Origin of the sequence: Nonomuraea marmarensis, assembly GCF_043197025.1 — a bacterium.
Classification (GTDB): domain Bacteria; phylum Actinomycetota; class Actinomycetes; order Streptosporangiales; family Streptosporangiaceae; genus Nonomuraea; species Nonomuraea marmarensis.
The window spans coordinates 337,463-394,135 of record NZ_JBICRM010000004.1; the positions used below are offsets into that span (position 1 = coordinate 337,463).

Here is a 56,673-nt window from a genome sequence, read left to right on the forward strand (position 1 = left end):
CGGCCGGCGAGTGGCAGGTGGAGTGGTACGTCGTGCCGCTGCTGGCCGAGCTGGGCGCGGGCGCGCTGGCCACCGCCGCCGAGGTCGCCGCGGGCCTGCGGGTCTACCCGGAGGCGATGCGGGCCAACCTGGGGGCGGAGGGCGGCCTGATCATGGCGGAGGCGTACATGATGCGCCTGGCCCCCGCGCTGGGCCGGGAGAAGGCGCACGACCTGGTCTACCAGGCGGCGCACGAGGCGCGGGAGCACGGGCGGGCGCTGGCCGACGCGCTGCGCGACCTGGCCGGGCCCGACGACCTCGCCGGCCTGGGCGCGCTGCCCATCCCGCCCGAGTCCTACATCGGAGACGCCGAGGCGATCTGCGCCGCGGCCCTGGACGCCTGGAGAGACGATCGATGAGTGAGCGACGGCTCGCGGATCTGCTGGCCATGTGGCGGATCCGCGCGTTCGAGGAGAAGGTGCGCGACCTGCGGGCCGAGGGCCCGATCGTGGGTTCGGTGCATTTGTGCATCGGCCAGGAGGCCATCCCGGTCGGCGCGTGCGACGAGCTGGAAGCGCAGGACGCGCTGTTCGCGACCTACCGCGGCCACGGCTGGGCGCTGGCCAGGGGCGTGCCGGCCGAGCCGCTGTTCGCCGAGCTGATGGGCCGGGCGACCGGCGTCAACGGCGGCCGGGGCGGCTCGGCGTACTTCACCGCCGCCGAGTACGGCTTCCACGGCGAGAACTCGATCGTGGGCGGCGGCGCGCCGATCGCCTGCGGGGCGGCGCTGGCGGGCAGGTACGACGGCTCGAACCGGGCCGCCGTGACCGTCTTCGGCGACGGCGCGATGAACCAGGGCGCGGTGCACGAGGCGATGAACTTCGCCGCCGCCTTCTCCCTGCCCGTCGTGTTCGTCTGCGAGAACAACCGCTACTCCGAGCTGACGCCGATCGCCGGCATGGTGGCCAACCCGCGCCTGGCCGACCGCGCGGCCGCGTACGGGATGCCGGGTCACCGGATCGACGGCAACGACGCCGAGGCGGTGCGCTTCCACGTGCGCGACGCCCTGGAGGTCGCCCGCGAGGGCGGCGGCCCGACGCTGCTGGAGTGCATGACCGAGCGCCTGGTCGGCCACTACATCGGCGACGCCGAGACCTACCGGCAGCCCGGCGAGCTGGACCGGATCAGGCGCAGGGAGCCGATCGCCCGGCTGCGCGCGGGCCTGCTCGCCGACGGGGTGCCCGCCGCGGACCTCGACGCGGTGGAGCGCACGGCGCGGGCCGAGATCGAGTCCGCCGCCGCGGCCGCGCTCGCCGCGCCCCTGGCCGACCCCGCCACCGCAAGGGAGCACCTGTATGCCTGACCTGTCCTACGGCGAGGCCGTGAACGCGGCCCTGCACCGGCTCATGGAGGAGCTGCCGGAGACCCTCGTGTACGGCGAGGACGTCGGCGTGCCGGGCGGCGTCTTCGGCGTGACCCGGGGCCTGCGCAAGCAGTACGGCGACCGGGCGTTCGACACCCCGATCAGCGAGTCGGCCATCCTGGGCAGCGCGGTGGGCGCGGCGATGTTCGGCCGCCGCCCGATCGTCGAGATCATGTGGGCCGACTTCTCCCTGGTGGCGCTGGACCAGATCGTCAACCAGGCGGCCAACGTGCGTTACGTGTCGGCCGGCCGGTTGCGGGCGCCGCTGACGATCCGCACCCAGCAGGGCACGCGCCCGGCGCCTGCGCGCAGCACTCGCAGTGCCTGGAGGCGTTGTTCCTGCACGTGCCGGGGCTGCGCGTGTGCATGCCGAGCACACCTCAGGACGCCTACGACCTGCTGGTCACCGCCGTGCACGGCGACGACCCGACGCTGGTGATCGAGAACCGCACGTTGTACTTCGGCCGGAAGGAGCACGTCGAGACGGGCGGCCCGGTCCAGCCGATGGGCGGGGCGCGCACCCGCCGCAGGGGCTCCGACGTCACCGTCGTCACCTGGGGCGCGATGACCCACCGGGTGCTGGAGGCGGCCGGCGCCCTGGCCGGCGAAGGGATCGAGGCCGAGGTGCTGGAGACGCCGTGGCTCAACCCGTTCGACACCGGGGCGGTCGTCGGGAGCGCGGGCCGTACCCGCAGGCTGGCGGTCGTCCACGAGGCGAACGTCACCGGCGGCTTCGGCGCCGAGGTCGTCGCCCGCGTCGCGGCGGCCGGGGTGCCGCTGGCCGCGCCGCCGCTCCGGATCGGCACCCCCGACGTGCGGATGCCCGCCGCGCAGGTGCTGGCGCAGGCCCTGGTGCCGGACGCCGCCCGCATCGCGGACGAGCTACGCGCCCTGATCCACAAGTCAAACGATTGACCACAGCAGGAGCATCATGAAGAAGGCAATCCTCGTCGCCACCCCGCTCATCATCGGGCTTATCTCGGGCGCGACGGCCTGTGGCGGATCCACCAACGCGACGGGCAAGAAGGAGTACACGATCGGTGTCTCCAATCTGGGCCTGAGCTTCCCGTTCCCGGCCGCCATCGGCAAGGGCATCAAGGAGGAGGCCACGAAGCTCGGCGTGAAGATCGTCGAGCTGGACGCGCAGGGCAAGGCGGACAAGCAGAGCAACGACATCCAGGACCTCATCGCCCAGCAGCCCGACGGCGTGCTCATGCTGCCGGTCGACTCCGGCGTCGCGCAGGGCCTGACCGACCGGCTCAAAGCCTCGAACATCCCCACCGTGGCCGTGGCCTCCCAGGTCGGCGACCCCAAGACCCGCAAGCTCAAGGACGTCTACCCCGGTCTGGTGGCGCTGGCCACCCAGGACGAGTACGCCGCGGGCGGCAAGGCCGGCGAGATCGCCGCCGGCGTCGTGCCGGGCGGCGGCAAGCTGGCGATCGTGGAGGGCCAGGCCGGGTTCGCCGAGGTGGTCAACCGCTTCCAGGAGTTCCCGAAGTCGGCCGCGGCCAAGGGCGCGACGTACGAGGTCGTGGCCCGCCAGCCGGGCGACTGGGTGCAGGACAAGGCCCAGTCGGCCTGCCAGAACATGCTCTCGTCCCACCCCGACACGCAGCTCTTCTACGCCCAGTCCGACGACATGGCCGTGGGCTGCGCCAAGGCGGTCCAGGCGGCCGGCTCCAAGGCCAAGATCGTCGGTATCGGCGGCAGCAAGCTCGGGATCGACGCGGTGAAGTCGGGCGCCATCTCCGGCACCGTCTGCTACAAGCCGGAGGACCTCGGCAAGCTCGCCCTGGACACCCTCTACCAGCACCTGACCGGGCAGAAGAAGCAGGACGCGGCCTTCGTCACGTACGACACGCCTGCCATCACCAAGGACAACCTCAACGATTGCACGCCGCAATGGTGAGCCTGCTTTCCCTGGAAGGCATCGGGAAGTCGTTCCCGAACGGCACCGTCGCGCTCAAGGACGCCCGGCTCACCGTCCACCCGGGCAGCGTGCACGGGCTGGTCGGCGCCAACGGCGCGGGCAAGTCCACGATGATCAAGGTCATCGCCGGCGCCCACGCGCCGACCACGGGCGTCGTGCGCTGGAAGGGCGAGGAGGTCGACTGGCGCACCCCCGGAGCCGCCAGGAAGGCCGGCGTGGCGACGATCATGCAGCACGTGCCGCTCGCGCCCACGCTGACCGTGCTGGAGAACGTCTTCCTCGGCACCGCGGGCCCCTGGCGGCGGCCGCGCTCCCGGCGCGCGGAGTTCGCCGCGCTGCTGGAGCGGGTCAATTACCACATCGACCCCGACGCCGAGGTCGCCGACCTGGCCATCGGCGAGCGGCAGATGGTGGCGATCCTCCAGGCCCTCGCGACGGGCGCCGAACTGGTCGTGATGGACGAGCCGACCGCCTCGCTCGCCGAGGGCGAGCGTCAGGTGGTGTTCGACGTGGTACGGCGGCTGTCCGCACAGGGCACGGCCTTCCTGTACGTCTCGCACTTCCTGGACGAGGTGTTGTCCCTGACCGACCGGGTCACCGTTTTGCGGGACGGCACGGTCGTGGACGAGGGCGCGACCGCCGACTACGACGAGGACAAGCTCGTCCAGGTCATCGTCGGCCGTGACCTGCTGGCCGTGGAGCGGCGCAGCGCCGCGCCGGTCGCGCGGGACGCCCCGGTGCTGCTGTCGGTACGCGGGCTGAGCTCGGCCACCGGCGTACGCGAGGTGTCGTTCGAGGCCAGGGCGGGCGAGGTGATCGGGTTCGCCGGGCTGCTCGGCTCGGGGCGTTCGGAGATCCTGCACGCCGTCTACGGCGCGGACTCGCGGGCGCACGGCGAGGTGCGGGTCGAGGGCCGCCCGGTGCGCCGCAGCCCGCGCGCGGCGGTGGCGGCGGGCATGGCGCTCGTGCCCGAGGACCGAGGCGCGCAGGGACTGGTGGGCACGTTCCCGATCTGGCAGAACATCTCGCTGCCCCACCTGGCGTCGTTGTCGTCGGGCCGGTCGTTGCCGCGCGAGTCCGCCGAGGCCGAGCGCGCCGAGCGGGCCATCGCCGACCTCGGCATCGTCTGCCCGGGCCCGGACGCCCTGCCGACCGAGCTGTCCGGCGGGAACGCGCAGAAGGTCGTGTTCGGCAAATGGTTGTACGGCGGCGCGCGGGTGTTCATGCTCGACGAGCCCACCGCCGGGGTGGACGTCGGGGCCAAGGCCGACATCCTCGAACTCGTCCGCGCCTTCGCCGCCGGTGGCGGCGCGGTGCTCGTGGTGAGCAGCGAGTTCGAGGAGATCCTCGCGGTGGCGACCCGGGTGCTGGTCGTGCGCGAGGGCCGGATCGTCGCCGAACGACCGGCACACGAGACATCCGAGGAGGAGTTGCTGATGCTGGCGAACGGATTCGGCGAGGGAGGCGATCCGCAGTGAGACGCTCGCGGCTGGCGGCGGCGCTCAGGCCGGGCAACGCGGGCGTGGTCTACGCCCTGCTGCTGATCGTCGCCATCCTGACGCTGCTCAGCGCCCAGTTGGGCCGCCCGCCCTACATGTCGCCGACGAACATCATCAACGTCCTGGACCAGTCGTCGCTGATCGCGATCCTCGCCGTCTTCACCACGGTGGTCCTGATCAGCGGCAACTTCGACCTGTCCGTCGCGTCGGTGGCCGCGTTCTCGGCCGCGACCGTGCTCAGCCTGGTCGCCCCGCTCGGCCTCCCGGCCGCGCTGGCGATCGCGCTCGGCGCGGGGCTGGTGTGCGGGGCGGTGAACGGGCTGATCGTGCAACTCGTCGGCATCAACGCGTTCATCGTGACGCTGGGCACCATGACGGCGGTACGCGGGCTGGTGCTCATCCTGACCGACGGCCGGACGATCACCGCCGAGGACCCCGTGGCGCAGCAGTCGCTGATCGCGCTGCAGGCCGGTTACTGGACGATCCCCCACATTCTGGGCATTCTCGGGGCGGCGGCCGCGGTCGCAGGCGTGATCATGCTCGTGCGCGGATCGCGCCGCATCGGCGTGGTGACCGTCGCCCTGGGCGTGGTGGCCATCGCGCTCAGCCCGGTGCTCGGGTTCGACCTGCGGCTGAGCAAACCCACGTACTATCTGATCGTGATCGCCGCGATCACCTGGGCGGTGCTGCGGTACACGGTGATCGGCCGCCGCCTGTACGCGGTCGGCGCGAACGCCGAGGCCGCGCGCCTGTCCGGCATCAACGTCAACCGCTACAAGATCGGCGCGTTCGTGCTGAACGGGCTCGGCTCCGGCTTCGTCGGCGTGTTGTTCGCGGCCAAGCTGCTGGCGATCAACCCGACGGGCCTGCAGGGCACCGAGCTGACCGTGCTGGCCGCGGCCATCCTCGGCGGCACCTCCCTGTTCGGCGGCCTGGGCAGCGTGCTGAAGTCGGTGGTGGGGGCGCTCATCCTGTTCACCCTGGACAACGGCTTCAACGTGCTCAACCTGGGCGCCAACTACCAGGGCGTGATCGTCGGCACGGTCGTCGTGGTGGCCGCCGCCATCTACACGGTCGCCGGACGCCAGCGGCAGGTGAAACGCGTCCGCGAGTCCAAACCCCAGGCCCCGATCAGGCAGGAGGCATTGCGATGAGAGGCGTCTGGCACTTCTCCTTCACGGTCGCGGACCTCGACAGGTCCGTGCGGTTCTACCGGGACCTGCTCGGGTTCACGCTGGTGCACCGGCAGGAGCAGGACAACGACTACACGCGCAGGCTCGTCGGCTACCCCGACGCCGTCCTGCGCGTCGCCCAGCTCGCCGTGCCGGGGCAGCCGCGCGGCGTCTCCACGCACGACCTGGAGCTGGTCGAGTACGTACGCCCGAGGGGCGCCCCCCGTGACCCGGCCCGCCATCTGCCGGGCGCGGCCCACCTGGCGCTCACGGTCGAGGACGCCCGCGCCGAGCACGCCCGGCTGTCGGCGGCCGGGGTGCGCTTCGTCAACCCGCCCGCCGAGATCACCGCGGGCGTGAACAAGGGCGGCTTCGCCTGCTACTTCCTCGACCCCGACGAGATCACCCTGGAGCTCGTGCAGCCGCCTTTTGACACCTCTGCCGGGTAGCCCTACGTTGTGCACGCTCAATCGATTGATCATGTGAGGAGGCCGGATGACCGTCGTCGACGCCCACCAGCACTTCTGGAACCTGGAGACGGGTTCGTACCCCTGGCTGACGCCGGAGTCCGGGCCGATCTACCGCACGTTCGAGCCGGCGGAGCTCATCCCGCAGCTCGCGGCGGCGGGGGTCGACCGCACGGTCCTGGTGCAGTCGATGGACTCCTACGCCGACACCGACGCCATGCTCGCCCAGGCCGACGCCCACGACTTCATCGGCGCGGTGGTGGGCTGGGTGCCGCTGCACCGGCCGGACGAGGCGGCCGGGGCGCTGGAGCGGTACCGGCTGCATCCCAGGTTCGCCGGGGTGCGGCACCTCATCCACGACGAGCCCGACCCCGACTGGGTGGTCCAGGACTCGGTGATCGAGGGGCTCGGGCTGCTGGCCGCGGCCGGGTTGCCGTTCGACGTGGTGGCGGTGTTGCCGCGGCACCTGGAGCACGTGCCGGTGCTGGCCGAGCGGGTGCCGGGGCTGCGGATGGTGATCGACCACCTCGCCAAACCGCCGATCAAGGAGAAGGGCTGGGAACCGTGGGCGTCGCTGATCGCCCGCGCGGCCGAGTGCCCCGGGGTGTACGCCAAGGTGTCGGGGCTGAACACGGCGGCCGACGCGGAGACGTGGACGGCCGAGGACCTGCGGCCCTACGTGGAGCACGCTCTTGAGGTGTTCGGGCCCGAGCGGCTGATGTTCGGCGGCGACTGGCCGGTGGCGCTGCTGGCCGGGGACTACGCCAAGGTGTGGCGGGAGACGGGCGCGGTGTTGTCCGGTCTGTCCGACGCCGATCGCGCGGCCGTGCTCGGTGGCACCGCCGCCGATTTCTACGGCATCCAGGAGTCAGCATGATCGACGTCTTCGCGCCCATCGCCGCCGCGGCAGACCTGTCCATCCCGGCCGGGCACCGGCTGCCTGTCGCCGTCGTCGGGGCGGGGGCCATCGTGGACGTGGCCCACCTGCCCGCCTACCGGCGCGCCGGGCTGGAGGTGACCGGCCTGTACGACCTCGACTCCGCGAAGGCCGCCCAGGTGGCCGCGCGCCATGCGGTGCCCAGGACGTACGGGTCGCTGGCGGAGTTGCTGGCCGACGAGCGGGTCGCCGTGGTGGACATCGCCGTCGCGCCGGAGGCGCAGCCGGGCATCGCCAGGGCGGCGCTGGCGGCCGGCATGCACCTGCTGTGCCAGAAACCGTTCGCGCCCGACGTCGCGACCGGCAGGGAGATCGTCGAGCTGGCGGCGGCCCGCGGGCTGAAGGTCGCGGTGAACCAGCAGCTCCGCTTCGACGAGGGCATCGCCGCCGCCCGCGCCATGGTGCGCGCCGGGTGGATCGGCGAGCCGACGGCGATGACGTTCACCGTGAACATCCGCACGGACTGGAGCGCCTGGGACTGGCTGGTCACCACCGACCGGCTGGAGATCGTCTACCACTCCATCCACTACCTGGACGCCATCCGCTCGATCCTCGGCGACCCGGAGACCGTCTTCTGCACCGGCAGCCGCACGCCCGGCCAGGTCGCCAAGGGCGAGACGCGGACGATGAGCACGCTGGTGTACCCGGGGGACGTGCGCGCGCTCGTGCACGCCACGCACGAGAACCGCACGGGCGACCAGGAGGCGTCCTTCCGCATCGACGGGACGCAGGGCGCGATCAAGGGCACCCTCGGCCTGCTGTACGACTATCCGCACGGCCGCCCCGACACCCTCGAGGTCAACAGCGGGGTGTTGCCGACCGACGGCTGGCTGGCGTACCCGGTGACGACGCGGTGGTTGCCCGACGCGGTGGCCGGGCCGATGGGGTCGCTGCTCCGGGCGGTCGCCGAGGGCGGCGAGCCCGAGACGTCCGGCGCGGACAACCTCGGCACCCTGCGCCTGCTGCACGCCCTGTACGCGTCGATGGACAGCGGCGAGAGCCGGCGCCCAGGATCGTTCGCATGAAGCGCTCCCGGGTCACGCTCGCCGACGTCGCCGCGATCGCGAGGGTCGACCGGGCCGTCGTCTCCCGCGTCGTCAACAAGGACCCCACGCTCAACATCCGGCCGGAGACGCGGGAGCGAGTGCTGGCGGCGATCGAGGAGCTCGGCTACCGGCCCAACGTCGCCGCGCGCAGCCTGCGCACGGCCCGCGCGCACATGTTCGGGCTGTTCATCCCCGACTTCGCCAACCCCGTCTACGCCGAGATCATCAAGGGCGCGGAGGCGGAGGCGGCCTCGCTGGGGTACGTGCTGGTCACCGGCAGCGCGACCGGCGCCGGCCCCGGCGAGTACATGGACCGGCTCGGCCAGGGCCGCATCGACGGCCTGCTGCTGGCCGGGGCGGGCGACGAGTCGGGGCTCGTAGAGCGGCTCGACCGGGCCGCCATCCCATGGATCATGCTCAACAACCGCAGCAGGAGCGTCAACCGGTACGTCATCCTCGACGACGAGCGGGCCGCCGCGCTCGCGGTGGAGCACCTCGTACGCCTCGGCCACCGCCGCATCGCCCACCTCGCGGGCCCGTCCGACGCCGACACCGCCACCCGCAGGTCGGCGGGCTATTCGGCGGCGATGCGCGAGGCGGGCCTGCCGGAGGGCCCGATCGAGGCGGCCGACTATACGCCCGCGGGCGGGGCGGCGGCGATGGCCCGCCTGCTCGCCGTGCCCGAGCCGCCGACGGCCGTGTTCGTGGCGAACGTGGCCTCGGCCATCGGCGCGATGGACGGCGTGCGCTCGGCCGGGCTGGAGATCCCGCGCGACGTCTCGATCGTCGCCGTGCACGATCTGGAGCTGGCCAGCTACCTGTATCCGGCCCTCACGACGGTACGCATGCCGCTGGCCGAGCTGGGCCGCCGCGGCGTGGCCCTGCTCGGCAGCCTCAAACCCGACGACCCGGTGGCCGAGGTGCTGGCCGGGCCGATAGAGCTGATCCAGCGCCGCTCCACCGCTCCCCCGCGGCGGTAATGTGACGTGCCATGATGATTGACAGCCCCCGGGCAGCGGTTTTAGGACGTCCGATTTAACGGCATTGACATCTCCGCAAAACGGACTCTAGGTTGTGCGAAGCGTTTCGACAACAGCCCTTCGGCCGAGCGCGCACCCCCGCGCAAAGGGCCGCCCCCTCGCGACGGCACGGCGGCGGGTGACGGGCCGTCGGCGGGTGACGCATCGGCGGCGGCAGGACGGCTCGGGGCGGGAGCATGATGGCGCGGCTGGGGATGCACACGCTCACCGGCGAGCGGGGGCTGCTGTTCGGCGGGGACTACAACCCCGAGCAGTGGCCGGAGCACGTGTGGGCCGAGGACGTCGAGCTGATGCGGGCCGCCGGGGTCAACCTGGTCACCGTCGGCGTGTTCAGCTGGGCGCGGATCGAGCCCGAGCCGGGCGCCCGCGACTTCGGCTGGCTGGACCGGGTGCTCGACCTGCTCGGCGAGGGGGACATCGCGGTGGACCTGGCCACCCCCACCGCCTCGCCGCCGCCGTGGCTGGGCCACCGCTGGCCGGAGACGCTGCCGGTCGACGAGTCGGGGCACCGGCTCTGGTACGGCTCGCGCAACCAGTTCTGCCCGTCGTCGCCCGTCTACCGGGAGCGGGCGCTGGCCCTGGTGACCGACCTGGCCGACCGGTACGCGGGCCACCCCGCCCTGGCCCTGTGGCACGTCGGCAACGAGTACACCCAGATCTGCCACTGCGACGAATCCGCGAAGGCGTTCCGTACCTGGCTGCGCGAGCGTTACGGCGACCTGGACACGCTCAACGAGGCGTGGGGCACCACGTTCTGGAGCCAGCACTACAGCGACTGGGCCGAGATCGTCACCCCGCGCCGCGCTCCCTACATGATCAACCCCGCGCAGCGGCTGGACTTCTGGCGCTTCGGCTCCGACGCGCTGCTCGCCCACTACCGGGCCGAACGCGACATCCTGCGCGAACGCACTCCGGACATTCCGGTCACCACGAACTTCATGGGCCTGTTCAAGCCGGTGGACTACTGGTCGTGGGCGCAGGAAGAGGACATCGTCTCCAACGACTGGTACCCCGACCCGGGCGACCCGCTGTCCCCCGCACGGACTGCGCTCACCCACGACCTGATGCGCGGGCTCGCGAAGGGCCGGCCGTGGCTGCTGATGGAGCAGGCTGCGAACGGCGTCAACGGGCGCCCGCACAACCTGCCCAAACCGCCGGGACAGCTCAGGCTGGAGTCGCTGCAGGCGGTCGCGCGCGGCGCGGACGGGCTGTGCTATTTCCAGTGGCGGGCCTCGCGCTTCGGCGCCGAGCGGTTCCACGCCGCGATGGTCCCGCCCGCGGGCCCGGACACCCGGCTGCACGCCGAGGTCCGCGCGCACGGCCAGGAGCTGCGCACACTGGCCTCCGTGGCGGGCCGGGAGGTGCCCGCCCGGGTGGCGATGGTCTTCGACTGGGCGAACTGGTGGGCGCTGGAGGAGCGCGGCGGGCCCAGCGACCGCCTCAACGCGACCGAGCAGCTCCTGAGCTACTACCTGCCGTTCTGGGAGCGCGGCGTGAGCGTGGACGTGGTGCCGCCGTGGGCCGGGCTGAGCGGTTACCCGCTGGTCGTGGTGCCGAATCTGTTCCTGGTCAGCGATCGGGACGCGGCCGGCCTGACGGACTACGTACGCGGCGGCGGGGTGCTGGTGGTCGGGCCGTTCTCCGGGGTGGTGGATCCGCGGGCGCACGTGCGTACCGGACGGTTTCCCGCGCCGCTGCGCGAGGTGCTCGGCGCGTCCGGCGAGGAGTGGCTGCCCGCGCCCGAGGACCGGCCCGTGCGCTGCCGGTGGGCCGGCGGCGGCGAGTTCGCCGCGCACACCTGGACCGAGCTGATGGCGGCGGAGGGCGCCGAGGCGGTGGCCGAGTTCACCGAAGGCGACCTGGCCGGACGGCCCACCGTGCTGCGGCACCGAACCGGGCGAGGAGTCGCCTGGTACGTGGCGACGATGCCCGAGCCCACGGCACTCGGCACACTGACCGCACGGGCACTGGCCGACGCGGGCGTCACCGGCGTCGTGGCCGAGTTGCCGCCGGGCGTCGAGGCGGTACGCCGCGGCGACGTCCTGTTCCTGCTCAACCACGGCCCCACCACGGTGAGCGTGCCGATCCCCCACCCGGCCCGGGACCTGCTGACCGGATCGGCGGCGGCCGGCCAGGTCACCCTCACGCCCCGCGCGGTCGTCGCCCTACGGCCCTCCGAGAACGACATCGAGATCATCCTCTAAGGAGCATCATGCCCGCCTTCCCCGAGAACTTCCTGTGGGGCACCGCCACAGCCGCCTACCAAGTGGAGGGCGCCTGGGATGAGGACGGCCGCGGCCCGTCGATCTGGGACACCTTCTCCCACACGCCGGGACTCGTGGCCAACGGCGACACCGGCGACGTGGCCTGCGACCACTACCACCGCCTGGAGGAGGACCTCGACCTCCTCGCCGGCCTGGGCGTCGGCGCGTACCGCTTCTCGATCTCCTGGCCGCGCGTGCAGCCCGGCGGTCGCGGCCCGATCAACCGGCCGGGGCTGGACTTCTACTCGCGGCTGGTGGACGGCCTGCGCACCCGCGGCATCGCCCCCGTCGCCACCCTCTACCACTGGGACCTGCCCCAGGAGCTGGAGGACGCGGGCGGCTGGCCGCACCGCGACACCGCGCTGCGCTTCGCCGAGTACGCACGCCTCATGGGCGAGGCGCTCGGCGACCGCGTGGACACCTGGACCACCCTGAACGAGCCGTGGTGCTCGGCCTACCTCGGCTACGCCTCCGGCGTGCACGCCCCGGCCAGGACCGAGCCCGCCGCCGCCCTCGCCGCCGTGCACCACCTCAACCTCGGCCACGGCCTGGCCGTACAGGCGCTGCGCTCGGTCGTGGCCCCGGGCGCGAGCATGTCGGTCACGCTCAACCTGCACCACGTGCGCGGCGTGGCCGAGCGGGACGCAGACGCGGTGCGGCGCGCGGACGCGCTGGCCAACCGGGCCTTCCTCGGCCCGATGCTGGAAGGCGCCTACCCGCGCGACCTGATCGACGACACCGCGTCGGTGACCGACTGGTCGTTCGTGCGCGACGGCGACGAGGCTGCGGCCGGCCAGCCGCTGGACGTGCTCGGGGTCAACTACTACAACCCCACGCTGGTGCGCCTGTGGGACGGGGCCGACGTGCGGGAGAACGCCGACGGGCACCAGGACGGGGCCGCCTCGCCGTGGATCGCGTGCGAGGACATCGACTTCGTCCGCCAGCCGGGCCCGTACACCGAGATGGGCTGGAACATCGACGAGACCGGCCTGACGGAGCTGCTGCTGCGGCTGCACCGCGACTATCCGGACACGCCCACCATGATCACGGAGAACGGCGCCGCCTTCGCCGACGTCGTGGACCCCGACGGGCGCGTCCGGGACGAGCGGCGCGTCGACTACCTGCGCCGCCACCTCACGGCCGTGGCCGAGGCGATCGCGGCCGGAGCGGACGTGCGCGGGTATTTCGTGTGGTCGCTGATGGACAACTTCGAGTGGGCGCACGGGTACGCCAAGCGGTTCGGCATCGTGCGCGTGGACCGGGACACGATGGAACGCACCTGGAAGGACAGCGCCCACTGGTATCGCGACGTGGTCGCCTCCGGCAAGCTGCCGGAGGCCTGAGTCACGACTTGCGGGCCACGCCGCCCACGAAGGTGTGGTACGTGATGCCCGGCGTCGCGTGGTCGTCGGGGCCCGGCCGCCACTCGGGGAGCGGCACCAGGCCGGGCTCCAGGAGTTCGAGGCCGTCGAAGTAGGTGAGGATCTCGTCGCGGGTGCGCCACCGGCCGGTGCCGAGGTGCTCGTTGAAGATCTTCTCGGCCGAGTACGCCTGCTTCGACACCTCGGGGTGGGCCTCACCGGGGTTGTGGAAGTGCGAGATCACCACGTGACTGCCCGGGGCCAGCGACCGGATGAGGTCGGCGGCGACGGCGGCCGGGCCCTCGTCGTCGGTGAGGTGGTGCAGGATCGCGAACATCAGCAGCCCGACCGGCTCGTCGAAGTCGATGAGGCCGCGCGTCTTCGGGTCGCCGAGGATCTTGTCCGGCTCGCGGATGTCGGCCTCGACGATCGTGGTGCTGTCGTCCACGGCTAACAGGGCGCGGCCGTGGACCAGCACGATCGGGTCGTGGTCGACGTAGACGACCCTCGATCCCGGGGCGACGGACTGGGCGATCTCGTGCACATTGCCCTGCGTCGGCAGCCCCGAGCCGATGTCGAGGAACTGCCGGATGCCCGCCTCGGCGGCCAGGTAACGGACCGTGCGCCGCAGGAACTCCCGGTTGGCCTGGGCCGCCTCGGGCGCGTCCGGCGCGATCTTCAGCGCCATCCCGGCCACCTGGCGGTCCACCTCGTAGTTGTCCTTGCCGCCGAGCATGTAGTCGTAGACGCGGGAGACACTGGGCTTGCCGGTGTCGATCCCGTGTGGCGCGTTTTCCTCGGGCACTTCCGCTCCTCGCATCGGATGATCCTTAGTTGGTCATGGTAGGGCCGAATTCGCCGCGCAGCAGGCGGGCCGCACCCGCCATGGCCCGCATCTTGCCCTCGGCGGACTCCCGCGGCAGATACTTCATCCCGCAGTCGGTGGCGATGACGATCCGATCGGGCGGAATCCGGTCGAACGCCCTGCGCACCCGCTCGGCCACCAGCTCGACCGGCTCCACGTCCGGCGTGGACAGGTCGATCACCCCGAGGATGACCGTCTTGTCCTTGAGATCGGACAACACGCCCAGGTCGAGCCCGGACTGCGCGGTCTCGATCGATACCTGCTCGACCGGGCACCCGGCCAGCTCCGGCAGGAACGAGTACGCCTCCGGGCGCTCGTGGATGATCGCCGCGTAGCCGAAGCAGATGTGCACCGCCGTCGTGCCGACGACGCCGTCGAGGGCGGCGTTCAGCGCGGCGAGCCCGTAGGCGCGCGCGGGCTCGGGCCTGGCCTGCATGTACGGCTCGTCGATCTGCACGATGTCGGCCCCGGCCGCGAACAGGTCGCGGATCTCGGCGTTGACCGCCGCCGCGTAGTCCATCGCGGCCGCCTCGGCGTCGGGATAGTGGTCGTTCTGGGCCTGCTGGCTCATCGTGAACGGCCCCGGCACCGTCATCTTGATCAGATGGTCCGTGTGCTCTCGCAGGAACCGCAGGTCACCGACCTCGATCGGGCGCGGGCGGCGGATCGGGCCGGTGATGCGCGGGACCGGGTTCGGGTGGCCGCTGCGGTCGAGCGCCGTACCGGGATTGTCGAGGTCTATGCCGTCCAGGGCGGTGGCGAAGTGGTTGGAGTAGCTCTCGCGGCGGATCTCCCCGTCGGTGATGATGTCCAGCCCGGCTCGTTCCTGGGCCCTGATCGCCAGCTCGGTGGCGTCGTCCTGGGCCTGGGCGAGCCGTTCGGGCGGGATGCGCCACAACTCCCTGGCCCGCACGCGCGGCGGGAACCGGCCGGCGAGCCTGGCGCGGTCGATCAGCCAGTCGGGCTGGGCGTAGCTGCCGACCAGCGACGTCGGCAGCAGCGGCAAGGACTTCACGGGCACTCCTTCGGTAGATCCTCACTCCACTGTGCGCCTACCGGCGATCGACGTGAAGCACTTCTGTGCGCCTACCAGCGATCAACGTGCAGCACTTCGTCCAGCGGCTGCCGCGACGCGGGCTTGAACGTGTCGCCCGTGTAGTAGGCGGTCGGGAGGAGCACACCTTGCCGCACCTCGTCCGGGATGCCGAGCAGCTCGGCGATCTCGCTCTCGTACGCCAGGTGCAACGTGGTCCAGGCCGTGCCGAGCCCACGGGCGCGGGCGGCGAGCATGTAACTCCAGGCGGCGGGCAACAACGACCCCCACAACCCGGCCTGGTTCCCCTCCGGCAACCCGCCGCCGGGCAACGTGATGCACCCGATGACCAGCACCGGCACGTCCCCCATGTGCTCGCCCAGGTAGGCGGAGCTGTCGGAGACGCGCCGCTGCGCGGCCGCCCGGGCGGGGTCGTCCTGGTACAACGATCCTGCCGAGGCCCCGGAGGCGTAGTAGGCCCGAAACGACCGTCCGTAGTAGCCTCCGATCGCCGCGCGCAGCTCGGGGTCGGTCACCACGATCCAGTGCCACTGCTGCCGGTTGCCGCCGGTGGGCGCCTGGGTGGCGATCTCCAGGCACTCCCGGACCAGGTCCATGGGGACGGGACGGGCGAGATCGAGCCGCTTGCGGACGCTGCGGGTGGTGGTGAGCAGTTCGTCGGGCGCCAGCGCTTTGATCGTCATACGCCCATCATGTCAACCTTCGCCCGTGATCCGCAGCGCCCACTCGACCTCGGTGGGGGCCTGGACCCGCGCCGTCAGGGTCTTGTTCCGCTCCGCATCCATCCGGTTCAGGGTCGGGCTGATCGTGTCCGCCAGGCAGGTGAGAGTCAGTTCTCAGAGGTGGCCGAGAACGGACATCGCGGGCAGTGCCCGGTCGGCGTAGTCGAACAGGGCCTGGTTCTCCCAGCCGTTGCCGGACGACGGGTCGGCCGGGTCCCAGCCGTTGCCCTTGACGCCCGTCCACGTGGCCTCCCAGGTGAACAGGCCGAGGCCCAGGCCGTTCGGAACCTGGCGGACGATGTCGGCCACCTTGGCCAGCAGCGCGGACTGACCCTGCGGGGTCGCCTGGTAGCCGGGGTACGGCTCCGCCGCCACGATGATGTTCGCCCAGCCGTCGTCGTCCGCCGTCGTGAACGGGTACGCCGTCTCCACCACGACCACCGGCTTGCCGTACCTGGTGGCGACGTCGTTGATGTTGGCCTGGAACGCCTCCAGGGTCCCGTGCCAGTACGGGTAGTACGACAGCCCGATCACGTCGTACCGGATGCCCTGAGAGGCGGCGTTGTCGAACCACCACCGGTACAGCCCGTTGTCGCCGCCGTTCGCCAGGTGCAGCACGACCTTGGTCGCGCCCGACACCCTCTTGACCGCGTCGTACCCGGCGCCCAGCAGCCGGGCCGTGTTCGCCCAGTTCGCGTTGGAGCCGTCCGGCCAGAGCAGGCCGCCGTTGATCTCGTTGCCCACCTGGACCATGTCGGCCGTGGTGCCCTGGCGGCGCAGGGCGTCGAGCACGTCGTACGTGTGGTCGTACACGGCCTGCCTGAGCTGCTCGAACGTGAGCGACTCCCACGCGGCGGGCTTGACCTGCTTGCCCGGGTCGGCCCACGAGTCGGAGTAGTGGAAGTCCACCAGCAGCTTCATGCCCTGCGCCTTGGCCCGTTTGGCGATCGCGAGCACCTGGGTCTTGGTGTTGTAGCCGTCGGCCGGGTTCACCCAGACCTTGAGCCTGAGGTAGTTGAGGCCCGCCTGCGACAGGATGCGCAGCGCGTCCCCTCTGCGCCCCCGGGTGTCGCGGTAGACGCCGCCGAGCGCCTCCGACTTGGCGAGGCTGGAGACGTCCGCGCCCCTGATCTGGAGGCGGGCCTGGGCGTGCGCCGGTTGCGCGATGGCGAGAGCGGCGAGTAACAGCAGGGCGGTCAGGATGCGTTTCATCGGGGTCTCCCTACGGTTGGGGGGCTTCCGCGACGACCGTGACCGCGCCGGGCTCGACGGTGACCGGCCCGTCGTGGCGTACGCCGTCGAACACGCTCACGCCGGTCACCCCCTCGACCGTCACCGGCTCGTCGCCGTGGTTGATCAGGAAGACGTGGCCGCCCCTGCGCACGAGTTCGAGGGTGTCGGGGAGGCCGCGCGGGCGGGACACGTTCGCGTGGTCGAGCACCTGGACGAGGAGGTCGCGCAGACCCGTGACGGGGGCCGTGGCCAGGTACCAGGCGGTGCCCGCGCCCAGGTCGTGGCGGGTGAAGGCGGGGTGGCCCGCGTCGGGGCCCGAGGCGAAGTCCCGCACGGCCACCGCCCCCGCCGGCCGGACCCGCTCCGACCAGATCCGCGCCGCGTCCAGGTCATCGGGTCCGGCCGCCGGGGCAGCGTTCAGGCCGCCGCTCAACCTGACGGTCTCGTGCTCGCGCAGCGGGTGGAACTCCTCGATCGACAGGCCGAGCAGCTCGCGCAGCGCGCCCGGGTGGGCGCCCGTGTGGATGGTGTCGTGCTGGTCCACGATGCCGGAGAAGTACGACACGAGCAGGTTGCCGCCGGCTTCCACGTACCGGTGGAGGTTCTTGGCGGACGCCTCGGTCAGCAGGTACGAACTGGGCGCCACCACCACCCGATATCCCGAAATATCGGCGGAAGGGTGGACGAAGTCCACCGTGACGTGCTCCCGCCACAACGCCTCGTAGAAGGCGTTCATCCGTTCCCTGAACGTCAGGTCCACCGACGGCCGCCAGTCCAGTTCCAGCGCCCAGTACGACTCCCAGTCCCACACGAGCGCCACCTCGGCCCGCACCCGGCTCCCCCGCAGCCCGCCGAGCCCGCGCAGGTCGGCGCCCAGCTCCACCACCTCGCGCCACTGCCGCGAGTCGGTCCCCGCGTGCGGCACCAGCCCGGAGTGGAACTTCTCCGCCCCGAACCGCGACGCCCTGAACTGGAAGAACAGCACGCTGTCCGAGCCGCGGGCGACGTGCGCGAGGCTGTTGCGGCGCATCTCGCCGGGCCGCTTGGCGACGTTGCGCGGCTGCCAGTTGACCGCCCCGGCCGAGTGCTCCATCAGCATCCACGGCGCGCCCCCGGCCACCGAGCGGGCGAGGTCGGCGGACATGGCCAGGTCGATGTGGTTGTCCGGCTGCTCGGCCTTCAGGTAGTGGTCGTTGGCGATCACGTCCACCTCCCGGGCCCACTGCCACAGGTCGGTGGACTTGCAGTTGACGGTTCCGGCGAAGTTCGTGGTCACGGGGATGCCCGGGGTGAGCTCGCGCAAGATGTCGCGCTGCAGGGCGTAGTGCTCGCGGTGCTGGCCGTCGCTGAAGCGGGCGTAGTCGAGCCGCTGGGCCGGGTTGACGACCGTGTGGTTGGCGCGGGGGGCGTCGATCTCGGACCAGTCGGTGTAGGTCTGGCCCCAGAAGGTGGCGCCCCAGGCGTCGTTCAATGCCGAAATATCGCGATATTTCAGTCGAAGCCACTCCCGCCACGCCGCCACGCTGTGCTCGCAGTAGCACTCGCCGAGCGGCGCCCCGTACTCGTTGTGCACGTGCCACATGACCACGGCGGGATGGCCGCGGTAGTGCTCGCCCAGCGCCCGCACCAGCCGCGCGGTCGCCGCGCGGAAGGCCGGGGCGCTGGAGCAGGCGCTCTGCCTGCCGCCGAACCCGATCCGCGTCCCCTCCCTGGTCACCGGCAGCACGTCGGGGTGCCGGGCGACGAACCAGGCGGGCGGGGCCGCGGTCGGCGTGGCCAGATCGACCGCGACGCCCGCCGCGTGCAGCCGGTCGACGATCTCGTCCAGCCAGCCGAACGCGTAGCGCCCCTCCGCGGGCTCCATCAGCGCCCACGAGAACAGTCCCAGGCTGACCAGGTTCACCCCGGCCTCGCGCATCAGGGCCACGTCCTCCTCCAGGACCTCGCGTGGCCACTGCTCTGGGTTGTAGTCCCCGCCAAAGGCGATACCGGCAGGACGCTCCGGATACATCCATCCCCCTTGAGAAGCTTCTGTGAACGTGCACAGTAATCCTCACCGCGACACGAAGGGAACAGCCATCCCCAAATTCGCCACTACAGCAGGAGGTTAACGAGAACGTAACGACCTCTTGACGGCCGTTTCCGGGCTGTTCCACTCTGTGCACGTTCACAGAACCTTCTGGAGGTACGCATGCGCGCCAACCGCCTTGGAGTCGCCCTGGCCGTCGTGCTCACGGCAACCCTCGCGAGCTGCGGGTCCGGCGAGCCCGCCGAGAGCCCCGAGGCGGCGCAGAGCCCCACGGCCGCTCAGGGGCCGGTCAAGCTCACGTACTGGACCTGGGCCCCGAACATGGACAAGATCGTCGCGGTCTGGAACCAGGCCCACCCGGACATCCAGGTCACCGTCAGCAAGCAGGCCGGCGGCGACGACGCGGCCGCCAAGTTCCTCACCGCGGCCAAGGCGGGCAACCCTCCCGACCTGGTACAGGCCGAGTACCAGCACCTTCCCTCGTTCATCGCGGCCGACGCGGTGGCCGGCCTCAAGGCCGAGACCGCCGCGATCAAGGGCGAGTTCGCCGCGGGCCTGTGGGGCCTGGTCACGCTCGGCACCGCGGAGGTGTACGCGATCCCGCAGGACAGCGGCCCGATGATGCTCTTCTACCGCAAGGACCTGCTCGACGAGTACGGCATCGAGGTCCCGAAGACCTGGCAGGAGTACGGCGAGGCGGCCCGCGCGGTTCGCAAGAAGGACCCGAAGGCGTACCTTGGCACGTTCTCCAGCAAAGATCCGGGAGCGTTCACAGGGCTCGCTCAGCAGGCCGGGGCGCAGTGGTGGTCGATCAGCGGCGAGTCGTGGAAGGTCAACATCGCCGACGAGCCCACCAAGAAGGTCGCCGACTACTGGGGCGCGCTGGTCAAGGAGGGCGCCATCGATGACATGCCGTACTTCACCCCCGAGTGGAACAAGGCGCTCAACGACGGCAAACTGCTGACCTGGCCGTCCGCGGTGTGGGCGCCCGGCGTGTTGTCGAGCAACGCGCCCAAGGCCAAGGGCAAGTGGGCGGTCGCCCCGCTCCCCCAGTGGAACGCGGGCGAGAGCTACAGCGGCTTCTGGGGCGGATCGTCCACGGCCGTGTCGGCGAAGTCGCCCAACAAGGCGGCCGCCGCGCAGTTCGCCACCTGGCTCAACACCGACCCCGCGGCCATCGACCTGCTGGTCAAGGAGGCCGCGATCTACCCGGCCGCCACCAAGGCCCAGTCGGCGCTCGGCCAGGCGCCCGACTACTTCTCCAACCAGCCCGACTTCTGGCAGCAGGCCGCCGCCGTGTCCGCGGGGGCACGCGGCTTCACCTTCGGCCCGAACGTCGGCGTGACCTACAACGCCTTCAAGGACGCCTTCGACAAGGCGCTGCAGAACAAGACGCCGTTCTCCGACGCCGTACAGACCATGCAGGACGCCACGGTCGCCGACATGCGCAAGTCCGGCTTCCAGATCGCCTCATGAGACGATCGGCGCCCTACCTGTTCCTGACGCCCGCCATCGTGTTGTTCACGCTCTTCCTGGCGGTGCCCATCGGCTACACCGTCTACCTGGCGATGCTCCGTACCAAGGTGTCGGGGCTCGGCCTGGGCAAGGGCGCGCGGCGCGAGGTGTTCGTCGGGTTCGACAACTTCGCCGCCGCCCTGTCCGACAGCGAGCTGTGGAACGGGTGGCTGCGCGTCCTCGGCTACGGCGCGCTGGTGCTGGTCGTGATGCTGGGCCTGGCACTGCTGTTCGCGCTGCTGCTGGACTCGGCGCGGGTCCGGCTCGCCAGGTTCTCGCGGATCGCGATCTTCCTGCCGTACGCGGTGCCGGGGGTGGCGGCCACCCTGCTGTGGGGCTTCCTCTACCTGCCCTCACTCAGCCCGATCAGGGACGTCCTGGACATCGACTTCCTGGGCGCGACCACCGTCACGTTCTCCATGGCGAACGTGGCGGTGTGGGGCGGGGTCGGCTTCAACATGCTGGTGCTCTACACGACACTGCGCGCGATCCCCCGCGACCTGTACGAGGCCGCCCGCCTCGACGGCGCCTCCGAGCTGCAGATCGCCGTCCGCGTCAAGATCCCGATCCTGACCCCGGCGATCATCCTGACCACCGTGTTCTCCATCATCGCGACCATCCAGGTGTTCACCGAGCCCACCACGCTCCGGCCGCTGACGAACACGATCAGCTCCACCTGGAGCCCGCTGATGAAGGTCTACCGGGACGCGTTCGTCACCGGCGACCTGTACTCCGCCGCCGCCACCTCGATCGTCATCGCGGCGATCTCGCTCGTCCTGTCGTTCGGATTCCTGCGCGTGGTCCGCGACCGCGCCTTCGGGGAGGGCTGATGGCCGCGCTCACCGCACGCAAGCCGTGGGGGGTGGCGCCGACCGGGTTGCTGCTGCTCGGCGCGATCTACTGCCTGTTCCCCGTGTGCTGGGTGCTGATCGCGGCCACCAAATCGCCCGGCGAGTTGTTCAGCACCTCGACGCTCTCCTTCGGCACCGGCTTCTTCGACAACGTGGCGGAGCTGTTCGCCTACCGCGACGGCGTGTTCTGGTTGTGGGCGGCCAACACCCTGCTCTACGCGGGCGGCGGCGCGCTGCTGTCCACCGCCGTCTCGGCGATCTCCGGGTACGCCCTGGCCAAATACCGTTTCCCCGGCCGGAACCTGATCTTCAACCTGCTCATCGGCGGCATCCTCGTGCCCGCCGTGGTGCTGGCGATCCCGCAGTACCTGCTGTTCTCCAAGATCGGCCTGGCCGACAGCCACTGGGCCGTGTTGCTGCCGCAGATCCTGCACCCGTACAGCATCTACCTGGCCCGCATCTACGCCGCCGCGGCCATCCCCGACTCCCTGCTGGAGGCGGGCCGGATCGACGGGGCGAGCGAGTGGCGCCTGATGTCGAGGGTCGCGCTGCCGCTGATGGTGCCTGGCATGGTGACGATCTTCCTGTTCCAGTTCGTGGCCATCTGGAACAACTTCCTGCTGCCGTTCATCATGCTCGGGGACGACGGCAAGTTCCCCCTCACGGTCGGCCTCTACACCCTCCTGGCCGCAGGGGCGAACCAGCCCTCGCTCTACAACCTGATCCTCACGGGCGCGCTGCTGTCGATCGTGCCCTTGATCGCGCTCTTCCTCACGATGCAGCGATACTGGAAGACCGACCTGTCCTCCGGAGCTGTCAAATGAAGCGCCCTACGATCCATGACGTCGCCGCCGCCGCGGGAGTGTCCCGCGGCACGGTGTCCCGGCTGCTCAACGGGGACAAATACGTGAGCCCGGCGGCGCGCGTGGCCATCGAGCGGGCGATCTCCGAGACCGGCTACGTCGTCAACCGGGCCGCCCGCAGCCTGGTCACGCAGCGCACCGGAACCGTCGCGATGGTGATGTCCGAGCCGCACGCCAAGTTCTTCGAGGACCCCAACTACAGCACGCTCACCCGGGTCGCCGTGCGCAAGCTGGCCGAGCGGGACATGTCGCTGGTCATGATGCTGGCCGGCGACGAGGGCGACCGCGAGCGGGTGGTGCGTTACGTGCGCGGCGGCCACGCCGACGGCGTGCTGCTGGTCTCCACCCACGCGGGAGACCCGCTGGTCGACGCCCTGGCCGCCGGGCCGCCCGCCGTCTCCTGCGGCGCCGTCATCGGCCGCGAGACCGTCATCCCGTACGCGGCCACCGACGAACGCCTCGGCGCGCGGCAGATGACCGAATACCTGGTCGGCCAGGGCCGCAGGCGCATCGCCATGATCACCGGGCCGATGGACACGCCGGGCGGCATCCAGCGGCTGGAGGGCTTCGCCGACGTGCTCGGGCGCAAGGCGTCCAGGAAGCTGATCGCGCACGGCGACTGGACGCAGGCCAGCGGCGAGCGGGCGATGACGGAGCTGTTGGAGCGTTCTCCTGACATCGACGCCGTCTTCGTCGCCTCGGACCTGATGGCGGCCGGCGCGCTGGCGGCGCTGCGGGCGGCCGGGCGGAGCGTGCCGGGCGACGTGGCGGTGGGCGGGTTCGACGACTCGTCGGTGGCCGTCTCGACGCACCCGCCGCTGACCACGATCCGCCAGCCGCTGGCGGAGGTGGCGCAGGAGACCGTACGCCTGCTGCTGGCCCTCATCGACGGCGCCGAGCACGTCGAATCGGTGATACTGCCCACCGAACTGGTCATCCGCGAATCCGCCTAAACGGATTGACAGTTGCCAATTACTCAAAGTCCGAAAATTTGGTCATCCTCGGCAGTACGATCATGTGAATCGCCTCCCTGACGTACCCGAAGGAGCCGCCCGTGACCCACCACGAGCGGGAGCGCGCACCCCAGGGGATCGACACCAGCAAGCCCAGCGTCTCCCGCGTCTACGACTACATGCTCGGCGGCAAGGACAACTACGAGGTCGACCGCCAGATGGCCCGCAAGGCGCTGGAGGTCGCCCCGGACGCGCCGGAGGCGGCGCAGGCGAACAGGGAGTTCCTCGCCCGCGTGGTCCGCTTCCTCGCGGCCGAGGCCGGCATCCGCCAGTTCCTGGACATCGGCTCGGGGCTGCCGACGCAGGGCAACGTGCACGAGATCGCCCAGTCCGTCGCCCCGGGCACCCGGGTCGTCTACGTCGACCACGACCCGATCGTGCTGGTCCACGGCCGCGCCCTGCTCGCCGTGGACGACAGCACCACGATCGTGGCCGCCGACCTCACGGACCCGGACACGATCATCGACGACCCGGAGGTCAGGCGGCTCATCGACTTCGGGGAGCCGGTGGGGTTGCTGATGTTCGCGATCCTGCACCACCTGCCGGACAGGGACGATCCGGCCGGGATCGCCGCCCGGATGATGGAGCGGCTGCCGCCGGGCAGCTACCTCGCGGTCTCCCACTTCCACAACCCGGGCCCTGAGCGTCCGGAGGTGTCGAAGCAGGCGTACGCGGCCGAGAAGATCTTCAACGAGACCCTCGGCACCGGGCGCTGGCGCACCCGCAAGCAGATCCTCGCCTACTTCGACGGCCTGGACCTGCTGGAACCCGGCCTCGTGCCGCTGCCCGAGTGGCGCCCCGACGCCGACGACAAGGCCGAGCCCGGCATCACGTATCACACCTTCGTCGGCGCCGTCGCCCGCAAGCCCTGACGTTCGCCCCTGGCCGTGCGGTAGGACGCTCTATTGCCCTGACGGAACCCGCTGAGAAAACGTGACGAGCGCTTTACCCGGCCCCGAGCCGTGCGGTCAGGTCGGTCAGCGTCGGGCCGAGCGGGGCGTCCACGGTGAGCACCGCGTCGGCGTCGCCGCCGGTCGGCCCCTGGTTGACGATGGCGATCGGAAGGCCGAGCGCGGCGGCCCTGCTGACGAACCGCAGCCCCGACTTGATCATCAGCGAGGACCCGAGCACCAGCAGCGCCCGCGCCCCCACCACGACGTCGAAGCACTCCTCGACGCGGTGTCGCGGCACGTTCTCGCCGAAGAACACCACGTCGGGCTTGAGCAGCCCGCCGCAGCCCGTGCAGTCGACCACCCGGAACCCGGCCACCTGCTCGTCGGTGAGCACGGCGTCGCCGTCCGGGTTGATCAGGCCGCTGGCCTCCCAGCCCAGGTTGGCCGCCCGCAGCCGCCGCTCCAGCTCGGCGCGGGGGGTGCGCTCCCGGCACGACAGGCACATGACCCGGTCGAGCCCGCCGTGCAGCTCGATCACCCGCCGTGCCCCGGCCGCCTGGTGCAGGCCGTCGACGTTCTGGGTGACGATGCCGGCCAGCAGCCCGCGCCGCTCCAGCTCGGCCACGGCCCGGTGGCCGGCGTTGGGCCTGGCCAGGCCGATCTGCCGCCAGCCGACGTGGCTGCGCGCCCAGTACCGCCGCCGCGCCTCGGCGCTGCCGACGAACTTCTGGTACGTCATCGGCTCCGCGCTCCTGGCCCGCCCGGTCGGCCCCCGGTAGTCGGGGATGCCCGACTCCGTCGAGATCCCGGCCCCGCTAAGCACCGCCACATCGCCCCGCTCCACCAGCTCGGCCAGAGCGGACATTCCTCGTGTCACGCCATCCATGGTGCCTGATCTAGTCGCCTGCCCGTTCCTCGGCCTCGGCGATCAGCTCGGCGCTCCACAACCGCCGCACCTCGACCACATCACCGGGATCCTCGGCGTCCGCAAGCAGTCCATGCACGAGCTGATGCGCAAGGGGATGGCCCCTTGCTCGCCGAGCAGCGGCAGCGTCTCGGCGTCGTCAACCTGCGGGAGCGGCGGCGTCAGCGCCTGGAGGCCGCAGGCGTCCCGGACCGGCGGGCGTCCTGACAGAAAGTGGCACAGTCGTACCATTGCCCACGATTTGCACGCGAGTTACCGTCGTTCCTCGGCCGCATCACCGCATGCGCCGCACGGTCAGGCATCCGGCCCCGTCCCAGGGCGTCGCTCTGACTGTGCGGCCCCTGGCGGTATGCACGCCCCGCCTGCCCGTAGGCTCGGCTGGTGTTGACCTTCGCCTTCGACATCGGAGAGACCATCGTCCGCGACGACCGCTACTGGACCTCGTGGGCCGACTGGCTCGACATCCCCCGCCACACCCTCTCCGCTCTCGTAGGCGCCGTCGTCGCCCAAGGACGGGACAACGCCGACGCCCTCCGCCTGCTCCGCCCCGGCATCGACATCGACGCCGAGTACGCCGCACGCGAAGCCGCCGGTAGCGGCGAGCGCATCGACGAAAGTGACCTTTACTTCGACGTCCGCCCGGCGCTGATCGCCTTGCGCGCGGCCGACCACCGCCTCCTGATCGCCGGAAACCAGACGGCACGCGCCGCCGAGCTGCTGCGCGCGCTCGAGCTCCCCGTCGACGGGATCGCCACATCCGGCGAGTGGGGCGTCGCCAAACCGGACCCGGCCTTCTTCGCCCGGCTGATCGAGCTCGCCGGGGCGCCGCCGGACCGGATCGTGTACGTGGGCGACCACCCGGCCAACGACGTCACGCCGGCCAAGGCTGCGGGCCTGCGAGCCGCACACATACGCCGCGGCCCGTGGGGGCACCTCTGGGCCGACGACCCAATCACCGCCGCGGCCGACTGGCGGATCACCGCACTGACCGAGCTGGCGACCATCACGTAACCCTGGGCAGAGCTGTCACGGGGCGGCTACAGTCCGAGGTGAACGCCTCGCTCTGGAGCCCCCAATGCCTTCAGCCCCCTATGGCGGGATCGGCCGGCGCATCGCCTATCACCGAAGCGTCGCCCGCCTGACGCAGCAGCAGTTGGCCGACGCCGCGATGATCCACATCGGTACGCTGCGCAAGATCGAGCAGGGGAAGCGCGGTGCGGGCGACGGCATATTGGAGGCGATCGCGGCTGCGCTGGGCATCGACCCGTCCATGCTGCTGGACGATCGGGTGCAGGCCAGCTCCCGCATCCGGTCGGCGATCCCCGACCTGTCGGCTGCGATCGCCGCCTATGATCTGCCCCATGACGGGCCGGTACGTCCCCTGCCGGAGCTGCGCGCCGCGGTTGCGGAGGCGGTCGCGTGGCGGCTCGCCTCCCAGTACGTGCGGATCGTCGGCCGCGTTCCCGGTCTGCTCGGCGAGCTGTTTCGCGCCATGCACACCGCGCCCGAGCGCGACCCCGACGTGGCCGCGCTCGTCGTGTCCGCCCTGCGAAGCGCGGACGCCGTCGCCTACAAGGTCGGTGCCTACGACCTGTCCGCCCGGCTCATCGAGCTGATGCGCTGGGCCGCCCCCCAGGCCGACGATCACATCCTGGACAGCACCGTCGCCTACGTCCGCACGGAGACGTTCTTCGCGGCCGATGCTCACGATCACGGCCTGCGCACGCTGGAGATAGCCGTGGACGCCGCCGCACCAACCGGCGAGCTGCCCACGATCGCCGCACGGGGCGCCCTGCACATGCGCGCCGCCGTGATCGCGGGCCGCGCGGGCGACGTCGACGCTGCCGACACTCATCTCGCCGAGGCGCGGCGTCTCGGCGACCAGGTGCCCGAGGCCAGCTACGCGGGGACGGCGTTCGGGCCGTCGTCCGTGCGCATCCACGAAGTGTCCGTCGCCGTCAGCCTCGGCAGCGAGTACGTCCACCGCGCCCTGGAAGTCGCCCGCGCATGGGCGCCCCCACCCGACCTTCCTGCCGAACGCCGGTCCGGCTTCTACATCGAGCTCGCCCGCGCTCAACTGTGGGCGGGCCTGCCCGATGACGCGTTCGAGTCGCTGAAGGTGGCGCGGAAGAACGCGCCGCAACACACCCGCGACCATCGGTGGGTGCGCGAGGATGCCGCGACGCTGCGCAGACTGAAGCGCGCCGACGCCGAGAGCCTCACCAGCTTCGCCGAGTGGTGCCACGCCACGTGATACACGGTGACCCGCACTGGGTCACTTCCGCCCGCGCCGGAGTTCCACTATCTCCCCATGGCGAATCCGGCAGCACCGATCCCCGCACAGGACACGGTCAGCATCGCGCGCCTGCACGGCCTGGCGTGCATCGACTGCGGTGCCGTGACCAAGCGCCTCCAGCCTGCTGGACGCGTGACACACCGAGGCCGTGTCTGGCCGATCGTCGCCTGCTCGATCCACATCGCCAGGTATAAGCCGCCCCTGGGCCGGGCGACGTCACCGTCGGCCCAGGGACTTGATCAGGAAACGAGGCTCTGACCCATGAGTGACCATAGCCTCCCGCCCGCCGCACTCGGGGCTCTCGACCCCTTCTACTCCTGGACCGCCGGCGACAATCTCGGCTGCGGGGCGGGTGGCGTGACCGATGAACCCGGGCGAGCGTGGGCCCGGCTCAATGAGGCTCTCGACGCGCTCGCGCCGGGTGCGAGCGGCTTCGTCGAATCGGTGCGCCTGGACCGGATCGCCCGCCAGCCGTCTTACGTCCACGGCGCCGTCCTCCTTCGCCGTCGTCGCCGCGGCGACATCGAGCTCGCGGGGGGCGAGTGAGATGCGCGCGGAGGCCGTGTGAACCTGCAAGCAGGCCCTGGAGTACACCTTCGACGAGCAGTTCCAGCAGCTGCGTCGGCCCCTGCGATGGCTGCGGCGGGACCGCGGCGTCGGCTACCAGCTGACGGAGCTGTCCTGGGTGTCCGCAATCCAGCAGAACAGCTACGGCTACCAGATGGCGTGCGTGACGCGGCTCCTGCTGCAGGGCGCGGCGCTGACCGGCGTGCTGGCCGCAGCCGGGCTTCCCGACGTCGAGACGCTCCGCAAGCTGTGGGATCCGTGGGCGCAGGCGCAGGCGGCGTTGTTCGTGGAGGGCCTGGCCGCACTGCCGCCGCAGGAGTGCGCCAAGGTCGCCCGCATGCTGACGGAGGCGACGCCATGAACGATGGGGAGCTGACCGACGCGCAGTTGGATGTGGTGCTGGCCAGGGCGCAGGCGGATCTGCTCTCCCAGGTGGAGCGCCACATCGACCGCGAGGCGTTGCTCGCCCAGATCCTGCGGACGCCGTACGCGCTTCCTGACATCCGCTGGGAGAAGAAGCCAGGCGCGCCCCCGCGCTACCTGTACGGCCGGGTCGGAGTCATCTGGGCCTTCACGATCAACAGCAGCGGCCGGGGTCCCATCCTGCACCCGAAGCTGCCCGGCCCGCTCGGGGAGCGCGGCCACGAGGGGCCGTTCGTGACGATGCAGGCCGCCCAGGCGCGTGCGCGGGAGATCCTCGCCGAGTTCATCGCCCAGCTCATCGAAGAGGGATAGTCCATGCAGCTCGCCACCGAGACGCCGCACCAGCGGGACGCCCGCGAGCTGAGGGTGCTGCGCCTCGTCTTCCGCGGCTATGACGTCTTCCGGGACGGCATCGACTGGTGCGCGCGGCTGCGGCGGCCGGTCACCGTGCGCATGCGCGCCGCCGGGGTCGTCAAGGTCGTCCGCCGGGTGAGCGCCGCGGCGCTCGACGAGACGCTGACAGAGCAGTCGGTGCTGATCATCCTCGACCGAAGGAACGACCGGCCCGATTGAGCGTCCCGGCCCGCCGCCTGCGAGATGGTGGCGGGCCGGGCGGCGGCCCCGCGCCAGCGCCAATCTGCACGGCGTTCCAGCCGCGTGCGGGGCCACCCCCAGGTAGGCCACGTCCGAACAGGAGACCCTTGATGGACCTCATCATCCTCGTCTACGGAGATCCGTGGAGTCCCGAACCGCACCCGACCGACACGCGCCGAGCAGGAGGATGGATGGACACGGCGACCGCAGCGATCACCGGACTCGTGATGACATGGCGCCGGATCAGTCCGGCGAGCCGGGATGGACGACGTAGACGCCCGTGCCGCTGACCGTCTCCACCAGGCCCTCCTCCCTGAGGAGCCGTACGGCCTGCTGCAGCGTGTCCCGGGCGAGGCCGAACTCCTGCTCCATCTCCGTGAGGGAGGGGATGCGGCGGCCGGGCGGGATCTCACCGGACGGAAGAGCTAGGTGCTGGAATCCCCGTGTCGAACGGTCTCAACAAGCGTCATGCCCTTTGCATAGGAGGAATCTCTGAGCTGAGGGAACATGAACGCTTCCCGCATTCGGGGCCTCCTAGGTCGATGGGCTGCTGCCGGGAGTACAGCAGGCAGGCCCGCCACCCGGCAACCGATTTACCGCGAACCGGCCGCCCAGCGGACGAGGCAGACCACCTCGGCACACGGATCCCACACGGGTGCGGGCATGTCGCCGGCGACGGAACAGGCGGCGAGCCGGCCCGGCGGGAGCCAGGGAAGTCGTTCGCGCCATTCCCGGATCATGCGAGTGACCTCATAGGCGCGCATGGTCTCCGGCGCGTCGAATTCGATCCACCGGACCAGGTCGTTGCCCGCATCGGGAGGGAAGCGCAGGCTCGGCCCGGCCCACCGCGAGCGGATCCCCATCCGGTACGGCCGCAGCCCCGCCAGGCGGACCCCACCGGCGCCGTCGGCCAGCAGCTCCACCGACTCCTGGACCACCCCCGCGGCCATCCCCGGCGCGCCCACCACCAGCTCGCTCGTCACCGGCACGCCGGACGGGATGGCGGCCAGCAACCGCCGCAGGTCGACGGTCAGGCCGTTCAGGCCGGTCACGGCGGCCAGGAAGTCGATCCGCGTCACGATGATCGTCAGCCCGCGGCACCGGGCCAGCGCCTCCGCGGGGAACGCGGCCACCCGCGCCGCGTCCAGCCACCCGGCCCACGGCCCGCTCGGCGGCGGCAGTCGCGTCCCCGTCACCCAGCGCACCCGCTCGACCGGATCGGTGTCCCGTACATACCACAGGCCCCGGATCACCCGCTCGGGCGACCAGTCCCGCCATCTGACCCCGGCCAGCTCGGGCACCCGCCGCAACGCGGCGGCGTGCCGCCGCACGAGCCGCCCGCACAACGTCACCAGCTCCGCCCCCAACGCCCGCACCAGCGCGAACGCGGCCGGAAGTTGCTGGTCGGCGTCCACCACCACGAACGCCCGCCGCCCGCCGGCCACCTCCCGCGCCAGCTCGACCTCCGGGCGGAACAGCTCGCACCGCCCGGCCGCGCCGGCCACGTCCCTGCTGCTCTGCGTGCTGCCCTCGGCCAGCTCCAGGCCGTCGATGGTGAGCCGGACGGCGGGATCCTCCGCCAGCCGCAGCGCCGTGCCCGCCGCTCTCAGATGAGCGTCGTCGAACGCCTTGCGCTCCAGGATCGCCGCCGCCGCCCGCCCGGCCAGCGCGGGCAGCGGCCCGGCGGGCGGCAGTTCGGCGGCGGCGCGCAGGCGGGAGGGGTCGGCGACGCGTTCGACGAGATGCTCGTTGAGGTCGAGCACCACGGCCCCGGCAGGCGCCACGACCTCGGTGGTGAAGTCGGTGAGCGGCGGAACGACGAGCAGCTCCATCAGCCCGCCGCTCCCGGCCACGGTCGGCAACAGGCTCCCGTCGCGCTCGTTCACACGCCCGCCTTTCCCTTTCTTGACGCAAATTTTATCCGCACACCTCAACTCAGATGCTTACAAGATCATTCTTCTCTGTCAATGTTTTCATGGATGAGATTTAAATGAGAGGTCAGCAACACCAGCAAACCCCGCCATAAGGGGCAACTCTGTGTAGTCGCCCTCGTATCGTGGCTGTACAGCGGCCTAGAGACCAAAGACCGCCAAGTGGCAGAACGCAAATTGCCGCCGGGAATTTCACGACGGCAAAATAACGAGGACGGCTTTCTCGAGGCCGTTCCGATAATCGCGTCCATTGTTTTCCCGGGCAAGGTGGGGTCAAGGGGGCGCGGCCAGTCACATGGCAGAAGAAACGGACTGGTAGAAGGAGGCAAGGGGGTGAAGGGGATTGATGACGGATGACGAGCGGCAGCGCGAGCTGCCGTCTCTCTCGATGCCGGTGTTCGTCCTGGGCCTCGGCGTCATCACCGTGGTCGTGGTCGCGCTCGACCTGCTCACGGGCACGGCCTACCGGTTGTTCCCGCTGCTGATCTTCCTGCCGGCCATCGTCTCGGGACTGGGCACGGTGCGCCAGACCGCCGTCGCGTCCGTGTGGGTGGTCCTCGTGGTGGCCGGGACCATCTCCTACCTGGGCGGGGAGCCGACCGACATCCTGCTGCCGACCGGGTTCACGGCGATGTTCGGGGTGTTCAGCGTGATCGGGTGCCGCTATCGCGTGGGGCGCGAGGAGGAGGTGCACCGGCTGCGCTCGGCGGCGGCCGCCCTGCAGCGGCAGATCGTGCGCCCGCTCCCCCTCCACACCGCGAACGTGATCGTCGACGGCCTCTACCAGCCGGTCGAGGAGGACGCCATGGTGGGCGGCGACATGTACGAGGTCGCCCCCTCACCATACGGGACCAGGGTGTTGATCACGGACGTGCAGGGCAAGGGGCTGCCGGCCATCGGGACCGCGCTGGCCGTGCTGGGGGCGTTCAGGGAGGCCGCGTACCGGGAGCAGACGATCGACGGCCTGGTGGCCGCGCTGGAGAACGCCGTGGTCAGGCAGAACGCGTTCGCCTCGCTCACCGGGGAGCCCGAGCGCATGGTCACCGCCCTCGTGCTCGACATCGGCGACGACCTGGAGATCGAGGCGGTCGACTGCGGGCACATCGCCCCCTACGTCATCCACGGCGGCGACGCCTGGCAGGTGGGCCTCGGCGACCCGGCCGTGCCCCTCGGCCTGGCCGCGCTGTCGCCGCAGCCGCGCCGGGGGACGCGGTTCGTCTTCCCGCCGGGCGCGACGCTGCTGCTGTGCACCGACGGCGTCACCGAGGCGCGCAACCCGGCCGGCGCGTTCTACCCGCTGGAGGAGCGCCTTCGCGTCTGGGCCGCGAACCCGCCCGCCAGGCTCGCCGAGACGCTGGGCGCCGACCTGCGCGCCTTCACCAGGGCCGCCCCACGCGACGACATCGCCGTCCTCACCTTGCGCCGGGCCGAGCGGCTGCGCAGGGCGGAGCCGGTCAGCACGTCCCGCTCTCGTACAACATCATGAACCGCTCGCTCCGTCGGCGCGTACCTTCACACATCGGACACGTGGTTCATGGAGGTGTCGTGGAGCTCAGCCTCTTGCGTGCACAGGCGCACAGCCCGTCGTACTTCTCACTGATGCGCAGCTCCTCGGGAGAGCGCGCCCCGGTGGACTTCTGCATCCCCTGCAACCCGTACTTCCCGACCCCTGAGATCTTCGACCACCTCGGGAGGAACCTGGAGACGATACTCAAGTTCTATCCGAGCGACGCGGGCACCATCACCGAGGAGCTCTGCTCGACCCTCGGGCTGCACCCCAAGACGGTCGCCATGGGCAACGGCTCGACCGAGCTGATCACCTGGATCGATCACCTGCTGGTGCGCGAGAGCCTGGCGGTGCCGATCCCCACCTTCGGCCGCTGGACCGACCAGCCGCTGGAGACGGGCAAGCGGGTGGACATGTACCCGCTGCTGGAGAGCCGCAACTTCACCCTCGACGTGAACGACTACGTCTCGTTCATCCGCATGCGCGGCTCGCGGGTGGCGGTGATCTGCAACCCCAACAACCCCGACGGCGGCTACCTGCCCAAGCACGAGGTGCTGCGCCTGCTCGACGAGCTCATCGACCTGGACCTGGTGATCGTGGACGAGTCGTTCGGCGAGTTCGTGGACGCGGAGCCGTACCCGGGGGTGGCGGCGGAGGCGGCGGTGCGGCCGAACGTGATCGTGCTGCGCAGCCTGGGCAAGAATTTCGGGCTGCACGGCATCCGGTTCGGCTACCTGGTCGCCAACCCGGCACTGGCCGGTCGTGTCCGCGACGCGCTGCCCAAGTGGAACCTGAACTCGTTCGCCGAGGTCGTGGTGTTCATGATGCGGCAGTTCATGGCCGAGTACCAGGACAGCCTCAGGCGGCTGGGCAACGACAGGCGGGCCATGTTCCAGCAGCTCAGCACCATGCCGGGGCTGTCGGTGTTCGCCTCGCAGGGCAACTTCCTGCTGGTCAAGCTGCCGCCGGGGCACGACGGGGTGCCGCTGCGCGACCACCTGCTCACCGAACACGGCGTGTACGTCCGCGAGTGCGGCAACAAGCTGGGCACCACCAGCCAGTTCCTGCGCCTGGTCGTACGCCCTCAGGAGGACGTGCGCCGGCTGCTGATCGGCATGACGCAGTTCCTGTACTCGGGCAGCCTGCACGAGATCCCCGTCGTCGGCGTCCACCACCGGCACGTCAACCCGCTGATCGCCTGACCCCCGCCGCCGGGCGGGCGAAGGCCGGCGCGGGCTCGGCGCGATCACGCTGGACGCCGTCGCCGCCGCCGCGCAGTGCTCGCTGCCGAGCCTGCACGCGATCTTCGAGGGGCGCGACGGCCTGCTCACGGCCGTCTTCGACAGGTACGGCCCGGTGCCCGACCTGGAGGCGCTGGCCGAAGGTCCGCCCGGCGACGTCGAGGACACCGGCCTCCCCTCCGTGGAGGAGGCCGGCGAGATCTTCGCCGCCGCCTTCCTGCGCGCGATGGCGCCCTGACGGACCTTCGCGATGGGCTAGGATGTCCCGGCTATCCCCTTACAGCATAAATAGTCGATGGAAGGGTTCCGTGGTCTCCAGCCACCAGGCAAGCACCGTCCGGCATCATGATCACACCGCCGCCGACAGCCACGACCTCATCCAGGTCCGTGGCGCCAGGGAGAACAACCTCAAAGGCGTCTCCCTCGACCTCCCCAAGCGGCGCCTCACCGTCTTCACCGGAGTGTCCGGCTCCGGCAAGTCATCGCTCGTCTTCGACACCATCGCCGCCGAGTCCCGGCGGCTGATCGACGAGACGTACACGGCGTTCATCCAGGGGTTCATGCCGAGCCTCTCCCGCCCCGACGTCGACGCGCTGCACAACCTGAGCGCGGCGATCATCGTCGACCAGGAGCGGATGGGCGCCAACGCGCGCTCCACCGTGGGCACCGCCACCGACGCCCACACCATGCTGCGGATCATCTTCAGCCGGATCGGCGAGCCCCACGTCGGCTCCGCGTCCGCCTTCAGCTTCAACATGGCCGAGGGCATGTGCCCCCAGTGCGAGGGGCTGGGCAAGGCATCCGACATCGACGTGGACGAGCTGGTCGACAGGGACCTGTCGCTGAACGAGGGCGCGATCAAGGCCCCCGGGTATGCGGTGGACTCCTGGCCCTGGCAGGTCGTCGCCGGCTCCGGCCTGTTCGACCCGGCCGCCAAGCTCAGGGACTTCACCCCCGAGCAGTGGGAGGACCTGCTCCACAAGCCCGCCACCAAGCTCAAATACGGCTCGAACAACTTCACCTACGAAGGGCTCGTCACCCGGGTCAGGCGGACCTACCTGGGCAAGGACCGCGAGTCGATGCAGCCCGCGGCCAGGGCGTTCGCGGACAGAGCCGTGAGGCTCGCCGTCTGCCCGTCGTGCGGCGGCTCCCGGCTCAACGAGGCCGCCCGATCCTCCCTGATCGGCGGCAGGAACATCGCCGAGTGCTCGGCGATGCAGATCAACGACCTGACCGACGTCGTGCGCGGCATCGGCAACCTGGCGGTCGGCCCGGTGCTGGAGGGGCTGCGCTCGACGCTGGACTCGCTGGTCGAGATCGGCCTCGGCTATCTCAGCCTCGACCGCGAGTCCTCCACCCTGTCGGGCGGCGAGGCGCAGCGGGTCAAGATGGTACGCCACCTCAACTCCAGCCTGACCGACGTCACGTACGTCTTCGACGAGCCCACGGCCGGCCTGCACCCGCACGACATCCAGCGCATGAACAACCTGCTGCTCCAGCTCCGCGACAAGGGCAACACGGTGCTGGTCGTCGAGCACAAGCCGGAGACGATCGGCATCGCCGACCACGTGGTCGACCTCGGCCCCGGCGCGGGCACGGCGGGCGGCCGGATCTGCTACGACGGCGACCTGGCCGGGCTGCGCGCCTCGGACACACTGACCGGCCGCTACCTCGACCACCGGGTACGCCTGCGCGAGGACGTTCGCAAGCCGGCCGGGCGCCTCCCGATCACCGGCGCCACGCTGCACAACCTCAAGGACGTGAGCGTGGACATCCCGCTCGGCGTGCTCACCGTGGTCACCGGCGTGGCGGGGTCGGGCAAGAGCTCGCTGATCCACGGTTACCTGGCAGGCCGGGACGGCGTCGTGGTGGCGGACCAGTCGCCGATCCGCGGCTCGCGCAGGAGCAACCCGGCCACGTACACCGGCGTGCTCGACCCCATCCGCACGGCGTTCGCCCGGGCCAACGGCGTCAAGCCCGGCCTGTTCAGCGCCAACTCCGAGGGCGCGTGCCCGGCCTGCAAGGGCATCGGCCTGATCTACACCGACCTGGCCATGATGGCCGAGGTGGCGTCGGTGTGCGAGGAGTGCGAGGGCAGGCGGTTCACGCCGGAGGTGCTGACGTACCGGCTGCGCGGCAGGAACATCAGCGAGGTCCTGGCCATGCCGGTGGCCGAGGCCCGCGAGTTCTTCACCACCGGCCAGGCCCGGACGATCCTCGACCGCCTCGCCGCGGTCGGCCTCGGCTACCTGGGCCTGGGCCAGCCGCTCACGACGTTGTCCGGCGGCGAGCGGCAGCGGCTCAAGCTGGCCATCCACATGGCCAAGAACGGCACCACGTACGTCCTGGACGAGCCCACCACCGGCCTGCACCTGGCGGACGTGGACCAGCTCCTGGCTCTGCTGGACCGCCTGGTCGAGGACGGCAACACGGTCATCGTGATCGAGCACCATCAGGCCGTCATGGCGCACGCCGACTGGATCGTCGACCTGGGTCCCGGAGCCGGTCACGACGGGGGCCAGGTGGTGTTCGCCGGCACTCCGGCCGAGCTGGTCGGCACCGGCACCTCGCTCACCGCGATCCACCTGCGCGACTACGTGACCCGCCAGTAGCGGGGCGACCCCGCCTGGCCGGGCTTCAAACGGCCAGGCGGGCCAGCACTCTGGCGAACTCCGGCGGCGGCGCCACCACGAGCCTGGTCTGCCCGCTCTGCAGGACGATGTCGGCCTTGATGAGCGTCAGCCGCCCCTCGTGCCACCAGTACACCTGGGAGCTGAGCCCGCCCGTGCGCACCGCGTGCACCCGCAGCCGCTCGATCGCGCGTACCACGCCGATCCCGTCCACCGGATGCAGCAGCAGCGTGTACGGATCGGGCAGCACCACCAGCACCCCGTCGGAGGGCACGGGCAGGTAGTCGCCCAGCCACCGCAGATGCGTGGCCGAAGAAGGGGACATGCCGGTCAGCCGCGTCACCGGCGTGCCCGACAGCTCGATGCCCTCCACCCCCAGCCGTTCCTCCCGCCGGACGTTGGCGACCGCCAGGTCCAGCGCCTGTGCCGTGGGCACCGGCCAGCACCCGGCCTCCTCGGGCCGCACTGCGCGGGAGCCGACGGTGAGCAGCTCCACCAGGTCGGCGTTGAGGTGGCGGCCGACCACGCGGGTCAGGTCGGCGACTTCGTCCACGGCCTCGACGCGGGTCCGCAACAGCGGCCCGGCCTGCTCCAGGTCGCACACGTCCAGCCGCTCACCGGCGGTGGCGACGGCGTGTGCGAGGTGCTCGGAGACCAGCATCGGCCAGTCCTCCCTGGCCCTGCGCCCCGCCTCGCGCCGCAGCCCCGTGAGCCTGACGACCAGCTCCGCGCCATCCCCGTCCGCCGCGGCGGAGTCGCTCAGCAGCACGTAGGAGCCATCGCGGGCGAACTCGAAGGCGTATCCGCGGGTCTCGGCGACGAGGGCGAGCAGCGAATCGAGATCGACGTCTTCGACTGGCCGGCGCGAGGGCTCGCGATCACGCCTGAACATCACGCGTTGTGTCCCTCTCTGTCGGATTCGTCCCTCCTACCTTGCCTGGTCCTCGTTGCGGAACGCACCGGCTAGCGAGCACGATTCGGTATCGATAACACCAAGCAACCCCAGCCACACGCTCATCTGTGGTGACCCGTGCCCCACCGGCAGCCCCGCCACCACAGGCACTCCGAGCGGCCCCAGCCGGTCCCGCAGCACCGGGTACGGATCCCCGCAGTCCACCCACGACCCGAGCGCGATCCCGCGCACCCCGTCGAACGCCCCCGCCTGCAGCAACTGGGTGAGCATGCGGTCGATCCGGTACGGTTCCTCGTTCACGTCCTCCAGGAACGCGATCTTCCCTTCGAACGACGGCTGCCACCGCGTGCCGCACATCGAGGCGAGCAACGACAGGTTACCCCCGGCCACCACACCCTCGGCCCGGCCGGGCACGAGCACCCGGTCACCATTGACGGGCCCCTGGATGGACGCTGCGGTGCCGAACAGGGCCGCCTGCAGGCTCGCCCAGCTGAGCGGCTCGGGCCCCGTCTCGCCGGCCAGGATGTGGGAGGCCGCCATCGGCCCGTGCAGCGTGGGCACGCCCAGCTCGGCGGCGAACGCGTTGTGCAGTGCCGTGATATCGCTCGACCCGATGAGAATCTTGCGCCCGGCCGCCCGCATGGCGTTCCAGTCGAGCAGGTCGAGCAGCCTGGCGGCGCCGTACCCGCCCCGGCAGCAGAACACCGCGGAGACGGCCGGGTCGCACCAGGCGGCCTGCAGATCGGCGGCCCGGGCGGCGTCGACGCCGGCCAGGTAGTCGAGCGGCTGGCGGTCGAGCGCGTGCGCGCCGACCACCACCTTCAGCCCGAGGCCTTCCAGGCGCTCGACGCCACGCCGGAGCATGACAGCGTCGGGCGGGCCCGACGGCGAGACGATCGCGACGGTGTCACGCGGCTGCATCGGCCGCTCCGGTGAGCACCGGCAGTGGCGTTGGCTCGTTCACGTGGCAAACGGTGTCACACTTGCATCTCGTATGCGACTTCCGCCCCACATCCTCGTGGTCAACGGTATCAAGGTCCGCCGGCCGGTCTTCCTGCTCGGAGCTCCGCATTCCGGCGCGGACCTGCTGGCCCGCGCCCTGAAACGGTCTCCCGGCTTCCACGTGACGATGGGCCGCGCGAGCGTGGCCCACGTGGTGTACGCCTTCGCCCGGAAACCCTCCATCGGCCGTACGTCCGGCGCCGTGCGCGTCATGCGTGACGCGCTCGCCGAGTCGTGGCAGGTGCTGCCCCGCTCCTGCGGCCAGTGCGCCGAGTCCTGCAGGGAGGCGGGCGGCGTGACCGGGACCGGGCCCTGCGTGGCGGCGAGCGAGATCACCAGGTTCGGCGACGGCAGCCCCGACCTCCTCTACAGCGCGCCCGTGCTGCTGCAGGCGTTCCCCGACGCCCGGTTCGTGCAGCTCATCCGCGACGGCAGGGACGTGGCGGCCGGCATGCTGGACGATCCGGCGTGCCTGGCCTGGTTCAAGCCGGCGATGCTCTCGGAGCAGACCGAGTTCCCCAACGCGTTCCTGGGCATCAACAAGGACGAGCACCTCGACCGGTGGAAGGGCATGCCCGCGGCGGGCAAGAGCGCCCTGCGCTGGCGCGGCGCCGTGCGGATGAGCGCTGAGCTGCGCCGGACGCTGCCCGAGGAGCAGCTCCTGACGCTGCGCTACGAGGACCTGGTGCTCAAGCCGGCGCAGTCGGTGGCCACGCTGGCGGAGTTCCTGGAGACGCGGGTGTCCAAGGTCGTCCTGTACGGCACGGGCGTCCCCAAGGTCGGCGCCTGGCAGTCCAAGCTCAGACGCGACGAGCTGGAACTGGTGGAGAAGGTGGCCCGCGAGGAGCTCAAGCGACTGGGCTACCTGAAGAAGAAGTGAACTGGGTGCGGTAGAGCTCGGCGTAGAGCCCGCCGCGCGCCAACAGCTCCTCGTGCCGGCCGCGCTCGGCGATCCTGCCGTCGTGCACGACGAGGATCTCGTCGGCCTCCCTGATCGTCGACAGCCGGTGCGCGATGACCAGCGAGGTGCGGCCCTCCAGCGCGGTCTTCAGCGCCACCTGCACGGCCGCCTCGGACTCGGAGTCGAGGTGGGCGGTGGCCTCGTCGAGCACCACCACGCGCGGCGCCTTGAGCAGCAGCCTGGCCAGCGCCAGCCGCTGCTTCTCGCCGCCGGACAGCCGGTAGCCGCGGTCGCCGACGACCGTTTCGAGCTGCTCGGGGAGGCCCTCGACGAGATCATCGATCTGCGCGGCCCTGAGAGCCTCCCAGATCTCCTCTTCCGTCGCCTCCGGCCTGGCGTAGCGGAGATTGGCTCCGATCGTGTCATGGAAGAGATGAGCGTCCTGCATGACCACGCCCACGGTGTCGCGCAGGGAGTCGAGGGTGGCGTCGCGCACGTCGAGACCGTTGATCCGGACGGCGCCCTCGTTGACGTCGTAGAGGCGGGAGACCAGCGAGGTCATCGTCGTCTTGCCCGCGCCCGAGTGGCCGACCAGGGCGATGAGCCGGCCGGGCCGGGCGGTGAACGAGACGCCCTCGAGCACCGGGTGGGAGGGGCCGCTGTCCTGCCTGGCCACCGACTCCAGCGAGGCCAGCGAGACCTCCTCGGCGGCCGGGTAGCGGAAGCGCACGTCGTCGAACTCGATCGTCACGGGTCCCGCCGGCACCGGCACGGCGCCTTCCCGCTGCGCCACCATGGGCCTGAGGTCGAGGATCTCGAAGACGCGGTCGAAGCTCACCAGCGCGGTCATCACGTCCACGTGCACGTTGGACAGGGACGTGAGCGGGCCGTACAGGCGCATGAGCAGCGCGGCCAGGGCCACGAGCGTGCCCAGCTCGAAGACGCCGGAGACGGACAGCATGCCGCCGATGCCGTACACGAGCGCGGTCGCCAGTGCCGCCACCAGCCCGAGCGCGACCCTGAACACGGTGCCGTACATGCCGACCGTCACGCCCACGTCCCGCACCCTGGCGGCGCGGCTGCCGAACACCTCGGCGTCGTCCTCCGGGCGGCCGTACAGCTTGGCGACCATGGCGCCGGCCACGTTGAACCGCTCGGTGGTGACCGAGCTCATCTCGGCGTCGAGCTGCATCTGCTCGCGGGTCAGCGCCGACATGCGGCGGCCGACGAACTTGGCGGGCACGATGAAGATCGGCAGCAGCACCAGCGCGACCAGCGTCACCTGCCACGACAGGACCAGCATGGCGCCCAGCACCAGGATCAGGCTCACCACATTGGCCACCACGGACGACAACGTGCTCGTCAGGGCCCGCTGGGCGCCGATCACGTCGGTGTTGAGCCTGCTGACCAGCGCCCCGGTCTGGGCCCGCATGAAGAACGCCACCGGCATGCGCTGCACGTGGTCGAACACCTCGGTGCGCAGGTCGTAGATCAGCCCCTCGCCGATGCGCGCCGAGAACCACCGCTGCACCAGCGTCAGCCCGGCGTCGACGAGCGCCAGCGCGGCGATCGTCACCGCCAGCCCGATCACGACGCCGGGCCGCCTGGCCAGGATGCCGTCGTCGATGATCGCCTTCATCATCAGCGGGTTGGCGATCACGATCACCGCGCCCGCCACGACGAGCAGCAGGAACGCCACGATCTGCTTCGTGTACGGCCTGGCGTAGCGCGCGATCCGCCGCACCGTGCCGGGCCGCAGCCGCTGCTTGGTCACGGAGCCGTCGCGTCGCAGCGAGGCCATCACATGGGGACCGAAGCCCCCTCCCATCATCGCCATTCGGGGGATCCCTCCTCCTCCCCCGGAGACAGCGCCACCAAGGCGCGCGGGGATTCCCGAGTCAGCTCACCGCGAAACCCGCGGGAATTCGCCCGGTCAGCCCGCACCGCTGACCATTCCCACCGGCCCACCGCAGCACACTACCCACCGAGACCCCGGTCAGCCGAAGAGGGCCTTGATACGGGCCTCCTGTTCGATGCCCTCGGCCACACTCTGCTCCTCCAGGGTGCGTGCCTGCGCCCCCTGGAGGAGTCGCTTGGTCGCGACGGCCGCGTCCCGGTTGACGGACAGCAGCTCCGCGACCTTGTCATGTACGGCTTGCTCCAGGTCGCCCCCGGCGACCACGAGTTCGGCGAGGCCGATGCGCATGGCCTCGTCCGCGTGCACGGTCCTGGCGGTCAGGCAGATGTCGATCGCCTTGGCCAGGCCCACCAGCTCGACCAGGGGCTTGGTCCCCGTCAGATCGGGCACCAGACCCAGTGCGGGCTCCTTCATGCAGAACGAAACATCCTCGGCCACGATCCGCAGGTCGCAGGCGAGCGCGAGCTGGAACCCCGCGCCGATCGCATGCCCCTGCACTGCGGCGATGGAAACGATCTCCGGGCGGCGCAACCACAGGAACCCCGCTTGGAAGCTCCTGATGCGCTGCTCGAAGGTTGTGCCGCCGCTCTTGGCCGCCGAACTGAACGAGCCCTGTCCGGGCACCCCCTCAGGTGTGAACATTCGCAGGTCGATCCCTGCCGAGAAGGACGGTCCCTCACCTTTCACGACGACTACGCGCACCTGCTCGGGCAGGCTCTCGCCGATGCGAGCCAGTCCGGACCAGGTCGCGAACGTCTGTGCGTTGCGCTTTTCCGGCCGGGCCAGCGTGATCGTCGCTATCTCACCGTCCACCTCGAAGCGAACTCCGCTCTCCGTCAAGGCAGAGCCGTCGTCCGTGTTCCCCCCGCGCTGTTGCGCCTGCGCTTCCGCCATTCGCCCGCTCCCTCAAGTCCTCCCAGCCGCGCAACGGGTGCGCTGCCAAGAGTGCTGACCGTCGCGCCCGAGCCTACAGAATATGGTTCTGGCCCGGGCGCGACGGCGGCTGACTAGGGACGGGCGGCTGCGGTCGCACGTTCCGAGGCGGCCGTCAGCGCTTGGACTTGCCTCGGGTCGCCCCGCCGCGCCCGCGCAGAGTCACGCCGGACTCGCTAAGGATGCGGTGGATGAACCCGTAAGACCGACCGGTAGAAGCGGCCAGGGCGCGGATGCTTTCGCCCGCGGCGTAGCGCTTCTTGAGATCGCCGGCCAGTTTTTCCCGGTCGGCCCCGGTGACCCGGGTGCCCTTCTTCAGTGTCTCGGCCACGAGTACCTCCTGTAGTGCCGGACTTCCGCAGCGTTACTCCGCCATGATCAGTCATTTCAGCGGGATCGGCTACCTACTCCACGGGAAAAGATCCGTACCCACTCAAATTAAGATCAGGCAAGTGCCACAAGATCGGAAAATTCGTCGCTCCATGCGTCTTCAGTTCCGTCAGGTAGCAAGATCACCCTATCCGGTGACAGGGCGTCAACGGCACCCTCGTCATGTGTGACTAGGACGATTGCTCCTGAATACGACCTCAGCGCATTGAGAACCTGCTCGCGGCTGACCGGATCGAGGTTGTTCGTGGGCTCGTCGAGAAGCAGGACATTGGCGCTCGAGAGCACCAGGATGGCGAGCGCGAGCCGGGTCTTCTCGCCGCCCGACAACACCCCGGCCGGCTTGTCGACGTCGTCGCCCGTGAACAGGAACGAGCCGAGCACCTTCCGCAACTCGGCGTCGGTGAACTCGCCGCCGGCCGAGCGCATGTTCTCCAGCAGGGTGCGCCCGCTGTCGAGGGTCTCGTGCTCCTGCGCGTAGTAGCCGATCTTGAGACCGTGCCCGGGGCGGAGCTCGCCGGTGTCGGGGTCCTCGACCCCGCCGAGCAGGCGCAGCAGCGTAGTCTTGCCCGCGCCGTTGAGACCGAGGATGACGACCCTGTGACCTCGGTCGATGGCCACGTCGACGTCGGTGAAGACCTCCAGGGAGCCGTACGACTTGGACAGGCCCTCGGCCATCAGCGGGGTGCGCCCGCACGGCTGCGGCTCGGGGAAGCGCAGGCGGGCCACCTTGTCGCTCTGGCGCTCCTCCTCGGTCCCGGACAACAACCGGTGCGCCCGGCGCATCATGTCCTGGGCCGCCTTGGCCTTGGTGGCCTTGGCGCGCATCTTGTCGGCCTGCGCGAGCAGCGCGCCCGCCTGCTTCTCGGCGTTGGCGCGCTCGCGCTTCCTGCGCTTCTCGTCGGTCTCGCGCTGGGCGAGGTACGCCGTCCAGCCGACGTTGTAGTGGTCGATCACGGACCGGTTGGCGTCCAGATGCAGGACCTTGTTGACCGTGGCTTCAAGAAGGCCGACGTCGTGACTGATGATCACCAAGCCACCTTGATGAGATCGCAAAAAATCACGAAGCCACCCGATTGAGTCCGCATCTAGGTGGTTTGTCGGCTCGTCGAGAAGGAGAGTTTCCGCTCCGCTGAAAAGAATTCGCGCCAATTCCACACGCCTGCGCTGACCCCCGGAAAGCGTTTGCAACGGCTGCGACAGCACTCGATCCGGCAAGCCGAGGCTGGAGGCGATGGAGGCGGCCTCGGACTCGGCCGAGTAGCCGCCCAGCACGTGCATCTGGTCTTCGAGCCGGCCGTACTGCCTGACGGCCTTCTCGCGGGTGCGCTCGTCGGCGGAGGACATGCCGATCTCGGCCGCGCGCAGCTTGCGCAGCACCTCGTCGAGCCCCCTGGCGGACAGGATGCGGTCGCGCGCCAGCACCTGCAGGTCGCCGGTGCGCGGGTCCTGGGGCAGGTAGCCGACACTGCCGCTGGTGGTGACGGCGCCGGAGGCGGGCAGGCCCTCGCCCGCCAGCACCTTGGTCAGGGTCGTCTTGCCCGCGCCGTTGCGGCCGACGAGCCCGATCTTGTCGCCCGGATTGACCCGGAACGAGGCTTTCTCGATGAGCAGTCGCGCGCCCGCGCGCAGCTCGATATCACTGGCGATGATCATGTTGGCGGAACACTCCCGAGCTAGGAAACGAGGATTGGGCGTGCGACGCCGGTCAATCGGGAGTATGCATACCGATCAGTGTAGGCCCCCCGAAGGGGGCCCACCTCTGGTTAATGCTCCGCCAAGTGCTTGCCGATCAGGGCCATGTTGTGGATCGCGGCCAGGGCGTACTGCGAGGCGGTGTTCGTGCTGAGGAACGGCGCCTCCTGGACGGGAGAGAGCACGTTCGGCCCGTTCACCAGCGTGAGCCGCCAGTCCCGCTGGCGCTGCAACGGGTTGCGGTTGCGCTGGTCTCCCTCGTCGAGGTAGAACTTCCGCCACGCCCAGGCGGCCAGCCCGGCGTCATCCGTGCGCGCGGCCGCGTACGCGGTGAGCCTGCTGTGCGCCTGCACCAGCGAGATGCCGGTCAGCCGCTCCCCCAGCTCCGCCTCCTGCTGCTCGGGGGTGGCGAGATAGAGCCGGCAGTAGTCCAGCCACGCCCGCTCGAACCCGGGCACGTCCAAACCGAGCCCGATCAGCTCGGCGCACATCTCCGGCAGCCCGAACAACGACGACAGGTGCGAGATCGAGATCTTGTCCCGCGAGGTGTCGAACCGCCCGGTGGCCAGGTCGAGCCTGGCCTCGCCGGTCAGGAAGCCGTGCGGCAGCGCCCCGATGCCGGCCATCGTGCCCAGCAGCCGGTCCTTGGCCCGCTCGTCGCCGTGCCGCTCCCACCGGGTCAGCCACGCCGCCGCCAGCGATCCCCAGTCGGTCCCGAGCCCGACCGACAGCGCCGAGGGGTCGGGGGCGTAGACGTCCTCGCGCACCTTGCGCTGCGGATCGACCACGAGGAACGTCTCCTCGGGCACGCTCAGCTCGTCCATCAGGTCGCCGGTGCGCTCGTCGGCCGTCAGGTAGTAATAGAAGCGCCGGTAGGCGGCGTTGGAGATGCGCAGCTGCTTGCAGCTGCACCCCCAGTGCTGCACGTTGTGCCTGCTGCCCAGGCCCTTCCACCTGCCGAGGTGGTAGACGTCGACCTCGCCGGTGTGGCGGGTCAGCGACTCGGCGAAGCGGAAGACGTCCGACCTTCCCGTGCGCAGATACTGCAGCCACAACCACAGGTCGGGAGACAGCTCGGAGTTGTCCCAGGCGTAGCCGCCGATGTCGTAGCGCCAGGTGTGCCGGTCGCGGTCGTAGGTGTGCATGACGTCGCCGTAGTCCCAGAACCCGTACCACCGGCGCTGCTCGCGCTCGCGCACGTAGTGGTCGAACAGGAAGTCCAGCCGGTCCTCGATCTTCGCGTGCGCGGGCGTGGAGCGGTCGGGCAGGCCCCAGACGCCGAACACGCCCGACTCCAGCACCCGCTCGGGGGCCACGGCCAGCAGCCCCGGCCGGTTCATGGCGGCCGCGTGCGCGGCCAGGTCCGGCGAGGAGGGCGTGGCGTCGTGGGCGCGCAGGGTCAGCTCGTGCGTACGCGCCACACCGTGCGCGTCGCCGAACCCCGGCTCGTAGTCCTCGTACGTGATCTCCAGGCCCTCGAGCTGCTCGGCGAACGTGTCCTGGCCCATGCCGTCGTGGTAGAAGCGCAGGTCCATGGCGGGCGCGGACGGCGACCAGAGCCAGACGGTCGCCGTGGCCAGGTCGGTGGCCGCGTTCCGGACGTCCAGGCGGGTGGGGTGCAGGCGCCAGAAGTCGCGCAGGCCGAAGCCGAGGCCGCCGCTGGTGCCGCCGACGTAGCCGTACCCGGATGAGCGGGTGCCCGCGGGGATCGTCACCCAGGAGTGGCCGCCGGCGGTGCGCTTGCGCAGGGTGAAGCCGTCGGCGGAGCTCTGGTCGAGGGTGTAGTCGTTCCAGGCGGGGATGAGCTGCAACCGGCTGGCGACCCCCGGGGCGAGCTCGCCGGCCGGCCTGCCCTCGGTCTGCGCCCTGCGGGCGGCCTCGCCGGGGTCCTGGCGCAGGCCGGTCAGCCCGCGTACGGCCTCAGTGAGAAAGCCGCCCTCGGCCCCGGCCAGCCGTACGTGCCTGTCGTGCGGGTCGTCGCGCATGACGACGTCGGCCCGCAGGCCGAGCCCGGCCAGGAAGTCGCGCTCGGGATCGCCGTCCCAGACGAACGTGTGCATGACGCGCACGTCCTCCGCGCCGGCGTGGAAGTACAGGCGCACGGTGAACGGCAGCCAGTCGCCGTGGCGGCCCTCCAGCCGCACCACGGCGCGCACGGGCCCGTCCTGCTCGACGGTGACCCGCTCGACCACGCCCGTGGCCTGCTCGCGGGGCACGCCGCCGCCCTCGTCGGGGGTGGGCTCGCGCTGCCGGAGGCTGACCAGGCGCACGTCCCTGGCGATCTCGCGGCTCCCGCGCGAGATCGAGCGGGCCAGCGTGCCACCCGACTCCTCGATCGCCCAGGTCACCACGCCGGTGCCGACCCGCAGCAGGCCGCCCTCGCGCTCGACGGTGATGGGCGTGCCCGGGGCGGCGGGCTCGCGTCCGGGTTCGATCCGGTACGACTCCGCCGCGGGCTGCGCGCCGATGGCGTGGGCCGTCCACTTGACCGAGCCGTCCGGCCAGGTCGCGGTCACCCAGCTCTGCACCGGCACCTCGCGCCCGCCGGCGTCGGCCAGCGCGAACGGCGTGTCCCGCTCGACCGTGCCGCGCGGCCACGGGACCCCCCAGGTCACCCCCTGCTCCCCGGGCCGGTCCAGCCAGCGAAGTACGGACATGTGAGTCATTCCTTGACCCCTCCGATCAATACGCCTTTGGCGAAGTGCTTCTGCAGGAACGGGTAGAAGAACAGGATCGGCAGCGTGGCGATCACCACGACCGCGAACTTGAGCCCCTGCTCCGGCGGCACCCAGGTCCGGTCCATCTGCGCCAGGGCGTTGGCGGCGTCGGTGCTGGTGAGCTGCCGTACCAGGATCTGCATCGTCCACTTGCCCGGGTCGTTGATGTACAGCAGCGGTGACATGTAGTCGTTCCAGATGCCCACCGCGTAGAACAGCGAGAACGTCGCGATGATCGGCTTGGACAGCGGCAGCACGATCTTGAAGAACACGCCCATCTCGTTGCAGCCGTCGATGCGCGCCGCCTCCTCCAAAGCCTGCGGCAGTTCCTGGAAGAAGCTCTTCACGATGATCAGGTAGAACGGGTTGATCGCCAGCGGCAGGATCAGCGCCCAGTAACTGTCGAGCAGTCCGAGGTCGCGAACCACCAGATAGGTGGGGATCATGCCGCCGGTGAAGACCAGGGTGAAGATGATCAGGTTCAGGAACAACGCCCGGCCCGGCAGGTACCGCTTGGCCAGGGGGTAGGCCATGGTGAACGTCAGCAGCAGTTGCACCACCGTGCCCACCGCCGTCACGACGACGGTCGTGAGCAGGGCGCGGATGAAAGTGGGCGTGGCGAAGATGTACGCGTAGGACTCGGTGACGATCTTCTCGGGCCACAGGAAGAACGGCCGCGAGGAGATCTCCGCCTCCCCGGCGAACGACCCCGCCAGGACGTAGAGCAGGGGCAGGACCGTGATCAGCGCCAGGCCGGCGAGCACGACGACGTTGAGCGTGTCGAACGCGCGGCCGCCGAGAGTGTGGTGGTGCTTGACCGACTGTTTCGTCATGCCGGGGCTCCTCAGAACAGTCCACGCTGGCCGAGGCGCTTGGCCAGCCAGTTGGAGCCGAAGATCAGGATGACACCGGCCAGGCCCTTGAACAGGCCGACGGCGGTGGAGTAGCTGATCGCGCCCTGGGTGATGCCGGTGTAGTAGACGTAGGTGTCGAACACGTCGGCGACCGAGCGGTTCAGCGAGGTGGTCATCAGCCAGATCTGCTCGAAGCCGGAGTCGAGCAGGTTGCCGGACATGAGGATGGCCATGACGACGACCGTGGGGCGGATGGCGGGCAGCGTGACGTGCCAGAGCTGCCGGAAGCGTCCCGCGCCGTCCATGCGGGCCGCCTCGTACAGGTTCGGATCCACGCCGGCCAGCGCGGCCAGGTAGATGATCGTGCCCCAGCCGGTCTGCTTCCACAGCTGCTGCAGGATGATCAGCGGCCGGAACCACTCCTCCTGCGCCATGTAGTCGATCTTCGCGGTGTCGCCCACCAGGTCGCGGATCCACCCGGAGATCACCCCGAAATCCGCCGCGAACAGGACGTACGTCAGGGACGCGACGATCGTCCAGGACAGGAAGTGCGGGATGTAGATCAGCGACTGGACCGAGCGCTTGACGATGTTGATCCGCAGCTCGTTCAGCAGCAGCGCGACGACGATCGGCGCGGGGAAGACGATGACCACGTTCAGGAACGCGAGGAACAGCGTGTTGAACATCAGCCGGCCGAAGTCGGGCCCGGCGAACAGCTCCTGGAAGTGCTTGAACCCGACCCACGGGCTGCCGGAATAGCCGAGGAACGGCAGGAAGTCCTGGAACGCGATCGTCACGCCGTACATCGGCAGGTACTTGAAGAGCGCGAAGTAGACGACGCCCGGCAGGAGCATCAGGTAGAGCCAACGATAGCGCGGCAGCGCGACGCGGAGCGGCACCCTGGTCGTTCCCCGCCTCTCGGCCTTGGTTGCCGCCGTCTCCGGAGGTGGCGCCAGGTCGGTGGCCACAGCGGCCTCCTTTCGTGTGAGGGGCCCGGACGCGCTGCCGGGCCCCTCAGGGCGGGGTCAGTTGCCGAGCTTGGAGACCAGGTCGTTGACCTCTGCCGCCACCTGCGTGCCGCCACTGTCGTACCAGCGCTTGATCTCCGCCTTCAGCTGCTCTTCCGTGAACGTCCCCGACAGGTACTTGATCCGGGCGTCGGGGATGATCGTGTCGATCTGCGCGCCCCTGGAGACGGCGGTGGGCGAGATGACCGGCAGGGCCGGGTTGAACACGGCCGTCTTGAGGTCTTCCGCCATCAACTCGTTCTGGAGCTTGATCATGTCCTTGTACGGCTGGCCAGACGGCGTGCGCGGGTAGGCGATGCCGCCGATGTCGGTGTCGCCCTTGAAGCCGAGCTGGACGAAGGCGTCGTCGGCGTTGTCCTGGACGGTCCTGACCACGGGGTCGGTCTCGTTGATCAGCGAGGCGGTGTTGTCCACCACCTGGTAGTTGCGGCCCTCGATGCCGTTCATGACCAGGTTCTGGCCCTCCTTCGAGCCCAGCTTGTCCAGAGCCTTCAGCACGTTGTCGAGGTCCTGCTCGGTCGGCACGCTCTGCCTGGAGATGGCCAGGACGTCGAGGTAGCCGGTGAACGGGAGGGAGAACTTCTTGCCGTCGGAGCGCTTGAGGTTGCCGACCATGGCGACTTTGTCACCGTAGTTCTTGTCGCCGTCGTCCCTGAACAGGTCGAACACCTGCCGGGAACGGACGTTCACGTCGATGATCATGCCGCCCTTGCCGTGGAAGAACGGTTCGTTCCACTTGGCCGAGTCGAGGGTGGCGAAGTCCGGGTTGACCAGACCCTCGCCGACCATCTTCTTGAGGAACCTGTTCGCCTCGAGGAACTCGGGGGTGTCGAACCCGGGGACGAGCTTGCCGTTGCGCTCGCCCCAGCCGTTCGGCGCGCCGAACCAGGTCTCGAGCGTGTCGTAGGGGCTGTTAGTGGCGTAGTTGCCCGGCCACTTCGGGATGATCAGGCCGTAGGTGTCCTTCTTGCCGTTGCCATCGGGGTCCTTCTCGGCGAACGCCTTGGCGATGTTGTAGAGGTCGTCCACGGTCTCGGGCAGCTTCAGGTCCAGCTTCTCCAGCCAGTCCTTGCGGATCACCATCGCCGAGCGCAGCTGGGGCCGCATCCGGTAGATGCCGTAGATCTTGCCGTTGACGGAGGCGTTGAGCGCGGTGCGCTGGTCCATCGGCTTCAGGTTCGGATACTTGTCCAGCTTGTCGGTCAGGTCCCAGAACGCTCCGGCCTGCGCCGCGTTGACGAACGCCGGGAGCTTCGGGTCCACGACCATGACCTGCGGGATCTTGTCCGAGGCGAGCGTGACGTTCAGCTTGTCCGTGTACTCGGCGTTGGGAACCCAGGTGACCTGGAGCTTCTTGCCGAGGAACTTCTCGACCGCCTGCTGCATCTCCCCCTCGGGATCGGGCGCGGTGCCGAACAGCTTGGACATGACGGTCAGCGTGTTGCCGTCGACGGCGGGTGCGCCGCCGCCTGAGCAGGCCGAGGCGGTGAGAGCAGCCGTTAGCGTTAACACACCGGCGATGAGCCGCCGGCGACGGGGTGCGCTCATGTGTTCCCTTTCGAATGCAGGCGCGCCTCGTTCTCCTCGAAGAAGCGCAGGCAGAGCCACGTATTGAGGTAAATCCAGGCGCCGAAGCTGATCACCGGCGCGAGGAGGGGCGCCGCCGAGGTCGCGTAGGCGATGGCTGAGAGCGCTAGCAGCAACAGCACGGACGAGGCCGGGCGCATGAGCGCTAGCTGGGAGGCCTTGGGCCAGTAGGCCCACAACGGCAGGTCGAAGTGCGCGTAGAGCGGGCCCACGTAGGCCCCGACCCCGGCCAGTGCGAGGAGCGCCACGAGGGTCGCGATCCGCAACGCTCCCATGCCGGGCCCGAGTGCGGAGAAGTACAGGTAGTTGCCGACCAGGACGGTGGCGACCGCCGCCGCCGGCAGGACCAGCAAGGATGCCCGGACGAACTCCCGCCGGTAGACGGTCCAGAACTCGCCCCAGGCCTGAAACGATTCATTACGGGCATGCCGCCGAGCCAGCGTATACGCGGCCACGGTGGCCGGCCCGAGCCCCAGCACCACGCCCCCGGCCAGGGTGAACACCATCCACATCAGATTCAGCCGAGCCGCCCAGATGAGCTCTGAGCAGGCTGCCTGAATCCTGATCGACATGGCGGGCTGGTTCATCCGGCACCACCTTCTCGTGGCCTGTGCACGGATACGGGGGTGAAGTGTTGCACCGTTGTTCCTGGCCGGTTACCAGCCAGTGAACGGCGGTTGGTGCGAAGTTAGTGTTGAATCGACTCAAAGTCAATGACGAGTCATCCGGAGATTTACCTATTTCTCCAACCAGCACCGCCGTGAAGTGGCACGCCGAACAGCGTCAGGTATGTGCCATCCCGCCGCTTCAGCGGTCGCGGCGCAAGGCGCTGGACTCGCGGATCACCAGGTCGGGCTGGAAGATCACCTGCCGGTGCCGGTGCTGCTCGGGCTCGGCGACCTCCTCCAGCAGCAGATCGATGGCCGTACGCCCCAGCAGCAACCGGGGTTGCCGGACCGAGGACAGCGGCACCGCGGCCGCCGCGGCGAAGTCGATGTCGTCGTACCCGATGATGGCCAGGTCCTCGGGCACCCTCAGCCCATGCGTGGCCATCGCCTGTAAAAAGCCGAGCGCCATCATGTCGTTGGCGCAGAAGGCCGCTGTGGGGCGCTCCTCGGCGGGCAGCGCCGCCACGCGTTCCCCGATGGCCCGCCCCTCGGCCACGGTCAGCGCGGGCGCGGTGGAGGTGAGCAGCTCGACGGCGCCTTCTGCGGCGGCCACGGCGCTGGTGACGCCCGCGTGCCGGTCGGCCACCTGTTTGATCGACGGCGGCCCCCCGACGAACATGATCCGCCGATGCCCCCGTTCGATGAGATGGGCACCGGCGATCTGCCCCCCGAGCCGGTCGTCGACGGCCACCGAGCACTGCAGCCCGGTGGCGGGGCTGTCGACCAGCACCACGGGCGTGCCCCGGGCGGCCAGCTCCGCCAGCCAGGGGCTCTCCATCGCGACAGGGGTGATCAGTATGCCCATGACCCGCTGCTGTTCGAGCTGGTCGAGGTGGCGGCGCTCGCGGCCGGGGTCGCCGGCGCTGTTGCAGAGCACCACCATCGTGTCGTGGTCGTCGGCCACCGACTCGGCGCCCTGGGCCACGTCCACGAAGAAGGGGTTGGACACATCGAGCACGACGAGACCGACCGTACGGCTGCGCCCCACCCGCAGATGGCGGGCCACCTCGTTGCGGACGAAGCCCAGCTTCTTGATCGCTTCGAAGACGCGTTCGCGGGTGGCCGGGGACACGATCTCCGGGCGGTTGAGCACATTGCTCACCGTGCCCACAGAGACGCGCGCCAACTGCGCGACCTCTTTGATGTTCCTGGTCGCCATCGATCCTCACGAGGCCGTGCTGCTGTAAGCGCAGAAACCGCTACTTGCGGTGGACCGTTCGACGCGGCCCACCGTGATCTCGCTCATCATAGCGGCATTGAAGATTCTATTGAATCGTCTCAACCCCCCGGAACGGTCAGGGCGGGTCGATCACGCGGACCCGGACCGCGCGGAACGTGGCCGGGGTGTCCCGGAGCACGGCCAGCCTCGGGTCGGGCACCACCAGGAACGGCTCCGCCTCCAGCGCGAGCAGGGGCGCCAGCCGCCGGTCCGGCCGCAGCGCGTCCACCGCCCGGCGGTCCCCGCCGAGCACCACCCCGTCCAACTCCCCCAGGTACGGCGTCAGCACCCGCACCGCCGTCTCCACCGCGTCGTCGAACGCCTGGGCCGCCTGTTTGCTCCGCCGCCTGGCGAAGCGCTGCTGCGACCACCCGCCGGCCGCCGTACGCCCCTGCACCAGCCGCGACCCCACCTTGGACGCCACCAGCGAGGACCCGTGGAAGACGCCGGCCGCGTACCCGCCGAGCCGCACCAGGAACACCCCCACCCGCCGCTCCGCGGAAGCATGGCTGACGAGCCGGGTGACATGCGGCGGCCCGGGCGGCGTCATGGGCGGGAAGGGCACGTGCAGCTCGGCCACGGCCCCGTCCGCGGCGAGCAGTCGCACCACCTGGGAGTCCCCCGTCGCGGAGAAGGGACCATGACGCGCGGCGAACCCGTCGATCCACGGGTGCACGCGCTCCGGCGGCACCGTGACCCACCGGCCGCCGCCCCTGGCCGGACGCGCACTCATGTCCGAAGGCTAGCGGAACCACGACAGGCCCCCGAATGACCGCAGGCTAACCCACCGTGATTCCCCGCACACCAGACCGGCAAACAAAACGAAATGTCGGTGAATTCAGCTTCAAGCCACTTCTGTCCCGCCGGTGGCACCGGAATCATCTGAACGTGTCCTCCCTGCTCACCAGCCCCATGGTGGATCTCGACACCGGGGCCGTCATCGCCCACCCCGCCGTCGTGGACTCCACCGGCGCCCTCCGGGCGACCCCGCTGCCCATGGTGCTGGAGTTGCCCATCAGGGTGGTGCTCTCAGGCGCGGGCGCCCTGGCCCCCCTGCACGAAGCGCTCAGAAGGGCCGGCCGGCATCCGCGCGAGGCGATCCTGCTGCTCACTGGAGCGTGCCAAGAGCAGGACCGGCCGCTGCTGAGGGTCGGCATCGACAGCCTGCGCACGTTCGGCTACCTCCTCGGCTTCGCCGACGTGGGGACCCGGGGCGTGGCCCTGGACCTGGTCACGGACGCGTCCCCGTACCTGCTGGCCCTCGACCCCGAGCTGGTCAGCCGCATCCCCGGCGACTTCAGGGCGTCCGCGGTGGCGCGGGCGGTGGTGACACTGGCCCGCGGCATCGGCGCGCACGTGCTGGCCCCCGCCATCGAACGCGAGGCGCAGCTCGCGGTGGCCCGCGGCTTCGGGGTACGCCTCGCGCACGGCCCCCTGCTGGCCCCCGGCCCCGACGGCAAGGTACGCGTGCCGCTCCCCGTCACCGACGAGTCCCCGGCCACGGCCCTGCTCGGCCCCCGCGTGCAGGAGCTGCTGATGCCGGCCGTGACCCTGCCGGAGGAGGCGAAGGCGGAGGACGTCGTGGAGGCGTTCGGGCAGGAGCCGACGATCACCAGCGTGATCCTGGTGGACGAGTTCCAGCGGCCGAAGGGCAGCCTGGACCGCAGCAGGTTCCTGCTGTCGTTCGCGGCCCGCTACGGCCACGCGCTGCACGGCGCGAAGCCGGCCCAGCGGCTGGCCGACCCGCCGCGCACGGTGCCGCGGACCACCCCGGCGATCGCGGCCATGCAGGCGGCGGGCAGGGACTCGGCCCGCGTCTACGACGACCTGGTCGTGACCGACGAGATGAACCGCTGCCTGGGCATCGTGCGCGTCTCCGACCTGATCAGGCAGGTGACCTCGATCAGGGGCTAACGCGGAGGCGGCGCCGGGGTAGGAAGGAGGCATGCGTCTCGACAGGAGGGCCCTGCTCAGTGCGGGGATGCTGACCGGGGTGGCCGCGTGCACGAGCAAGCCCGCGCCCAAGGCCCCCGCCTTCGACCCCGCCGACTGGGCCTCCGTCAGGGCCCAGTTCGCGCTGGATCCCGCGTACGGGCAGTTCGCGGCGTTCGTGCTGGCCCCCGCCCCGGCACCGGTCCGCGCGGCGATCAGGGCGCACCGCGACGCCCTGGACGCCGACCCCGAATACACCCCGCCGGGCTCCCCCGACCAGACGGTACGCGAGGCGGCCGCCCGCCACCTGGGCGCGCAGCCGGGCGAGATCGCGCTGACCGACAGCACCACGATGGGTCTCGGCCTGCTCTACTCCGGCATCAGGCTGCGCCCAGGCCAGGACGTGCTCACCACCGAGCACGACTTCCTCGCCACCCACGAGGGCCTGCGGCTGCTGGCCGAGCGCACCGGCGCGAAGGTACGCAGGGTCAGGCTGTACGATGACCCGGCCCGCGCCACGGCCGATCGGATGGTCGAAGCGGTCAAGGCAGGGCTCGGCCCGCGCACCAGAGTGGTCGCGGTCACCTGGGTGCACTCCAGCACCGGCGTGCGCGTGCCCGTCCGCGCCATCGCCGACCTGCTGACCGAGGCGAACAGGGGCCGCGAGGAGCACGACAGGGCGTTGTTGTGCGTGGACGGGGTGCACGGGTTCGGCGCGATGGCCGACGGGGTGACGGACCTGGGCTGCGACTTCCTGGCCAGCGGCACGCACAAGTGGCTGTTCGGGCCGCGCGGCACCGGCATCGTGTGGGGCCGGGCCTGGGACGCGATCGCCCCGATCATCGCCAGCTTCAGCGGGGCCGCGTTCGACGCGTGGCAGAACGGCGGGTCGACCGGGGCGAGCACGGCCGAGCTGGTCACGCCCGGCGGCTACAAGGCGTTCGAGCACCGGTGGGCGATGGCGCAGGCGTTCGGGTTCATGTCGGCGATCGGCAGGGACCGCGTCCAGCGGCGTACGCAGGAGCTGGCCACCAGGCTCAAAGCGGGGCTGGGCGAGATCCCGCACGTCACCCTGGCCACGCCGCGGGCGCCGGAGTTGTCGGCCGGGCTGGTGTGCTGCTCGCTCGTCGGCCTGCGACCGCTGGAGGCGGTGGACCGGCTGCGCGGGCAGAAGGTGCTCGCGAGCGTGACGCCGTACAATCCCTCGCTGTTGCGGTTCGGGACCAGTATCGTGACCAGCCCCGAGCAGGTGGACCAGGCGATCAAGGCAGTGGAGGGCCTGCGCTGAGCCGGTATTGCTAGACCCAGCCCTGGGCTCTGGCGCGCTGCACGGCCTCGATGCGGTTGCGGGCGCGCGTCTTCTGGATGGCCGACGACAGGTAGTTGCGCACGGTCCCCTCCGACAGGTGCAGCCGCCTGGCGATGTCGCCGATGGTCGACCCGTCCGCCGCCGCGGCCAGCACGTCGCGCTCGCGCCCCGACAGCGGGTTGGGCCCGGCGCTGAGCGCCGCCGCGGCCAGCCCGGGATCGATGACCCGCTCCCCCGCGTGCACCCGCCGGATGGCCGCCGCCAGCTCCCTGGCCGGGCTGTCCTTCACCATGAACGCCACCGCGCCCGCCTCCATCGCCGTGCGCAGATAGCCGGGCCGCCCGAACGTGGTCAGGATCATCACCCGGCACCCCGGCACCTGGTCGGAGATCCTGGCCCCGGCGGTGAGCCCGTCCATGCCGGGCATCTCGATGTCGAGCAGCGCGATGTCGGGCCGCACCTTGACCGCGACGGCGACCGCCTCCTCGCCGTTCGCGGCCTCGCCGACGACCTCGATGTCGGGCTCCAGGCCCAGCAGGGACGCCAGCGCGCCGCGTACCATGCCCTGGTCCTCCGCGAGCATCACCCGGATCACGCGCACGCCTCCACCCTGGCGGGGACCCGCACCCGCAGCCGGTGACCGCCGCCGGCCTCGGGACCCGCCGCCACGGTGCCGCCCGCGTCCGCCACCCGCTCGCCGAGACCGCGCAACCCGCTGCCCAGTTCGTACGCCCCGCCGCCGCTTCCGTTGTCCATGATCTCCAGGGTGGCGTGCCCGCCGTCGAACGTCACCTTGATCTCGCAGGATGTCGCCCGCGCGTGACGTACGACATTGGTGGTGCCCTCGCGCACCGCCCATCCGAACAGCCCGTCGAGCGGGGCGGGCAGCGGCGTGCCCGAGATCCGCACCTGCTCGCGCACACCCGCCGCCCGCAACACGGCCCTGGCGCTGTCGATCTCCTCCGGCAGGCTGCGCTGCCGCCAGCCGGTGACCGCCTCCCGCACCTCCACCAGGGCCTTCCTGGCGACCGACTCGATGTCCTCGATCTCCTTGCGCACCTGCGGCGACTGCTCGGCCAGCCGCCCGGCCAGCTCGCTCTTGAGCACGATCAGCGACAGGCTGTGGCCCAGCAGGTCGTGCAGGTCGCGGGAGATCCGCAGCCGCTCCTCGGTGGCGGCCAGCCTGGCCACCTCGTCCTGCGCCACGCGGAGCTTGACGGTGAGCGCCCGGCTGTTGCGTACGCTGATGAACAGCACCCCCAGCGTCACGACCTGGAGGGCCAGCACGAGTATGCCCCCCAGATCGTTGCCGTTGATGATGCCCGCGCCGATGACCACGA

Annotated in this window: 54 protein-coding genes (2 of these 54 only partly in view); 31 read left to right on the forward strand and 23 right to left on the reverse strand. The window is 70.6% G+C overall.

Going from position 1 to position 56,673, the window contains the following annotated elements:
• The 13 genes from ACFLIM_RS08960 to ACFLIM_RS09020 form a co-directional block, all read left to right on the forward strand.
• On the forward strand, positions 1-398 hold the end of the coding sequence (locus tag ACFLIM_RS08960) for a lyase family protein (protein WP_393163945.1). Its footprint begins 943 nt before the window's first position; the window shows 398 of its 1,341 coding nt (coding positions 944-1,341); its start codon lies off the left edge, out of view; its stop codon occupies positions 396-398.
• Positions 395-1,342, forward strand: coding sequence for a thiamine pyrophosphate-dependent dehydrogenase E1 component subunit alpha (locus tag ACFLIM_RS08965; RefSeq protein ID WP_393163948.1), 948 nt, complete (start codon positions 395-397; stop codon positions 1,340-1,342). The genes ACFLIM_RS08960 and ACFLIM_RS08965 overlap by 4 nt, the downstream gene beginning before the upstream one ends.
• Positions 1,335-1,841, forward strand: a complete 507-nt coding sequence (locus tag ACFLIM_RS08970; protein ID WP_393163950.1) for a hypothetical protein — start codon at positions 1,335-1,337, stop codon at positions 1,839-1,841. The genes ACFLIM_RS08965 and ACFLIM_RS08970 overlap by 8 nt, the downstream gene beginning before the upstream one ends.
• Positions 1,748-2,317, forward strand: coding sequence for a transketolase C-terminal domain-containing protein (locus ACFLIM_RS08975; RefSeq protein ID WP_393164045.1), 570 nt, complete (start codon positions 1,748-1,750; stop codon positions 2,315-2,317). Before ACFLIM_RS08970 ends, ACFLIM_RS08975 begins: the two co-directional genes overlap by 94 nt.
• 16 nt (positions 2,318-2,333) lie before the next feature.
• On the forward strand, positions 2,334-3,311 hold the full coding sequence (locus ACFLIM_RS08980; protein ID WP_393163952.1) for a sugar ABC transporter substrate-binding protein: 978 nt from the start codon (positions 2,334-2,336) through the stop codon (positions 3,309-3,311).
• Positions 3,293-4,810: a sugar ABC transporter ATP-binding protein gene (locus ACFLIM_RS08985; RefSeq protein WP_393163954.1), complete on the forward strand. Its 1,518-nt coding sequence runs from the start codon at positions 3,293-3,295 to the stop codon at positions 4,808-4,810. The genes ACFLIM_RS08980 and ACFLIM_RS08985 overlap by 19 nt, the downstream gene beginning before the upstream one ends.
• A complete protein-coding gene (locus ACFLIM_RS08990; protein WP_393163956.1) occupies positions 4,807-5,985 on the forward strand; it encodes an ABC transporter permease in 1,179 nt (392 codons plus the stop codon). The genes ACFLIM_RS08985 and ACFLIM_RS08990 overlap by 4 nt, the downstream gene beginning before the upstream one ends.
• Positions 5,982-6,452, forward strand: coding sequence for a VOC family protein (locus ACFLIM_RS08995; RefSeq protein ID WP_393163958.1), 471 nt, complete (start codon positions 5,982-5,984; stop codon positions 6,450-6,452). The genes ACFLIM_RS08990 and ACFLIM_RS08995 overlap by 4 nt, the downstream gene beginning before the upstream one ends.
• Positions 6,453-6,498: 46 nt before the next feature.
• On the forward strand, positions 6,499-7,347 hold the full coding sequence (locus ACFLIM_RS09000; protein ID WP_393163960.1) for an amidohydrolase family protein: 849 nt from the start codon (positions 6,499-6,501) through the stop codon (positions 7,345-7,347).
• Positions 7,344-8,432, forward strand: coding sequence for a Gfo/Idh/MocA family protein (locus ACFLIM_RS09005; RefSeq protein WP_393163962.1), 1,089 nt, complete (start codon positions 7,344-7,346; stop codon positions 8,430-8,432). Before ACFLIM_RS09000 ends, ACFLIM_RS09005 begins: the two co-directional genes overlap by 4 nt.
• The gene (locus ACFLIM_RS09010) at positions 8,429-9,433 is read left to right on the forward strand and encodes a LacI family DNA-binding transcriptional regulator (RefSeq protein WP_393163964.1); all 1,005 of its coding nucleotides are present in this window, start codon (positions 8,429-8,431) and stop codon (positions 9,431-9,433) included. The genes ACFLIM_RS09005 and ACFLIM_RS09010 overlap by 4 nt, the downstream gene beginning before the upstream one ends.
• Positions 9,434-9,669: 236 nt before the next feature.
• On the forward strand, positions 9,670-11,697 hold the full coding sequence (locus tag ACFLIM_RS09015) for a beta-galactosidase (RefSeq protein WP_393163966.1): 2,028 nt from the start codon (positions 9,670-9,672) through the stop codon (positions 11,695-11,697).
• A gap of 8 nt (positions 11,698-11,705) precedes the next feature.
• Positions 11,706-13,100: a GH1 family beta-glucosidase gene (locus ACFLIM_RS09020; protein ID WP_393163968.1), complete on the forward strand. Its 1,395-nt coding sequence runs from the start codon at positions 11,706-11,708 to the stop codon at positions 13,098-13,100.
• Between the two features lies 1 nt (position 13,101).
• Here the strand turns inward: ACFLIM_RS09020 and ACFLIM_RS09025 are convergent, their stop codons facing one another.
• From ACFLIM_RS09025 to ACFLIM_RS09045, 5 genes are all read right to left on the reverse strand, one after another.
• On the reverse strand, positions 13,102-13,938 hold the full coding sequence (locus ACFLIM_RS09025) for an SAM-dependent methyltransferase (RefSeq protein WP_393163970.1): 837 nt from the start codon (positions 13,936-13,938) through the stop codon (positions 13,102-13,104).
• A gap of 10 nt (positions 13,939-13,948) precedes the next feature.
• Positions 13,949-14,998, reverse strand: a complete 1,050-nt coding sequence (locus tag ACFLIM_RS09030; RefSeq protein WP_393163972.1) for a uroporphyrinogen decarboxylase family protein — start codon at positions 14,996-14,998, stop codon at positions 13,949-13,951.
• 71 nt (positions 14,999-15,069) lie between these two features.
• Complete coding sequence (locus ACFLIM_RS09035) at positions 15,070-15,720, reverse strand: nitroreductase family protein (RefSeq protein WP_393163974.1); 651 nt, start codon at positions 15,718-15,720, stop codon at positions 15,070-15,072.
• 153 nt (positions 15,721-15,873) lie between these two features.
• Positions 15,874-16,971, reverse strand: a complete 1,098-nt coding sequence (locus ACFLIM_RS09040; protein ID WP_393163976.1) for a glycoside hydrolase family 53 protein — start codon at positions 16,969-16,971, stop codon at positions 15,874-15,876.
• A gap of 10 nt (positions 16,972-16,981) precedes the next feature.
• Positions 16,982-19,003 (reverse strand): beta-galactosidase, encoded by a 2,022-nt coding sequence (locus ACFLIM_RS09045; RefSeq protein WP_393163978.1) that lies wholly within the window; start codon positions 19,001-19,003, stop codon positions 16,982-16,984.
• 180 nt (positions 19,004-19,183) lie between these two features.
• Between ACFLIM_RS09045 and ACFLIM_RS09050 the strand changes: the two genes are divergently transcribed.
• From ACFLIM_RS09050 to ACFLIM_RS09070, 5 genes are all read left to right on the forward strand, one after another.
• On the forward strand, positions 19,184-20,497 hold the full coding sequence (locus tag ACFLIM_RS09050; RefSeq protein ID WP_393163981.1) for an ABC transporter substrate-binding protein: 1,314 nt from the start codon (positions 19,184-19,186) through the stop codon (positions 20,495-20,497).
• A complete protein-coding gene (locus ACFLIM_RS09055) occupies positions 20,494-21,366 on the forward strand; it encodes a carbohydrate ABC transporter permease (protein ID WP_393163983.1) in 873 nt (290 codons plus the stop codon). The genes ACFLIM_RS09050 and ACFLIM_RS09055 overlap by 4 nt, the downstream gene beginning before the upstream one ends.
• Entirely contained in the window at positions 21,366-22,211 is an 846-nt protein-coding gene (locus ACFLIM_RS09060) for a carbohydrate ABC transporter permease (protein ID WP_393163985.1), read from the forward strand. The genes ACFLIM_RS09055 and ACFLIM_RS09060 overlap by 1 nt, the downstream gene beginning before the upstream one ends.
• A complete protein-coding gene (locus ACFLIM_RS09065) occupies positions 22,208-23,203 on the forward strand; it encodes a LacI family DNA-binding transcriptional regulator (protein WP_393163987.1) in 996 nt (331 codons plus the stop codon). Before ACFLIM_RS09060 ends, ACFLIM_RS09065 begins: the two co-directional genes overlap by 4 nt.
• Positions 23,204-23,304: 101 nt before the next feature.
• Positions 23,305-24,135, forward strand: a complete 831-nt coding sequence (locus ACFLIM_RS09070) for an SAM-dependent methyltransferase (RefSeq protein ID WP_393163988.1) — start codon at positions 23,305-23,307, stop codon at positions 24,133-24,135.
• A gap of 73 nt (positions 24,136-24,208) precedes the next feature.
• Here ACFLIM_RS09070 and ACFLIM_RS09075 read toward each other — a convergent pair whose 3' ends face one another.
• The gene (locus tag ACFLIM_RS09075) at positions 24,209-25,042 is read right to left on the reverse strand and encodes an NAD-dependent protein deacetylase (protein WP_393163989.1); all 834 of its coding nucleotides are present in this window, start codon (positions 25,040-25,042) and stop codon (positions 24,209-24,211) included.
• 420 nt (positions 25,043-25,462) lie between these two features.
• On the opposite strand from ACFLIM_RS09075, the gene ACFLIM_RS09080 reads away from it, so the two are divergent.
• The 6 genes from ACFLIM_RS09080 to ACFLIM_RS09105 all read left to right on the forward strand — a co-directional run bounded on the left by ACFLIM_RS09080 (position 25,463) and on the right by ACFLIM_RS09105 (position 28,940).
• Positions 25,463-26,092, forward strand: coding sequence for an HAD family hydrolase (locus tag ACFLIM_RS09080; RefSeq protein WP_393163990.1), 630 nt, complete (start codon positions 25,463-25,465; stop codon positions 26,090-26,092).
• Positions 26,093-26,156: 64 nt separating this feature from the next.
• Complete coding sequence (locus ACFLIM_RS09085) at positions 26,157-27,335, forward strand: helix-turn-helix domain-containing protein (protein WP_393163991.1); 1,179 nt, start codon at positions 26,157-26,159, stop codon at positions 27,333-27,335.
• A 303-nt stretch (positions 27,336-27,638) separates the two neighbouring features.
• Entirely contained in the window at positions 27,639-27,923 is a 285-nt protein-coding gene (locus ACFLIM_RS09090; protein WP_393163992.1) for a hypothetical protein, read from the forward strand.
• A gap of 139 nt (positions 27,924-28,062) precedes the next feature.
• Complete coding sequence (locus ACFLIM_RS09095) at positions 28,063-28,305, forward strand: hypothetical protein (protein WP_393163993.1); 243 nt, start codon at positions 28,063-28,065, stop codon at positions 28,303-28,305.
• Positions 28,302-28,679 (forward strand): hypothetical protein, encoded by a 378-nt coding sequence (locus tag ACFLIM_RS09100; protein ID WP_393163994.1) that lies wholly within the window; start codon positions 28,302-28,304, stop codon positions 28,677-28,679. The genes ACFLIM_RS09095 and ACFLIM_RS09100 overlap by 4 nt, the downstream gene beginning before the upstream one ends.
• A gap of 3 nt (positions 28,680-28,682) precedes the next feature.
• Complete coding sequence (locus ACFLIM_RS09105; protein WP_393163995.1) at positions 28,683-28,940, forward strand: hypothetical protein; 258 nt, start codon at positions 28,683-28,685, stop codon at positions 28,938-28,940.
• A 264-nt stretch (positions 28,941-29,204) separates the two neighbouring features.
• Here the strand turns inward: ACFLIM_RS09105 and ACFLIM_RS09110 are convergent, their stop codons facing one another.
• Both ACFLIM_RS09110 and ACFLIM_RS09115 read right to left on the reverse strand, forming a co-directional pair.
• A complete protein-coding gene (locus ACFLIM_RS09110; protein ID WP_393164046.1) occupies positions 29,205-29,369 on the reverse strand; it encodes a GntR family transcriptional regulator in 165 nt (54 codons plus the stop codon).
• 185 nt (positions 29,370-29,554) lie between these two features.
• A complete protein-coding gene (locus ACFLIM_RS09115) occupies positions 29,555-30,847 on the reverse strand; it encodes a hypothetical protein (RefSeq protein ID WP_393163996.1) in 1,293 nt (430 codons plus the stop codon).
• A gap of 391 nt (positions 30,848-31,238) precedes the next feature.
• Here ACFLIM_RS09115 and ACFLIM_RS09120 point away from each other — a divergent pair, with 391 nt between their 5' ends.
• The 4 genes from ACFLIM_RS09120 to ACFLIM_RS09135 all read left to right on the forward strand — a co-directional run bounded on the left by ACFLIM_RS09120 (position 31,239) and on the right by ACFLIM_RS09135 (position 36,252).
• Positions 31,239-32,378 (forward strand): PP2C family protein-serine/threonine phosphatase, encoded by a 1,140-nt coding sequence (locus ACFLIM_RS09120; protein ID WP_393163997.1) that lies wholly within the window; start codon positions 31,239-31,241, stop codon positions 32,376-32,378.
• 59 nt (positions 32,379-32,437) lie between these two features.
• Positions 32,438-33,601: a pyridoxal phosphate-dependent aminotransferase gene (locus ACFLIM_RS09125; RefSeq protein WP_393163998.1), complete on the forward strand. Its 1,164-nt coding sequence runs from the start codon at positions 32,438-32,440 to the stop codon at positions 33,599-33,601.
• A gap of 154 nt (positions 33,602-33,755) precedes the next feature.
• A complete protein-coding gene (locus tag ACFLIM_RS09130) occupies positions 33,756-33,878 on the forward strand; it encodes a hypothetical protein (RefSeq protein WP_393163999.1) in 123 nt (40 codons plus the stop codon).
• Between the two features lie 70 nt (positions 33,879-33,948).
• A complete protein-coding gene (locus ACFLIM_RS09135; protein ID WP_393164001.1) occupies positions 33,949-36,252 on the forward strand; it encodes an ATP-binding cassette domain-containing protein in 2,304 nt (767 codons plus the stop codon).
• Positions 36,253-36,277: 25 nt separating this feature from the next.
• Here ACFLIM_RS09135 and ACFLIM_RS09140 read toward each other — a convergent pair whose 3' ends face one another.
• Positions 36,278-37,162, reverse strand: coding sequence for a hypothetical protein (locus ACFLIM_RS09140; protein ID WP_393164003.1), 885 nt, complete (start codon positions 37,160-37,162; stop codon positions 36,278-36,280).
• A 36-nt stretch (positions 37,163-37,198) separates the two neighbouring features.
• A complete protein-coding gene (locus ACFLIM_RS09145) occupies positions 37,199-38,104 on the reverse strand; it encodes a S66 peptidase family protein (RefSeq protein ID WP_393164004.1) in 906 nt (301 codons plus the stop codon).
• A 73-nt stretch (positions 38,105-38,177) separates the two neighbouring features.
• Here ACFLIM_RS09145 and ACFLIM_RS09150 point away from each other — a divergent pair, with 73 nt between their 5' ends.
• Positions 38,178-39,065: a sulfotransferase family protein gene (locus ACFLIM_RS09150; protein ID WP_393164005.1), complete on the forward strand. Its 888-nt coding sequence runs from the start codon at positions 38,178-38,180 to the stop codon at positions 39,063-39,065.
• On the opposite strand, the gene ACFLIM_RS09155 is transcribed toward ACFLIM_RS09150, so the two are convergent.
• From ACFLIM_RS09155 to ACFLIM_RS09205, 11 genes are all read right to left on the reverse strand, one after another.
• Complete coding sequence (locus ACFLIM_RS09155; protein WP_393164006.1) at positions 39,034-40,923, reverse strand: ABC transporter ATP-binding protein; 1,890 nt, start codon at positions 40,921-40,923, stop codon at positions 39,034-39,036. The genes ACFLIM_RS09150 and ACFLIM_RS09155 overlap by 32 nt on opposite strands.
• A gap of 159 nt (positions 40,924-41,082) precedes the next feature.
• Complete coding sequence (locus ACFLIM_RS09160) at positions 41,083-41,898, reverse strand: enoyl-CoA hydratase/isomerase family protein (protein WP_393164007.1); 816 nt, start codon at positions 41,896-41,898, stop codon at positions 41,083-41,085.
• Positions 41,899-42,052: 154 nt separating this feature from the next.
• The gene (locus ACFLIM_RS09165) at positions 42,053-42,268 is read right to left on the reverse strand and encodes a helix-turn-helix domain-containing protein (protein ID WP_020547488.1); all 216 of its coding nucleotides are present in this window, start codon (positions 42,266-42,268) and stop codon (positions 42,053-42,055) included.
• Between the two features lie 113 nt (positions 42,269-42,381).
• Entirely contained in the window at positions 42,382-43,980 is a 1,599-nt protein-coding gene (gene abc-f / locus ACFLIM_RS09170; protein WP_393164009.1) for a ribosomal protection-like ABC-F family protein, read from the reverse strand.
• 110 nt (positions 43,981-44,090) lie between these two features.
• On the reverse strand, positions 44,091-46,676 hold the full coding sequence (locus ACFLIM_RS09175) for an exo-rhamnogalacturonan lyase family protein (RefSeq protein ID WP_393164010.1): 2,586 nt from the start codon (positions 46,674-46,676) through the stop codon (positions 44,091-44,093).
• Positions 46,677-46,681: 5 nt separating this feature from the next.
• On the reverse strand, positions 46,682-47,569 hold the full coding sequence (locus ACFLIM_RS09180; RefSeq protein WP_393164011.1) for a carbohydrate ABC transporter permease: 888 nt from the start codon (positions 47,567-47,569) through the stop codon (positions 46,682-46,684).
• Between the two features lie 11 nt (positions 47,570-47,580).
• A complete protein-coding gene (locus ACFLIM_RS09185) occupies positions 47,581-48,558 on the reverse strand; it encodes an ABC transporter permease (RefSeq protein WP_393164012.1) in 978 nt (325 codons plus the stop codon).
• Between the two features lie 57 nt (positions 48,559-48,615).
• The gene (locus ACFLIM_RS09190) at positions 48,616-50,166 is read right to left on the reverse strand and encodes an extracellular solute-binding protein (RefSeq protein WP_393164013.1); all 1,551 of its coding nucleotides are present in this window, start codon (positions 50,164-50,166) and stop codon (positions 48,616-48,618) included.
• A complete protein-coding gene (locus ACFLIM_RS09195; protein WP_393164014.1) occupies positions 50,163-50,792 on the reverse strand; it encodes a YesL family protein in 630 nt (209 codons plus the stop codon). Before ACFLIM_RS09195 ends, ACFLIM_RS09190 begins: the two co-directional genes overlap by 4 nt.
• Before the next feature lie 220 nt (positions 50,793-51,012).
• Positions 51,013-52,032 (reverse strand): LacI family DNA-binding transcriptional regulator, encoded by a 1,020-nt coding sequence (locus ACFLIM_RS09200; protein ID WP_393164015.1) that lies wholly within the window; start codon positions 52,030-52,032, stop codon positions 51,013-51,015.
• Positions 52,033-52,168: 136 nt separating this feature from the next.
• The gene (locus ACFLIM_RS09205) at positions 52,169-52,825 is read right to left on the reverse strand and encodes an acVLRF1 family peptidyl-tRNA hydrolase (RefSeq protein WP_393164016.1); all 657 of its coding nucleotides are present in this window, start codon (positions 52,823-52,825) and stop codon (positions 52,169-52,171) included.
• Between the two features lie 155 nt (positions 52,826-52,980).
• Here ACFLIM_RS09205 and ACFLIM_RS09210 point away from each other — a divergent pair, with 155 nt between their 5' ends.
• Together ACFLIM_RS09210 and ACFLIM_RS09215 are read left to right on the forward strand one after the other, a co-directional pair.
• Positions 52,981-54,006 (forward strand): EAL domain-containing protein, encoded by a 1,026-nt coding sequence (locus ACFLIM_RS09210; RefSeq protein ID WP_393164017.1) that lies wholly within the window; start codon positions 52,981-52,983, stop codon positions 54,004-54,006.
• Between the two features lie 31 nt (positions 54,007-54,037).
• Positions 54,038-55,312: an aminotransferase class V-fold PLP-dependent enzyme gene (locus ACFLIM_RS09215; protein ID WP_393164018.1), complete on the forward strand. Its 1,275-nt coding sequence runs from the start codon at positions 54,038-54,040 to the stop codon at positions 55,310-55,312.
• Positions 55,313-55,322: 10 nt separating this feature from the next.
• On the opposite strand, the gene ACFLIM_RS09220 is transcribed toward ACFLIM_RS09215, so the two are convergent.
• Both ACFLIM_RS09220 and ACFLIM_RS09225 read right to left on the reverse strand, forming a co-directional pair.
• On the reverse strand, positions 55,323-55,928 hold the full coding sequence (locus ACFLIM_RS09220; RefSeq protein ID WP_393164047.1) for a response regulator: 606 nt from the start codon (positions 55,926-55,928) through the stop codon (positions 55,323-55,325).
• Positions 55,925-56,673, reverse strand: partial view of a sensor histidine kinase gene (locus ACFLIM_RS09225; RefSeq protein WP_393164019.1) — the 3' portion only. 391 nt of this gene lie beyond the right edge of the window; only the last 749 of its 1,140 coding nucleotides appear in the window; its start codon lies off the right edge, out of view; its stop codon occupies positions 55,925-55,927. Before ACFLIM_RS09225 ends, ACFLIM_RS09220 begins: the two co-directional genes overlap by 4 nt.

Bases quoted from the DNA above. Each gene is read 5' to 3' on its own strand.
- ACFLIM_RS08965 (WP_393163948.1), top strand. From the start codon at position 395: ATGAGTGAGCGACGGCTCGCGGATCTGCTGGCCATGTGGCGGATCCGC.
- ACFLIM_RS08970 (WP_393163950.1), top strand. From the start codon at position 1,335: ATGCCTGACCTGTCCTACGGCGAGGCCGTGAACGCGGCCCTGCACCGG.
- ACFLIM_RS08980 (WP_393163952.1), top strand. From the start codon at position 2,334: ATGAAGAAGGCAATCCTCGTCGCCACCCCGCTCATCATCGGGCTTATC.
- ACFLIM_RS08995 (WP_393163958.1), top strand. From the start codon at position 5,982: ATGAGAGGCGTCTGGCACTTCTCCTTCACGGTCGCGGACCTCGACAGG.
- ACFLIM_RS09000 (WP_393163960.1), top strand. From the start codon at position 6,499: ATGACCGTCGTCGACGCCCACCAGCACTTCTGGAACCTGGAGACGGGT.
- ACFLIM_RS09005 (WP_393163962.1), top strand. From the start codon at position 7,344: ATGATCGACGTCTTCGCGCCCATCGCCGCCGCGGCAGACCTGTCCATC.
- ACFLIM_RS09010 (WP_393163964.1), top strand. From the start codon at position 8,429: ATGAAGCGCTCCCGGGTCACGCTCGCCGACGTCGCCGCGATCGCGAGG.
- ACFLIM_RS09015 (WP_393163966.1), top strand. From the start codon at position 9,670: ATGATGGCGCGGCTGGGGATGCACACGCTCACCGGCGAGCGGGGGCTG.
- ACFLIM_RS09020 (WP_393163968.1), top strand. From the start codon at position 11,706: ATGCCCGCCTTCCCCGAGAACTTCCTGTGGGGCACCGCCACAGCCGCC.
- ACFLIM_RS09025 (WP_393163970.1), bottom strand. From the start codon at position 13,938: ATGCGAGGAGCGGAAGTGCCCGAGGAAAACGCGCCACACGGGATCGAC.
- ACFLIM_RS09035 (WP_393163974.1), bottom strand. From the start codon at position 15,720: ATGACGATCAAAGCGCTGGCGCCCGACGAACTGCTCACCACCACCCGC.
- ACFLIM_RS09040 (WP_393163976.1), bottom strand. From the start codon at position 16,971: ATGAAACGCATCCTGACCGCCCTGCTGTTACTCGCCGCTCTCGCCATC.
- ACFLIM_RS09045 (WP_393163978.1), bottom strand. From the start codon at position 19,003: ATGTATCCGGAGCGTCCTGCCGGTATCGCCTTTGGCGGGGACTACAAC.
- ACFLIM_RS09050 (WP_393163981.1), top strand. From the start codon at position 19,184: ATGCGCGCCAACCGCCTTGGAGTCGCCCTGGCCGTCGTGCTCACGGCA.
- ACFLIM_RS09055 (WP_393163983.1), top strand. From the start codon at position 20,494: ATGAGACGATCGGCGCCCTACCTGTTCCTGACGCCCGCCATCGTGTTG.
- ACFLIM_RS09060 (WP_393163985.1), top strand. From the start codon at position 21,366: ATGGCCGCGCTCACCGCACGCAAGCCGTGGGGGGTGGCGCCGACCGGG.
- ACFLIM_RS09065 (WP_393163987.1), top strand. From the start codon at position 22,208: ATGAAGCGCCCTACGATCCATGACGTCGCCGCCGCCGCGGGAGTGTCC.
- ACFLIM_RS09075 (WP_393163989.1), bottom strand. From the start codon at position 25,042: ATGGATGGCGTGACACGAGGAATGTCCGCTCTGGCCGAGCTGGTGGAG.
- ACFLIM_RS09085 (WP_393163991.1), top strand. From the start codon at position 26,157: ATGCCTTCAGCCCCCTATGGCGGGATCGGCCGGCGCATCGCCTATCAC.
- ACFLIM_RS09090 (WP_393163992.1), top strand. From the start codon at position 27,639: ATGAGTGACCATAGCCTCCCGCCCGCCGCACTCGGGGCTCTCGACCCC.
- ACFLIM_RS09100 (WP_393163994.1), top strand. From the start codon at position 28,302: ATGAACGATGGGGAGCTGACCGACGCGCAGTTGGATGTGGTGCTGGCC.
- ACFLIM_RS09105 (WP_393163995.1), top strand. From the start codon at position 28,683: ATGCAGCTCGCCACCGAGACGCCGCACCAGCGGGACGCCCGCGAGCTG.
- ACFLIM_RS09120 (WP_393163997.1), top strand. From the start codon at position 31,239: ATGACGGATGACGAGCGGCAGCGCGAGCTGCCGTCTCTCTCGATGCCG.
- ACFLIM_RS09140 (WP_393164003.1), bottom strand. From the start codon at position 37,162: ATGTTCAGGCGTGATCGCGAGCCCTCGCGCCGGCCAGTCGAAGACGTC.
- ACFLIM_RS09145 (WP_393164004.1), bottom strand. From the start codon at position 38,104: ATGCAGCCGCGTGACACCGTCGCGATCGTCTCGCCGTCGGGCCCGCCC.
- ACFLIM_RS09150 (WP_393164005.1), top strand. From the start codon at position 38,178: ATGCGACTTCCGCCCCACATCCTCGTGGTCAACGGTATCAAGGTCCGC.
- ACFLIM_RS09155 (WP_393164006.1), bottom strand. From the start codon at position 40,923: ATGGCGATGATGGGAGGGGGCTTCGGTCCCCATGTGATGGCCTCGCTG.
- ACFLIM_RS09160 (WP_393164007.1), bottom strand. From the start codon at position 41,898: ATGGCGGAAGCGCAGGCGCAACAGCGCGGGGGGAACACGGACGACGGC.
- abc-f (WP_393164009.1), bottom strand. From the start codon at position 43,980: ATGATCATCGCCAGTGATATCGAGCTGCGCGCGGGCGCGCGACTGCTC.
- ACFLIM_RS09175 (WP_393164010.1), bottom strand. From the start codon at position 46,676: ATGTCCGTACTTCGCTGGCTGGACCGGCCCGGGGAGCAGGGGGTGACC.
- ACFLIM_RS09180 (WP_393164011.1), bottom strand. From the start codon at position 47,569: ATGACGAAACAGTCGGTCAAGCACCACCACACTCTCGGCGGCCGCGCG.
- ACFLIM_RS09190 (WP_393164013.1), bottom strand. From the start codon at position 50,166: ATGAGCGCACCCCGTCGCCGGCGGCTCATCGCCGGTGTGTTAACGCTA.
- ACFLIM_RS09195 (WP_393164014.1), bottom strand. From the start codon at position 50,792: ATGAACCAGCCCGCCATGTCGATCAGGATTCAGGCAGCCTGCTCAGAG.
- ACFLIM_RS09200 (WP_393164015.1), bottom strand. From the start codon at position 52,032: ATGGCGACCAGGAACATCAAAGAGGTCGCGCAGTTGGCGCGCGTCTCT.
- ACFLIM_RS09205 (WP_393164016.1), bottom strand. From the start codon at position 52,825: ATGAGTGCGCGTCCGGCCAGGGGCGGCGGCCGGTGGGTCACGGTGCCG.
- ACFLIM_RS09215 (WP_393164018.1), top strand. From the start codon at position 54,038: ATGCGTCTCGACAGGAGGGCCCTGCTCAGTGCGGGGATGCTGACCGGG.